Origin of the sequence: Streptomyces sp. SCSIO ZS0520, from assembly GCF_025643355.1 — a bacterium.
GTDB lineage: Bacteria > Actinomycetota > Actinomycetes > Streptomycetales > Streptomycetaceae > Streptomyces > Streptomyces physcomitrii.
Genome location: NZ_CP092644.1, coordinates 288357 through 343997, shown reverse-complemented (window position 1 = coordinate 343997; position 55641 = coordinate 288357). Strand labels below are relative to the sequence as shown.

Here is a 55641-nt window from a genome sequence, read left to right as displayed (position 1 = left end):
GGGCGACGCCGGTTACAGCAAGGACCTCAAGGCCCGGCACGTCAACATGATCGCGATCGGCGGCGCGATCGGCACCGGACTCTTCCTCGGCGCGGGCGGCCGGCTGCACGACGCGGGACCGGCCCTGGCGCTGGCCTACCTGGTCTGCGGCATCTTCGCCTTCTTCGTCGTACGGGCCCTCGGCGAGCTGGTCCTGTACCGGCCCTCCTCCGGCTCCTTCGTCTCCTACGCCCGCGAGTTCCTCGGCGAGAAGGGGGCCTACGTCGCCGGGTGGATGTACTTCGTCAACTGGTCCACCACCGGTATCGCCGACATCACCGCGATCGCGCTCTACACCCACTACTGGAGCCTGTTCACCGACATCCCGCAGTGGACCCTCGCGCTGATCGCGCTCGCGGTCGTCCTCGCGGTGAACCTGATCTCGGTGAAGATCTTCGGCGAGATGGAGTTCTGGTTCTCGATCATCAAGGTGGCGGCCCTGGTCGCCTTCATGTGTATCGGCATCTTCCTCCTGGTCACCCAGCACAAGGTCGGCGGCGAGAGCCCGGGCCTGGACGTCATCACCGACCACGGCGGATTCCTGCCGCACGGGCTGATGCCGGTCGTCCTGGTGATGCAGGGCGTGGTCTTCGCCTACGCCTCCCTGGAGCTGGTCGGCGTGGCCGCGGGCGAGACCGCCGAGCCGCACAAGGTCGTCCCGCGCGCCGTGAACTCGATCATGTGGCGGGTCGGGCTCTTCTACGTCGGCTCGGTGGTGCTGCTCGCGCTGCTGCTGCCCGCCTCGGCGTACTCGGCGGACCAGAGCCCCTTCGTGACCGTCCTGTCCAAGATCGGCGTCCCGGCCGCCGGTGACGTGATGAACCTGGTCGTGCTGACCGCCGCGATGTCCAGCCTCAACTCGGGCCTGTACTCGACCGGCCGGATCCTGCGCTCCATGGCGATGGCGGGCTCCGCCCCCAAGTTCACCGCCCGGATGAACCGCAGCCAGGTGCCCTACGGCGGCATCATGCTGACCTCCGCGGTCTGCGTGCTCGGCGTCGGCCTCAACTACCTGGTGCCCGGCAAGGCCTTCGAGATCGTCCTGAACATCGCCTCGCTGGGGATCATCAGCACCTGGGTGATCATCATGGTCTGCCACCTGGCCTTCGTCCGCCGGGCCAAGCAGGGCCTGCTCAGCCGACCGCGGTTCCGGCTGCCCGGCAGCCCGGTCACCGAGATCGCCACCATCGCCTTCCTGCTCTCGGTGCTCGGCCTGATGTGGAAGGACCCCGAGGTCGGCCGCAAGACCCTCTACCTGATCCCGCTCATCGCGGCCGGACTGGTCGCGGGCTGGTACGCCATCCGCCGCCGGGACGCCAGGACCGCGCTCCGGGACTGAGCCCGCCGCCGGAGCCCGCGGCCCCCGGCCGGACGCCGGGGGCCGCGGGAGTCCTCACCCGACGGGAGCGAGGGGAGACGTGGCGGACGCCTCGGCTCAGTGCCGGTGGCCGTCCGCGTGCGCGTCGCCGTGGTCGTGGTCGTGGATGTCGTGGGTGTCCGCGATCTTCTTCCAGGACTTGGGCGCCTTGGCGGGCGCCTCGGCGCGGGCCGCGAGCCCGGCCGCCTTCGCCGTGGCCTTGGCGGGCTTCTCCGGCTGGAAGAGCCAGGTGTCGAAGAAGGAGCCGAGGTCCTTGCCGGAGACCTTCTCGGCGTACGCGACGAACTCCGGGATCCGCGCGTTGCCGTGGGCGCGCTCGGTGGGCCAGCCCTTGAGGATCTCGAAGAAGGCCTTGTCGCCGATCTCGTTGCGCAGCGCCTGGAGCGTCAGCGCGCCCCGGTCGTACACGGCGCCGTCGAACTGCTTGTCCGCGCCCGGGTCGCCCGGCTTCACCGTCCAGAAGGCGTCGTCGGCCGGGTAGGAGTCGTAGATGTAGTCCGCCAGTTCCTGCGCGGTGCCCTCGCCCTCCTTCTCCGACCAGAGCCACTGCGCGTAGCTCGCGAAGCCCTCGTTGAGCCAGATGTCCGCCCAGTCGCCGAGCGAGACGCTGTCGCCGTACCACTGGTGCGCCAGCTCGTGCACCACCACGGAGACGTTCGCGCCCTTGGCGAACTGCTTGGGGCTGTAGAAGGGCCGGGTCTGCGTCTCCAGGGCGAAACCGCTGGTGACGTTCGGTACGTAGCCGCCGAGCGCGTTGAACGGGTACGGGCCGAAGACCGTCTCCAGGAACTCCACGGCCTCACCGGAGCGCTCGATGCTGGCCCGGGCCGCGCCCCCGTTCTCGCCGAGGTCCTTGCTGTAGGCGTTGACGACCGGCAGCCCGCTCGCGGTCGTGTCCGTGGTGACGTCGAATTTGCCGACCGCCAGTGTCGTCAGATACGTGGCCTGCGGCTTGCTGGAGCGCCAGCTGTAGCGGGTCCAGCCGAGCTTCGAACTCGTCGACTGCAGCGTGCCGTTGGAGATCGCCTGGCTGCCCTCGGGCACCGAGACGGAGATGTCGTACGTGGCCTTGTCGAGCGGGTGGTCGTTGGAGGGGTACCACCACACGGCGGAGTCCGGCTCCTGCGCGGCGACGGCGCCGTCCGGGGTGCGCACCCAGGAGGTCCAGTCGTTGACCTTCACCGTGGAGGGCTTGTCGGCGTAGCGCACCACGACCGTGATCGGCGTGTCCTTGGGCAGCCCGGCCGCCGGGGTGATCTGCAGCTCCTGCTCGCCCGTCTTCTCGAACTTCGCCTTCTTGCCGTTCACCCGCACCTCGCTCACCTTGAGCGCGAAGTCCAGATTGAATCGGGAGAGGTCCTGCGTGGTGGTCGCGAGGATGGTCGCGGTGCCTTCGAGCAGGTCCGTCTTCGGCTGGTACTTCAGCCTGAGGTCGTAGTGGGACACGTCGTAACCGCCGTTTCCGGCGGCCGGGTAGTACGAGTCCCCGATGCTCGGGGCCCCCGGGGTGTAGTCGGCGGCCGAGGCCGGGATCGCCAGCATCAGGCCGGTCGCGAGGACGCCGGGGACGAGCAGTCTGCGGTGCACGAAATCTCCAAGTGGTGGGGTCACAAGATTGGTTCGAGCATATTCAGCCCTTTGGTCCACCGTCATGTCCATGGCTTTGTCTGACACATGACTGACATGGGGACGACATCTCGCCCCGGACGCCCTGGACTTTCTCCTTCCGTTTATTTCGCGGCCCACCTCGAATAACGCGGGCGTTGATCCATTGAACCCGGGTAGGCGCATGCGGTAAGCAGTCTGTCCCGGCCGCGCGTCCACGGGTTCGTACCGGTGCGGCACGCGGGGGCCAATGTGCCGAAACGGGTAAAAACCGATAAACAATAACAATCGACCATTTCCGTGAAAGGTGCCGCCAAGTGACACAAGAAGAAAAGGGCTCGGGCACACAGGGGCCCGGCGCCACCGCGGATCTCACGGGCGGGAGGGGCGACCCTCTCGCCGGCGATCACCAGCGGCCCGTCACGGACAAGATCGTCTTCGGTGTCACCGCCGCGCTCACCCTCGCCTTCGTCCTGTGGGGCTGGCTCGCGACCGACAACCTCGAAGACGTCTCCGGGCGTGCCCTCAAGAGCCTGGTGCACAACGGCGGCTGGGCCTTCATGCTGGTCGCCTCCGCCTTCGTCGTCTTCGCGCTGTGGCTGGCCGCCAGCCGCTACGGCAGGATCACGCTCGGCACCGAGGGCGAGGAGCCCGAGTTCCGTACGGTGTCCTGGATCGCGATGATGTTCAGCGCCGGTATGGGCATCGGCCTGATGTTCTGGGGCGTCAGCGAGCCCCTCGCGCACTTCAAGACGCCGCCGCCGGGCACCGACCCCGCCAGCTCCGCGGACAAGATGCAGACCGCGATGGCGACCACGCTCTTCCACTGGACGCTGCACCCGTGGGCCATCTACGCGGTGGCCGGTCTCGCGATCGCGTACAGCACCTTCCGCCGCCGCAGGCGCCAGACCATCGGCGCGGTGTTCGCCCCGCTGATCGGCGAGCGCCACGCGAACGGCGGCGTCGGCCGGGTCATCGACATCCTGGCGATCTTCGCCACCCTCTTCGGCTCCGCCGCCTCGCTGGGCCTCGGTGCCCTGCAGATCGGCTCCGGTTTCGAGGTCCTCGACTGGATGGACGACGTCAGCACCGGCCTGCTCGTGCTGATCATCGCCGTGCTCACGGGTGCCTTCGTGGCCTCGGCGATCTCCGGCGTCGAGAAGGGCGTGCAGTGGCTGTCGAACATCAACATGGTGCTCGCGCTCATCCTCGCGGTCTTCGTCTTCATCGCGGGACCGACCATCATCGCCCTCGACATGGTGCCGTCCTCGCTCTTCTCCTACCTCGGTGACCTCCCCGAACTCGCCGGGCGCACCGAGGCCACCGGCGGCGAGGGCATCCGCGAGTGGCTGGGCAGCTGGACGGTCTTCTACTGGGCCTGGTGGATCTCCTGGACGCCCTTCGTCGGCATGTTCATCGCGCGCATCAGCCGCGGCCGGACCATCCGCCAGTTCGTCGGCGGCGTCATCCTGGTCCCCAGCACGGTCAGCCTGATCTGGTTCGCCATCTTCGGCACCTCCGCGATGAAGCTCCAGGAGCAGGGCAAGCTGGCCGGCGAGTCCACTCCCGAGGGCCAGCTCTTCGGCGTCCTCGCCGAGTACCCGCTCGCCACCACGATGAGCATCCTGGTGATGGTCCTGGTCGGCATCTTCTTCGTCTCCGGCGCGGACGCCGCCTCCATCGTCATGGGCACCCTCTCGCAGAAGGGCGCGCTCGAACCCGGCCGCCTGGTGGTCGTGTTCTGGGGCGTGGTGACCGGCGCGGTCGCCGCGATCATGCTGCTGATCGGCAACGGCGAGGGCGATGCGCTCACCGGACTGCAGAACCTGACGATCCTCGCGGCGGCACCCTTCGTCCTGGTGATGATCGGGATGTGCTTCGCGCTCATGCGCGACCTGCGGCGCGACCCGCTCATCGTGCGCGGCCGGATGGGCTCGGAGGCCGTCGGCGCCGCCGTCGTGGCCGGACACGAGAAGTACGACGGGGAGTTCGCGATCCAGGTCGGCCCGGGCGCGGGCACCCAGGTCGAGGGCGACCCCATCGGCGAAGTGGAGCCGGACACGGTCAGCAAGACCTGACCGCCCGGGGCCGCCCCGGCCCCTCGGCTCCGGAGGTGCCCGTCACGCCGCGCGCGTGGCGGGCACCTCCGCGTTTCCCGCGCCCGGACTCGGCGCCGGTCCCGGCCCTTGTCCCGCCGGGTCTGCCACACCGCGCCCGGTCTCGGCCCCCGGACCCCGGCGCCCGTCACCCCGCGGCGGCTCAGGCAGCGCCCGACACCAGCTCCGCCGCCGCCCGCGCCGCGCCCCAGGCCACCGTCACCCCGGCGCCGCCGTGACCGTAGTGGTGCACCAGGAGTCCGCCGTCCGACCGCCGGACGGCCTCCAGGCGCACCGAGCGCCGCGCGGGCCGCAGCCCGACCAGGTGGCCGAGGACCCGCGCCCCGGCGATCTCCGGCCGGACGGCCGCACAGCGCCGGACGATGTCCGCGGCGGTGCCGGGATCCGGCCGCGTCGAGAAGGCGTCCTCCTCGGCCGTGCCGCCGAGCACCAGCCTGCCGGGCTGCGGGAAGAAGTACGTGGTCGTCCGCGCCCCCGGTGCCGCCTCGACGTACCAGCTCTCGACGCCCGGGTTCTCCACCAGCACCAACTGCCCCCGCACCGGCCGCACTCCGGGGTCCGGGACGAGCTCGCGCGCGCCGAGCCCGGAGCAGTTGACCACCACCGGGGCCTCGCCGAAGGCCTCGTCCAGGGCGCGGACCTCCCGGACCTCGACGCCGCCCCCGGCCGCCGCCAGGCGTTCGGCCAGCCACCGCAGATGCACCGGCATGTCCAGCAGCGGCAGCCGCGCCCACAGCCCGCCACCCGGGCACTCCCGCCCGGTGGCCTCCCGCAGCCCCGGCACCCGCGCCGCCCAGGAGCCCAGGGAGTCGCGCGAGATCCCCCGGTGCACGCCCGGGACCACCCGCACTCCGCTGCCGGGCGCGGTCTGTGCGAGCCGCAGGAAGGTGCTCAGGGACTCCAGCGCCCAGTCGGCGGCGAGCGCCACGGGCTCGATCCGGTACGGCCACCACAGCGCGCCCGCCACCGCCGAGGTGGTGGCCCCGGCCGGCTCCCGCGTCCAGACGCGCACCCGCCGGCCCTGCTCGGCGAGCGCGAGCGCGGTGGTGAGCCCGATGACTCCGCTGCCGATGACGATCGCCTCGCTCTTCACGCCCGGATCGTAGGCAGCCGGGGCACCGGGCGGGCAAGGGCCGGGGAGGCGGAGGCGCGGGCCCTACCCGTTCCCGTACGTGTACCGCTCGCGCGGGCAATCGGTGGCCGCCGGGCTCCCGTGAACCGACCGGGCCCGCCGCCTCGTTAGGATCAGCACCCTGATGACTGCCACTCTCGTCGCCAAGCAACTCGCCGCCGGGCACGGCGACCGCTCGCTCTTCTCCGGGCTCGACCTGGTGGTCGCGCCCGGTGAGGTGATCGGACTCGTCGGTGCCAACGGCGCGGGAAAGTCCACCCTGCTCCGCCTCCTCGCCGGGCTGGACACCCCGGAGGAGGGCGAGTTGAGCCTCTCCCCGCCCACCGCGACCGTGGGGCACCTGCCGCAGGAGCCGGAACGCCGCCCGGGGGAGAGCGTGGCGGACTTCCTCGCCCGCCGCACCGGGGTGGCCCGGGCGCAGCGGGAGATGGACGCCGCCGCCGAGGCGCTCGCCACCGGTGCGCCCGGGGCCGACGACGCCTATGCGCTCGGCCTGGAGCGCTGGCTCGCCCTCGGCGGCGCCGACCTGGAGGAGCGCTCCGGTGAGGTGGCCGCCTCGCTGGGCCTCGCGGTCGGCCTGGAGCAGCCGATGACCTCGCTCTCCGGCGGCCAGGCCGCCCGCGCCGGACTCGCCTCGCTCCTGCTCTCCCGCTACGACGTCTTCCTCCTCGACGAGCCCACCAACGACCTCGACCTGGACGGACTGGAACGCCTGGAGCGCTTCGTCGGCGGACTGCGCGCGGGCACCGTCCTGGTCAGCCACGACCGCGAGTTCCTCAACCGCACCGTCACCAAGGTCCTCGAACTCGACCTCGCCCAGCAGCGGATCGCGCTCTACGGCGGCGGCTACGGCGCCTATCTCGACGAGCGCGAGCGCGCCCGGCGCCACGCCCGCGAGGAGTTCGAGGAGTACGCGGACAAGCGGGCCTCGCTCCAGGAGCGCGCGCACACCCAGCGGTCCTGGATGGACAAGGGCGTCAAGAACGCGCGGCGCAAGTCCACCGACAACGACAAGATCGGCCGCAAGTTCCGTTCGGAGTCCAGCGAGAAGCAGGCCGCCAAGGCCCGCCAGACCCAGCGCATGATCGAGCGCCTCGACGTCGTCGAGGAGCCCCGCAAGGAGTGGGAGCTGCGCATGGAGATCGCCGCCGCGCCCCGCTCCGGCGCGGTGGTCGCCACCCTGCGCGAGGCCCGCCTGCGGCGCGGCGACTTCTCCTTCGGCCCCGCGACCCTCCAGATCGACTGGGCCGACCGGGTCGCGGTCACCGGCCCCAACGGCGCCGGCAAGTCCACCCTGCTCGGCGCCCTCCTCGGGCGGGTCCCGCTGGACTCCGGGCACGCCGCGGTCGGCCCCGGCGTGGTGGTCGGCGAGGTGGACCAGGCCCGCGCGCTCTTCCACGGCGAGGCCCCGCTCACCGAGGCCTTCCGCGCCGCCGCCCCCGCCCTCGACCCGGCCGAAGTACGCACCCTGCTCGCCAAGTTCGGCCTCGGCGCCGAGCACGTACTGCGCCCGGCCTCCTCGCTGTCACCCGGCGAACGCACCCGGGCCGCGCTCGCGCTGCTCCAGGGCCGCGGCGTCAACCTGCTGGTCCTCGACGAGCCGACCAACCACCTCGACCTGCCCGCCATCGAGCAGCTGGAGTCCGCCCTCGACTCCTACCGGGGCACCCTGCTCCTCGTCACCCACGACCGCCGGATGCTGGACGCCGTCCGCACCACCCGGCGTATCGAGGTGGCCGGAGGCCGGGTCAGCGAGATCTGAACGCCGGGAGCGGCGGGGCCTCGCGAGAGAGCGGGGCGCCGCCGGGGCAGCTCCGGGGAGCGCCGCATCCGGTGGGGGCGTGAGCCCGACCGGCAGGACTGAGGGAGCCCGTACATGAACCGAGCCGACACCGCCGCGCGGGGCCACCTGGAGCGGCCGTCGGACCTCGCCACGATCACCGCGTGGTGGCGGCGCCTGGGCGCCGACGGATTCCTGGTGCTGCCCCCGCCGCACCGCTCCCGCTACACCCAGAGCGACGGCCACGCGGACGCCGCCGCACTGCGGTCGGAGCGCGGCCTGGCCGGGCCCGGCTCCTTCGCGTACTGGCACTGGCAGTCCCACCAGCGGGCCTTCGACCGCGCGGGCGCTCTGACCGGCGAGCTGCTGCTGCACTGGGGCGGCGACCATGCCGTCGTCGCGGCCGGGCTCGGCGCGGGTCCCGCCGGATTCCGGATCGAGAACGGCGGTCCGGAGGGCGCCTTCCGCCTCGACCGCGTCACCCACCGGGACGCGGCGGGCCTGCCGGACCCCGGGGATCCGCACGGCGTACGCCAGTTCCTGGCGCAGCTGGACGAGCCGGTGGACCGCCGCCGACTCCCCTTCCGGTACCGGCCGTTGAGCCGCGCCCAGGCCGACTGGCTGCACGACCGGCTGCGCGAGGAGGCGGACGCCCCGGCCGCGTTCGTACGCGCGCTGGAGCGGCGCGAGGCGCTGACTCCCGCCGAGGCGGAGCGACTGCTGGGAGCCTGGCGGACGAGCCACCGGGGGAATCCGGCGGACTGGGAGGCCTGGCCGGAGCTGCTGCACGCACTGCTCAGGCAGGGGCACGAGGCGGCGTGGGAGAGGGTCGACGCGCTCGGCTCACCCGCGGCCGGTGTCCTGGCCGAGGTGCCGTCCGAGCGGGGGCTGGCCCGCGTACGGGAGTTCGCGCTCGCCGGTGAGCCCGAGACGATCACCCCCTGGCTGGCGCTGCACCAGGCGCTCCGGGAGCCGGACGCGGTACGGGCCGCCGCGACCTCGCGGCGGAGCCGGCCGCGCACGACGCCCCGGCGGCAGCGTCCCGGGAGGTGGCCGGTGCCCTGGTCAACAGCGTCACGGCGGCCTGGGGCCGGGAGACGGACGCGGACCACGAGACGGAGCGCCTCTTCCACACGCTGACGGCCGCCCGCTGCGCCACCGACTCCCGGCTGCCCCGCGAACTGCGCGTCCGCACCGCGGAGTTGGCGCGCGACCGGGTCGAGCTGCTCCGGGAGGCGGTCCTGAAGCCCGGGGGAGCGGTGTTCGCCGGGGTGGAGACCGCCGAGGTGCTGGCCGCCGTGGAGCGCTTCACGGAGATCGAGGGCGCGCTCGCGTCCGGACCCGATCTCACCGCCTACGAGGGCGCCTTGGGCGATGTCTGGCACCGGTACCGGGCACTCACCGACGCCGACACGCGCTGGCTGCACGAGCAGGTGGCCGCCCCCCAGACCGCTCTGCAGGGGCTCGGCTTCTGCCTGGAACTGCTCCTCGCCCACGGGCAGGGCACCGCGGCGGATGTCGACGCCCTGCTGCCGAGGCTCAGCGAGCTCACCAAGAAGTACAGGACGACCTACACCGAGTGGCGCCACCCGCTCGTCACCCTGACCTGCCTCGCCCTCGACCTGGGACACCCGGCCGCCGACCGGCTGCTCGCCTGGTGGAACCGGGCGCGACCGGTGTGGAAGAACGACCTGCGGCTGCTCACCCGGCTCGGCGCCCCGGACGAGGCCGGGGCGGCGGAGCTGTGGGAGTTCGTCGCCTCGGGCGCCCACGACGAGGGCCAGCTGATGACCTGGGTGCTGGTCCGGGCCCGCCTCGACGGCGAGCACCCGCTGCGCGTGGCCGACCGGCTGCTCGGCACACCCGGCCTGCGCGACTACGTCCTGCACCGGGTCCTCCTCGCCGTGGCCGACCCCGCACAGCCGCTGTGGCACTACTCCGCCGACCCCCGCAGCCGGAGCTGGTGGCAGCGTGCCGTGGAAGTCGCGGAACACCCGGACCTCTCGCCCGCGGCGCGCACGATCGGCCTGGAGACCGCCCGACGCCACTGCCTGATCCGGTACCCCGACCAGCTGCGCCCGCCACCCACCGAGGCCGAACAGGCGGCCGCGCGGGCATGGCTCGACCAGCACGCGTCAGGGGTCTGAGCATGCGCGAGTCCCGTACCGCGGGCGGAGCGCCTACGGGCCCGGAGGGTGTCCCCGGTGGTCGCCGACCTGCTCAGGTCGGGAACAGCAGGTCCGGTGGGCATGGTTGTCCCCCTCGGGAACCGGCCGTCGACGGGGGAGACCGCACGGTCGTGCGCCCCAGCGGGATCCGGGTTCCCCGATCGCGGCACCCGGGCCGCGTACATGTGCAGGACATAGCGACAGAAGATGCGAGGACTTCCCATGTCTGATCGACCCTTGGTGCTCATGGCGGTACACGCCCACCCCGACGACGAGGCCACCTCGACCGGCGGCGTCCTCGCCCGCTATGCGGCGGAAGGCATCCGTACGGTTCTGGTGACCTGTACCGACGGCGGGTGCGGTGACGGGCCGGGAGGTGTCAAACCGGGCGAGCCCGGTCACGACCCGGCGGCCGTCGCCGAGATGCGCCGGGCGGAGCTGGCGACGAGCTGTGAGGTCCTGAAGATCAGCGATCTGGAGACGCTGGACTACGCCGACTCCGGGATGGTGGGCTGGCCGAGCAACGACGCTCCCGGCTCCTTCTGGCGGACCCCGGTGGAGGAAGGCGCCGCCCGGCTCGCGGAGTTGATGCGGCACTACCGGCCGGATGTGGTCGTCACCTACGACGAGAACGGCTTCTACGGCCACCCCGACCACATCCAGGCCCACCGCATCACCATGGCGGCGCTGGAGAGGATCGAGCTGACACCGAAGGTGTACTGGACGACGGCGCCCCGCTCGATGATGCAGCGGTTCGGGGAGACCCTGCGCGAGCTGGGCGAGGACATGCCGGAGCCGGACCCCGAGGAGGCCGCCGCGCTGGCCGAGATCGGCCTCCCCGACGACGAGATCACCACCTGGGTGGACACCGTCGCCTTCAGCGGCCAGAAGTTCGACGCGCTGGCCGCGCACGCCAGTCAGGGCGAGAACATCTTCTTCCTCAAGATGGGCAAGGAGCGGTTCGCGGAGCTGATGGGCATGGAGACCTTCGTACGCGTCAAGGACACCACCGGCGCGGCCGTGCCCGAGAACGATCTCTTCGCCGGACTGCGCTGATCCCCGCAGCGCCCTGGGCCGTTCCGCACGGCTCCGGGCAGCTCCGGTCCGTTCCGCACCGCCCCGTGCCGCTGCTGCCCTGAGCGGCGCGGGAGGCGGGCCGCCGTCACCGGCACCCGCCTCCCGCGCCCCGGCTCAGCGCTTCTTCTTCGGGTCCACCAGGCCCGCGCGCCGCAGGGCGTCCGCCATCGCGCTGTTCGCCGGTGCGGCCTGCTGGCGGCCGCCGCCCGCGCTGCCGCCCGTACCACCGCCGCCCGCACCGCCGCCGTTCCCGCGGCCGGTGCGCTCCCGGCGCTGCTGCGGGGGACGGCCGCCGCCGCGCCGGGCGCCGCGCTCCGCACGGGGGCCGGGCCCTTCGCCGCCGGGTGCGGCCTCGTCGTCCAGGCGCAGCGTCAGCGAGATCCGCTTGCGCGGGATGTCGACGTCGAGGACCTTCACCTTCACGATGTCGCCGGGCTTGACCACCTCGCGCGGGTCCTTGACGAAGGTCCGCGACATCGCCGAGACATGCACCAGACCGTCCTGGTGCACACCGATGTCCACGAAGGCGCCGAAGGCCGCCACATTGGTGACCACGCCCTCGAGCACCATCCCCGAGGCCAGGTCCGCGATCTTCTCGACGCCCTCCTTGAAGGTGGCGGTCTTGAAGACGGGCCGCGGGTCGCGCCCGGGCTTCTCCAGCTCCTTGAGGATGTCGGTGACGGTCGGCAGCCCGAAGCTGTCGTCCACGAAGGACTCCGGCCGCAGCCCGCGCAGCACCGCGGTGTTGCCGATCAGCGCCGCCACCTCGCTGCCGGAGCTCTCCCCCATCCTGCGCACCACCGGATAGGCCTCCGGGTGCACGCTGGAGGCGTCGAGCGGGTCCTCGCCGCCGCGGATGCGCAGGAAGCCCGCGCACTGCTCGTACGCCTTCGGGCCCAGCCGGGGCACCGACTTGAGGGCCTTGCGCGAGGGGAAGGGGCCGTTCGCGTCGCGGTGCGCCACGATGTTCTCGGCGAGACCGGAGCCGATCCCGGAGACCCGTGCGAGCAGCGGCGCCGAGGCGGTGTTCACATCGACGCCCACGCCGTTCACACAGTCCTCGACCACGGTGTCCAGGGAGCGGGAGAGCTTCACCTCGGACAGGTCGTGCTGGTACTGGCCGACACCGATCGACTTCGGGTCGATCTTCACCAGCTCGGCCAGCGGGTCCTGGAGCCGACGGGCGATGGACACCGCCCCGCGCAGCGAGACGTCCATGCCGGGCAGCTCCTGCGAGGCGAAGGCCGAGGCGGAGTACACCGAGGCGCCCGCCTCCGAGACCATCACCTTGGTCAGCTTCAACTCCGGGTGACTCGCGATGAGTTCACCGGCGAGCTTGTCGGTCTCGCGGGAGGCCGTGCCGTTGCCGATGGCGATCAGCTCGACCGCGTGCTCCTTCGCGAGCCGCGCCAGCTTGCCGAGCGACTCCTCCCAGCGGTTCTGCGGCACATGCGGGTGGATCACCTCGGTGGCCACCACCTTGCCGGTCGCGTCCACCACGGCCACCTTCACCCCGGTACGGAAGCCGGGGTCCAGGCCGAGCGTGGCGCGCGTACCCGCGGGGGCCGCGAGCAGCAGATCGCGCAGGTTCGCCGCGAAGACCTGGACCGCCTCGTCCTCGGCGGCGGTGCGCAGCCGCAGCCGCAGATCGATGCCGAGGTGCACCAGGATGCGGGTGCGCCAGGCCCAACGGACCGTGTCCTTCAGCCACTTGTCGCCCGGCCTGCCGCGCTCGGCCACCCCGAAGCGGTCGGCCACGATCGCCTCGTACGAGGAGGGGGTCCCGGCGGCCGGTTCCTCGCCCGCGGGCTCCGGTTCGAGGACGAGGTCGAGGACCTCCTCCTTCTCGCCGCGCAGCATGGCGAGGACGCGGTGCGAGGGCAGCCGGGTGAACTCCTCGGCGAAGTCGAAGTAGTCGGCGAACTTGGCGCCCGCCTCCTCCTTGCCCTCCCGGACCTTGGCCGCCAGCCGCCCGCGCCCCCACATCCGCTCGCGCAGCTCCCCGATCAGGTCGGCGTCCTCCGAGAAGCGCTCGGTGAGGATGGCCCGCGCCCCGTCCAGGGCGGCCTGCGCGTCGGCGACGCCCTTCTCCGGGTCCACGAACGCCGCGGCCGCGGCCGCCGGTTCGACCGAGGGATCGCCGAGCAGCCCCTCCGCGAGGGGCTCCAGACCGGCCTCGCGGGCGATCTGCGCCTTGGTGCGCCGCTTCGGCTTGAAGGGCAGATAGATGTCCTCCAGGCGCGCCTTGGTCGCCGCGGAACGGATCTGCTCCTCCAACTCGGCGGTCAGCTTGCCCTGTTCGCGCACCGAGTCGAGGACGGCGCCGCGCCGCTCCTCCAGCTCCCGCAGATATCTGAGGCGCTCTTCGAGGGTGCGCAGCTGCGCATCGTCGAGCATCTCGGTGGCTTCCTTGCGGTAGCGGGCGATGAACGGCACGGTCGAGCCGCCGTCGAGCAGCTCCACCGCCGCCTTCACCTGGCGCTCGCGTACGCCGAGTTCCTCGGCGATCCTGCCTTCGATGGACCCTGTGAGGGCTGTGGTCACGATCCCGTACCGCCTTCTCCGCTTCAGCTTTGCGCGGCAATTGTGGCAGGCGCCACCGACAATCGGGGGAGGGGGCGGCAGCGGCGAGTTCGCCACCTCACCTTTCGGCCGCGCGCTGGCTTTCCGCCGCGTCCCGTCTTTCGACCTCGCCCCGTCTTACTTGCGGCCGCGTCCTGTCCTTCGGCCGCGCCGTACGAGGCCCGCCGGGCTCAGTCCTTGCCGATCATGTCCGCGGGGAAGGCCCCGTTGGTGAAGGCCGTGGTCACAAAGCCGGTGGCCAGCTCGGTGAGCCGGGCCACGCCCTCCGTGCCGAGGTGCGTGTACGGTGCCGCGTCGAGCCGGTCGGTGGCCAGTTCGAGTTCCTTGCGCATCGCCAGGCCCTCCTGGCTCAACTCCCCGCTGGCGTCGAGGATCCCGCGCTCCTGGAGGCGCCCCACCGCCGCGTCCCAGTCCTCCTGAGACCAGCCGCGGGTCCCGAGCACCCACTTCGGCGACATCCCCTTGCCGGTGGCCGTGTGGCTCACCAGCGCCTCCACCGGGTCGAGCCCGGCGGCGAGCAGCAACGCGAGATGGGCGTCCCCGCGGTACTCGCGCAGCAGCGTCGCCGCGTGCCACAGCGCGAGGTGCGGCTCCTCGGGCACCGGCAGCCGCGCGTGCGCCGCGTACAGCGGTCGGGCATGCGGGGCGCAGGCCTCGGTGGCACGCTGCGCGAGTCCGGCGGCCTCGGCCAACTCGGCGGATTCCAGGGCCTCTTGGCCGAGCAGCCGCCGGAGCGTGGCATCGACGGCCCGCAGCCGGGCGCCGAGCACCTGCTCCGGGCTCGCCTGCTCCCAGACCGCTGGCAGATGGGCGGCGACGAGCTCATGCCGGAAGTTGTAGAAGGTCGCGGTGACCGTAGCCGCCTCGACCCGCCCCAACGCGGCGGCCCGCACCGCGAAGTACCCGGCCCGGCTGTCCGTGACCCCCACCTCGGCGAGCGCGGGCGCGAGATCGGGCGAGAAGTAGTGCGTGGAGTGCAGCGGGTTCAGCACGTTGTGACATCGGCGGGCGGCGCGGTCGGGTGGAGAGGTGGTCATGGGGGTATGTTACCGACCGGTTGGTACGGAGGGTGGAAGCGCCTCAGCCTGCGCCCAGCGCTTTCCGCGCGGCAGCTATCACCGTCTGCGCTGCCGCCCCGTAGACCGCAGTCTCCTGGAGCATCTCCCACACGCGTTCATATGTCGCGATACTCGCGGCGTCGTCGAGCCACAGCTCCGAGTGCCAGATCTCGGTGACCACCTGGCGCTGGTCGTAGATCCAGAATCCGGGACCCGGCGGCAGTCGCAGGGAGGCGGAGAAGGGCACAATGCCCAGCTCCACGGTGTCCAGCCCGATCGTGCCCGAAAGGCGGTCGAGCTGGCCGCGGAGAACGCCCGGCGGGCAGACAAGAGAGCGGAGCACACCCTCCCAGAGTAGGATCCGGTACCTGCGCTCCCCGCTGTAGAGCAGTTCCTGTCGCCGGATGCGGGCCCGGACAGCCTCCTCCAGGTCCCGTGGAGAGCGGTGCAGCTCACTGAACTGTGTGAAGATCGACCGCGCGTAGTCGGGCGTCTGAAGGACGCCGACGACCCATGAGGACTCCCACGCTCGTAGCACCGACGCACCCGCTTGCGCGGTGTTGTGTGCCTCCTGCGCGGCGCGGTGACCGGCGGCGAGCTGACGGCGCCAGGAGCGGATATGGGATTCGAATCCCGCGAGACGGGAGCGCAGCTCCTCGAAGACCTCGGGCTGTCCCGTACCTTCGGCCCAGGCCCGGAGGTCGTCCGAGGTGGCCGTCTGCTTCCCGTTCTCCAGCTTGCTCACCTTGGCCGGGGACCAGCCGAGCAGGCGTGCCAGTTGCGCGGCGGTGAGCTTGCCCTCGGGACGGCTGAAGCGGAGTTCGCGCAGCCGGGCCCCGAGGGCTTCGCGGGCGTTCTGGTAGTCCGTACTCAAGGCTCGTGCCCGCTCGCACCTATCCGAGGGGGAAGTCCGCGGAGGGGATGGCGAAGTGCCGGGCGACATCGCGGAGTTGTACGTAGCGCAGTACCCGGGCGGGTTCGGTGACCAGTTCGACCTCCGTGAAGCGATCGTCCTCGTCGAAGCGGAGGATCGCGACGATCCGGGAATCGAAGATCCAGAAGTCCTCCGCGCCCAGTTCGTTCTGCTCCGCGCCGACCCGGCTGATGTTGCGGATGTCCTCTCCCAGGGCCGCGTTCTTCGCGACATGCGCGCTGAGGTAGCGCTGCCCATCGGTGGCGGGGGAGTCGACAACCCGTACGCGCTCCACCCGGGCACCGTTCGAGGTCTTGGTCCGGATCGTCTCGGACCACGGTGTGTGCAGGTCCCACGTCGGCTGCTCGCCCGCAAGGAACTGGGCGTATGTCGTGGTCGCTTCGTCGGACGCGTACCGGCCGCGGGTCTCCAGCCGCCATGCGGTGTGCTCGAAGCGCTCGAAGAGCCGTCCGAAGGCATCCAGATCGATGATGCGGGGCCGCTCGTCGCGCGGGCCGAAGTCCACGAGAGTGTTCCGCGGGACGACGACTGCCACTTCTCCCTCGTCGAGGTGCTTCAACTGGGCGATGTCCGCGGGGTCTTCCAGGGGTGGACCGTGAACGAGGATCTCGCCGCTGTCCAGATCCTCGTGGACCGCCGGACACCCGCCTTCACCTGAGCCTGTGCCGTTGAACCTGAGCTGACGTGCCATGCGGTCCCTCCGGATGATCGACCTCCTCGAGGATCGCGCCGCGCAGGGACGAACCGCCAGAGCCCTCCACAGCGTTGTGCGAAAGATCGAGAAATGCAACAGACGGGAGGAGAAAGACCGCGAAAGACCGGTCGGCGGCGGTCGTCCGCGCCTCTAGCGTCGCCTTACGCAACAGCCTGACGTGGAGGTGACGGGATGCGTCCTCAGACGACGTGCGACGACGTATCAGGATGGGGTGTGTCAGATCCTTCGGAACGTCTGCCGGATCCGGTTCCGCATTCCGATTGCGGGGATTGCGGAACCTTCCTCCGCGCGTTGGCGGAAGAACGCAGCCCTTCCCGGCGGGTGGATCTGCGCGTAGGTCTGCGCAGGCACCTCGGGAGGCCGGAAGCATGACCCGTTCGCTGATCCGCGCCGTGCGCTGGCACCTCGGTCGTGACCGTTCCGACGGCGCGCCGACAACCCCGCTCTACTTCGTCAGATGCACGACCGAGGCCTGCGGTGGGAAGTCGCGCATCGTGCGGACGCTTCAGGAGGCGCAGGACTGGCCTTTCTCGCACATCGCGGCCCACCCCTCCCACACCGGCTACGAAGCGCGCTGCACGATGTACTGGCGGATGACGCCGACGGACGACCGGGTGGTTCCGGTGGATCCCCCCTCGACCTACGGCCGTCCCTCCTGAGACCGAGGCGATGGCGCCCCGGGATGCCGAGGCGGCGCCTCATGCTGCCAAGTCGGCGCCCCGACGACGCCCGCGCCTACCCGTACCCCCGTCTCACATCCCCGGCCGATAGCGGATCGGGTGGTCCGGCGGTACCTCGACGATCGCGATCCTGACCCCGTCCGGGTCCGCGGCCCACATCTCGATCAGGCCCCAGGGCTCCTTCTTGGGCTCGCGGAGGATCGTGGCGCCGCGTGCGGTGATCTCCTTGTGGGCGGCGGCGACGTCGGGGACCTGGATCCACAGCTGGAGGCCGGGGGCGGGTGGGGAGTCGGCGCTGCCCGAGACCTCCAGATAGCCGCCGCCGAGGAAGTAGACCGTGCCCCGCTGCGGGCCGGTGCCGAATTCGCGGTAGATCTCCAGACCGAGGACCTCGCCGTAGAAGTGGCGGCTGCGCTCGGGGTCGGTGGGGTGGAGGAGGGTCCGGCTGCTCAGTACATGCACCATGTCCACCGACGCTACCGGCAGGGTTAGGCTCGCGGGGTCCGCGCCGTGGGAGCGCTTCGTCAGCAGGAGGATTCAGGCCATGGAGACCACGCCCCGTCCGGTGACCGGCACGCTCGTCTTCCGGGACGCCGGCGAGGGCGATGTGCCGGCGCTCGTCGCCCTGATCGAGTCGGCCTACCGCGGCGACTCCAGCCGGACCGGCTGGACCACGGAGGCCGACCTCCTCCAGGGGCAGCGCACCGACCCCGAGGGCGTCCGCGAGGTGATCGGGGCCCTGGGCAGCAGGCTCCTGGTGGTGGAGCGGGAGGGCGAGGCGGTCGCCTGCTGCCAGCTCGAACACCGCGGTCCCGCGGCCTACTTCGGGATGTTCGCGGTCCGGCCGGGGCTGCAGGGCGGCGGGCTCGGCAAGGCCGTGCTCGCCGAGGCCGAGCGGACGGCCCGCGAGGCGTGGGCCGCCGAGGAGATGCACATGACGGTGATCTCCGTACGCGAGGACCTCATCGCCTGGTACGAGCGGCGCGGATACCGGCGTACCGGATCCATGACCCCCTTCCCCTACGGCGACGAGCGCTTCGGCATCCCGCAGCGCCCGGACCTGGAGTTCGAGCTGCTGGTCAAGCCACTCGGGGGCTGATCGGCCAAAGGGTGCGGACCTCCGCCCTCAGGCGGTGAAGCGTCCGGTGCGTTTGATCTCGGGGAAGTCGGTGGTCGCGCCGTCCAGTTCCAGGGCGCGGACCAGCCGCAGGTGCTCCTGGGTGTTGACCACCCAGCCGATGATCCGCAGCTCGGCCGCGCGGGCGCGCTCCACCGTCTCCAGGGTCAGGCGGCGGATGTTCAGCACGAGGGAGCCGGCGCCCACGGCGCGTGCGCGGTCGACCACGTCGGTGCCGTAGCGGCTGGCGACCAGGGCGGTCCGTACGCCCGGTACCAGCCGGGAGATCTCCGCCAGCGCCTCGTCGTGGAAGGAGAGCACCTCGACCCGGCCGCTGAGCTCGCGGCGGTGCATGACCTCGGCGAGGGCGCGGGCGGCGGCGACATCCTTGATCTCGGCCTGCAGCGGGGCCGCCACCGCGTCCAGGACCTCCTCGAAGACCGGGATCCGCTCGCCCTTGCCCGCGTCCAGTCCGCGCAGCTCCGCCAGCGACTTCTCGGCGATCGGCCCCCGGCCGTCGGTGGTGCGGTCGACCTCGGCGTCGTGCATGACGACGAGGGCGCCGTCCTTGCTGAGGTGGAGATCGAGTTCGATGAGATCGAGTCCCGCCTGTTCGGCGGCTACGAACGAACGCAGGGTGTTCTCGGGCTCGACGCCCATGATTCCGCGGTGACCGATGGTGACGAAGTTCAAGGCAGGCTCGCTTTCGTCGACGGCAGCTGCGCTCCCGGCCCGTGCGTACGGCATTGGCGCAGCTTAACGGGACCCGCCGGGGATGTAACCGTATCGGCGGGGAGGAATCACGTTCGGTTGCGGTTCCGGCCCGTACCGCCGCTCGTGGGCGGCTGACGGGAAAAAGAGCGGTGAATCGGCAAGGTCACGGGAAGATCTCCAGCAAGGTCCCCTTGTGGAGGCAATGGTGTGCGCTTACGGTGGGTGTACGCGAGGTTGTCCCGTGGAGGATGGGTCATGACGGAAATTTTTGTGCAGGCAGGTGCGGCAGGGGCGGTTTCTCCCGTAGCCACCGGGGGCAGAGTCGTCGAGCAGCCGGCCTGGCCCAGGCTCAAGGACGCCGTGGAGACCCTGCGGCCCTGGCAGTCGGCCGACGGCTCGATCGACTTCTCCGCCGAGGGCGCCCCGGCCGAGCCGGAGGTCCGGCGCACCGTGGACGCGATCGTCGCCGCGGTCCGCGAGCTGGCACCCCTGCTGCCGCACGACGCCGCCTACCTGGACGCGCTCGTCACCGATCTGCTCCGCTGGGCGGACGGGGGCTTCGAGGTCCCCGACTTCCTCGACTCGCTGCTCGCCTTCCAGCCCGCCGCGCACCGCGAGGACGGCCTCCAGCACCTCGTCGTCTTCCCGATGTACACCCAGAACGGCAACCCGGACCGCAACTTCGAGGCCGTGGTGCTGCGCATGGTCTGGCCCGACTGGCTCGCCGAACTGGAGCGCACCCGCTACGACAACCCGCTCTTCTGCGGCATCACCTTCGAGGACTTCACCGCCGGGTACGACACCAACTCCGCGGTGCTCTTCCCGGAGACCATCGCGGTGCGCCAGGCCCCGGAGCGCTTCAGCTGGGGCGGCATCTTCTGCGACCGCGAGGCGGCCCGCTTCCGCCGCGTCACCAAGGCCTCCGTGGACATCCTCGGCGTCGAACTGCCCGCGGACATCGCCGAGATGATCGAGGACCAGGAGCGCTGCCAGCAGGCCTTCGTCCTCTGGGACATGGTGCACGACCGCACCCACAGCCACGGCGACCTGCCCTTCGACCCGTTCATGATCAAGCAGCGCCAGCCGTTCTGGATGTACGGCCTGGAGGAGCTGCGCTGCGACCTCACCGCCTTCAAGGAGGCCGTGAAGCTGGAGGCCGACGGCGTACCGCAGGGCCGGGACGTCCAGTACGCGGTCCTCTTCGACCGGATGTTCCGCTTCCCGGTCACCGGTGAGCGCGTCCGCAACTACGACGGTCTGGGCGGCCAGCTGCTCTTCGCCTACCTCCACAAGCACGATGTCGTCCGCTGGACCGACAACACCCTGCGCATCGACTGGGAGCGCGCCCCGCAGGTCACCAACCAGCTCTGCGGCGAGATCGAGCAGCTCTACCGGGACGGCATCGACCGCCCGAAGCTCGTCCACTGGTTCGCCGGGTACGAGCTGGTCTCCCGCTTCCTCTCCCCGCACCCCGGCTCGCGCTGGGCCAAGGGCCCCGACGCCCTGGACACCTCGCTGCCGCCGCGCAAGCTCGTCGACGAGGTGCTCGCGGACGAGTTTCCGCTCAGCATGTTCTACGAGGCCCTGAGGAAGAAGCTCAAGGACGTGATCGCCTCGACCAAGGGGATCACCGCGGGCGACGAGGACGGCGCCCAGCCCCTTCTCGCGGCGGGAGCAGCGTGAGCAGCGAAGGCGTGGAGGTGGCGAGGATGAACGGTCAGGGTTCGCTCGGTCAGGGTTCGCTCGACGGCGCGGTCGTCGCCGTGGCGGGCGCCGCGGGCCCGGCGGGGCGCGCGGCCCTGCTGCGGCTCGCGGAGGCGGGTGCCACGGTCGCGGCGGCGGACGCCGACGCCGCCCGGCTCGCCGAGGCGGTGGACGCGGCCCGCTACGCGCACGGCGGCGCCACCGTCACCGGCGACACCGTGGACCTGCTCGACCTCGCGTCCACCAAGGAGTGGGTCGGCAGGATCGAGAAGGACTTCGGCCGGGTGGACGGGCTCGTGCACCTCGTGGGCGGCTGGCGCGGCAGCGCCAACTTCGCCGAGACCGACCTCGCCGACTGGGAACTCCTCGAAGACCTCCTGATCCGTACGGTGCAGCACACCTCGCTCGCCTTCCAGGAGCCGCTCCAGCGCAGCGACCGGGGCCGCTACCTGCTCATCAGCGCGGCCGGTGCCAGCAAGCCCACCGCGGGCAACGCGGCCTACTCCGCGGCCAAGGCGGCGGCCGAGGCCTGGACGCTCGCGCTCGGCGACGCCTTCCGCAGGGCGGGGGGCGACGACGGCCCGCGCGCGGCGGCTGCCATCCTGGTGGTCAAGGCGCTGGTGCACGACGCGATGCGCGCGGAACGCCCCAACGCGAAGTTCGCGGGCTTCACCGACGTGAAGGACCTGGCCGAGGCCATCGCCGGAGTCTGGGAGAAGCCCGCCCGGGAAGTGAACGGAAACCGTCTGTGGCTGACCGAGAAGCCGTGAACCCCGCGACGAGCTCCCGCACCGCGGCCCGCCGCCACCACGACCCCGAGGTCCGCGGCTTCGCCAGCGACAACTACGCGGGCGCGCACCCGGAGGTCCTCGCCGCACTCGCCGTGGCCAACGGCGGCCACCAGGTCGCCTACGGCGAGGACGACTACACGGACCACCTCCAGCAGGTGATCCGCGGGCACTTCGGGGCGAGCGCCGAGGCCTTCCCGGTGTTCAACGGCACCGGCGCCAACGTCGTCGCGCTCCAGGCGCTCACCGACCGCTGGGGCGCGGTGGTCTGCGCCGAGAGCGCGCACATCAACGTGGACGAGGGCGGCGCCCCGGAACGCGTCGGCGGCATCAAGCTGCTGACCGTGCCCACCCCGGACGGCAAGCTCACCCCCGAGCTGATCGACCGGCAGGCCTGGGGCTGGGAGGACGAGCACCGGGCCATGCCGCAGGTCGTCTCCCTCGCGCAGAACACCGAACTCGGCACCGTCTACACGGTCGAGGAGATACGGGCCATCTGCGAGCACGCCCACCGCCACGGGATGAAGGTGCACCTGGACGGCGCCCGCATCGCCAACGCGGCCGCCTCGCTCGACGTACCGATGCGGACCTTCACCAACGCGGCGGGCGTCGACATCCTCTCCCTCGGCGGGACGAAGAACGGCGCGCTCTTCGGGGAGGCCGTCGTCGTCATCAACCCCGACGCGGTGCGGCAGATGAAGCATCTGCGCAAGCTCTCCATGCAGCTGGCCTCCAAGATGCGCTTCGTCTCGGTGCAGTTGGAGGCGCTGCTCGCCAAGGACCTGTGGCTGCGCAACGCCCGCCACGCCAACGAGATGGCGGCCCGCCTCGCCGAGGGCGTGCGCGGTGTCGGCGGGGTCGAGATCCTGCACGAGGTCCAGGCCAACGCGGTCTTCGCGCGGCTGCCGCAGGAGGTCAGCCGCCGGCTGCAGAAGCGCTACCGCTTCTACTTCTGGGACGAGAACGCCGGCGACGTCCGCTGGATGTGCTCCTTCGACACCACCCCGGACGACGTCGACGGCTTCGTCGCCGCCGTGAAGGAGGAGATGGCCGCCGCCTGAGCCGTCCCGCCGGATCACGGTCCACCGGCCCTCGGCGGCCCGTGACCGTACCCTCGCGGACTCAGTCCCCTGTCACACGCGCCCACGGTGCGATGCGGCAGGGGACTCCGCTTGTCCGGGTGCGCTTCCTGTTCGTTTCCTGTCCGTCCGTACGGGGCGGGATTCCGCACTCCCCGCAGCGAAGCCCGGTTCCTGCTCGGTGAGGAGCGGCCGGCCTTCGTCGTTCTGGCCCCGGAGTCCAATGGGCTGGACTGTGGCGTACTGTATGCTGCACCGCATCCCCTGGTGCGCGACGCGCTCAGGGGCGCGGCCGACCGCGAGCAGCTCCGGGCCCGGCTCCCCGCCGCGCCGCAGGACCCGTACCGCTGCGGGACGCACCGCGCGCCGCTGCCCGGCGCACCGCCCGACCACCCCGAGGACGAGAGCACGATGACCCTGGAACTGACCGTCTCCGACGAGGTACGCGCCCTCGCGCCCGGCTTCACCCATGTCGCCGTGGAGGCCACCGGACTGGTCAACGGGCCCAGCACCGAGGCGAGTTCGGCCCTGCTCGACGAGGCCGCCGGGCGGCTGGCCGACCGGCTCGGCGGTCGCGCCCCGCACGAGGACCCCCACCTCGCCGCCTGGCGCGCCGCGTACACCGCCTTCGGCGCCAAGCCCTCGCGGACCCGCAACTCCGCCGAGGCCCTCGCCAAGCGGGCCCTCGCGGAGGGCGGCCTGCCCCGGATCAACGCGCTCGTCGATCTCTACAACGCGATCAGCGTGGCCCACCTCATCCCCGTGGGCGGTGAGGACGCCGACCGGATCCAGGGCGGGATGCGGCTCGTACGGGCCACCGGCGAGGAGGAGTTCGCCACCGTGGCGGCGGGGGAGGCGGCGGTCGAGCACCCCGAACCCGGCGAGGTGGTCTGGCGGGACGGCGCCGGGGTGACCTGCCGCCGCTGGAACTGGCGGCAGGGGGTGCGCACCCGGCTCACCGAGGACTCCGTCTCGGCGCTCTTCCTCCTGGAGGGACTGCCGCCCCTCGACCACTCCGCGCTCGAAGCCGCCGGGGACGAACTCGCCGAACTCCTGGCCAAGTTCAGCCCCGGTGCGCGGATCACTGTGCGTCCGGCGGTCTCGTAGCGGAGGGATCGGGGGTCGCGGGGCGGGCGGTCCGGCGGTCGCGGGGCGGACGGCCGCCGGTTGCGGGTGGTCCGTCGCGCTCGCTCGCGTACGGCTCTGCGGCGGCCGGGTCCGGGCTTGCGCCGTTCGGGCCCTTTCCCGCGCTGAGTCCCCGCGGGTCCCGTGGCGGTCCTCCCGGGCGCCTTCGTGAGCGGATCGTCCCCGCGGAGGTCCCGGCCGTTGCCTGCGGAAGCCCCGGCCATTCCCTGCAAAGGTCGGCCGCTCCCCTCAAAGGCACCCGGCTGCTTCCTTCGGAACTCGCAGGCGAAGGCCCCCGACTCGCAGGCGAAGGCCCCGCCCCCGCGCCCCCTCGGCTCGCGCCCCGGACCGACCTCGCTTCTCCTGGGGAGACGGCAGGCGCTCCGTCCCGCGGGGCGCCCGAAGCGGGAGCGCATCCGATGACCCAGCACGAGGCGGCAGCGAATCCCTCCGAGCCGGCGGACTCGCGGGAGGCCGACCGGCTGCGGGAGATGCTGCGGACACCCGCCTACCGCAGGGCCCTGGTGTTCAGCGGACTGATCGGCATCCCGGTCTCGCTCGCGGCCTTCTGGTTCCTGGTCGGCCTGCACCAACTGGAGCATCTGCTGTGGCAGGAGGTGCCCTCGGCGCTCGGATACGCGGACCCCGCCTGGTGGTGGCCGCTGCCGCTGCTGCCACTGGCCGGGATCGTGGTGGGCCTGGTGGCGCGTCACCTGCCGGGGGCGGGCGGCCATCTGCCGGTCGCGGGGCTGCACGCGGGCGGCACCCCGCCGGTCACCCTGCCGGGGGTGCTCCTGGCCGCGGCGGCGAGCCTCCCCTTCGGCGCCGTACTCGGACCGGAGGCCCCGCTGATCGCCCTCGGCGGCGGGCTCGCGCTGCTCCTGAGGGACCTCGCGCGGGGCCCCGCGAGCGCGCAGAGCACCGCCCTGCTCGGTGCCGCCGGTGCCGCGGCCGCCATCGCGGCGATCTTCGGCAGCCCGGTCATCGCCGGGGTGCTCCTGATCGAGGTGGCCGGAATCGGCGGCCCCCAGCTCTTCGCCGTCATCCTCCCGGCGCTCCTGTCGAGCGGGGTGGGCGCGCTGGTCTTCACCGGCTTCGGCCACTGGACCGGCCTGGACACCGGCAGCCTGGGCCTGAAGATCCCCGGCCCGCGGCCGGGACTCGACGCGGGCGACGTGCTCTGGGCGGTGCCGCTCGCGGTGGCCGTCGCCGTCCTCGTACGCCTCGCGCTCCTCGGCGGACGGAAGGCCGCCGCGCTCACCGCGGCCCGCCCGCGCGGCGCGACGGTGCTGTGCGCCGCGGCGGCCGGCGGCTGCGCGGCGCTCTACGCCCTGCTCACCGACCGCTCACCGGAGGAGGTGGCCTCCTCGGGGCAGGCCACGCTCGCCGCGCTGGCCGCGGACCCGCACGCCTGGTCCATCGGCGCCCTGGTCGCGGTGCTGCTGCTGAAGTCCGCCGCCTACGCGCTCTGCCTCGGGAGTCTGCGCGGCGGGCCGGTGTTCCCCGCGCTGTTCCTCGGCGGCGCCGCGGGCCTGCTGGCCTCGCCGCTGCCGGGCCTCGGTGTCGTACCGGGCCTCGCCGCCGGTCTCGCCGCGGCGGCCGCGGGGATCCTGCGGCTGCCGGTCAGCAGTGTGCTCCTGGTGGTCCTGCTGCTCGGCGGCTCCGAGACGATCCCCGTGGTCATCCTCGCGGTGGTGACCTCCTTCGTCACCACCGAGCTGCTGCCCGCGGGGCCCTCGGCGCCCTGACGCCGCGAGGCTCCGGGCTCAGGCGGTGCGCGCCTCGGCCGCCGTCGGTGCGGTGCCGCCCAGGTGCGCGGGCAGCCACCAGGAGTCCTCCGGTCCCTTGGCGCGGCCCGGGTAGGCGCGCTGGGCCAGTTCGAGGACCTCGCCGACGCGCTCGCGCAGCCGCCGGGTGATGGCGCCCGCGTACTCGTCCCGGGGCGCGTCCATCGTCTCGCCGACGCGGATGGTCACCGGGAAGTGGTTGCGCTTGAAGTTGCGCGGCTGGCCTTTGGTCCAGATCCGCTGGGTGCCCCAGACGGCCATCGGGATCAGCGGCACCCCCGCCTCCTGGGCGAGGCGGGCGGCGCCCGACTTGAAGCTCTTCAGCGTGAAGGACTGGGAGATGGTGGCCTCGGGGAAGACGCCGATGATCTCCCCGGAGCGCAGCGAGTCCAGCGCGTGGTCGTAGGCGGCCTCGCCCTGCTTGCGGTCCACCGGGATGTGCTTCATGCCGCGCATCAGCGGACCGGAGATCTTGTTGCGGAACACCGACTCCTTCGCCATGAAGCGCACCAGGCGCTTCTGCGGGCGGGCGGCGAGACCGTTGAAGATGAAGTCCAGATAGCTGATGTGGTTGCTGACGAGCACGGCACCGCCCGAGCGCGGAATGTTCTCCGAACCCTTGAGGTCGATCTTCAGGTCGAGCGCCTTGAACATCGTGAGAGCCAAGCCGATGACCGGGCGGTAGACGAGCTCTGCCATGGAGGGGGAGGACCCTTCTTGTATTCCTCGGGAGAGGGCTCCCTGCGGAAAGTTACGCTGCCGTAGGTTTTCGGCGTTTCGCCGATCGTGCCCCATCAACGAGCGCGTGGCCAGAGCTGGTGCCCCCGTTCCGCGAGATTCTCGTCACGTCGTTGACACATTGCGGCACATTGCCCTCTCAACCCCTCGCCGGCCCCACCCGCCGCAGCAGCAGATAGGCCTCGCAGCCCAGGCAGTAGCCGAAGGCCGCGTTGAGGAAGGCCGCCGCCAGAGCCGCCCCGGTCGCCGTGTAGGCCAGCCACTGCGGGCCGACGAAGTAGCCGAGGAGACCCAGCAGGGCGAAGCCGAGACCCACCGCCTGGGCGAACCGCGGCGGGGCGGGCGCCTCGAACTCGGTGGCCGGACCGAGGCGCGGGCGCACCAGGGTCCGGAACAGCCGGCCGTAGGGCGAGCGCCCCACCCCGCCCGCCGCGCCGAGCGCGAAGCAGAGCGTCTGAAAGGCCAGCAGATACCCGCTGTCCAGAGCGAGTACGGCGAGGAGGACGACGGTGGTCACCGCCGCACCGAATCGGGGTCCGCGCACATCGATGTCCATGCCCGCAAGGATCGCCCACCGAAGTCCGTACGGGCACCCGGGAATCTTTGCGGTCTCGTGAACGCTGCACCCCTTCGATGACAGGACTCTGGGTGGCCATCGGTGTGCTCGCCGCGGCGGGCGTCTTCGGCGTGCTCCACCGGCGCCGCGACGGGAGGGTGAGAGTGCGCGAGAGCGATCGCGAGCGGCGGCTGGACGCCGCCGAACTGGGCGGGCCACTGGGCGAGCGCGCCACCCTGGTCCAGTTCTCCAGCGCCTTCTGCCAGCCCTGCCGGGCGACCCGGCGGGTGCTCGCCGAGGTCACCGCGATGGTGCCGGGGGTGACGCATGTGGAGATCGACGCCGAGGAACGCCTGCCGCTCGTACGGGAACTGGGCATCCTCAAGACGCCGACCGTGCTGGTGCTCGACGCGCGGGGCGGCATCGTCCGCCGGGCCGCGGGCCAGCCGCGCACGGCGGATGTGATCGCCGCCCTCGGAGAGGCGGTCTGAGCGGCCGTGACCCGTCTCCCAGATGCCGGAACCGGCTTGACTGCACAGGCCACCGGTCGACAGCCTGAGGCCATGCGGCCGTCATCTCCTCTGCCTCCGAGCGCGCCCGGGAGCGCCCCCGTGGATCCCGCCACCGAGTCCGGCACCCGCTGTCGGCCCTGCTGAGCATCCGCCGCCCGGTTCCGCGTCCCCGAAGCAGAAGGACAACTCCATGACGGTCTCGCCCGGCCTCGGTACGGCACTGCCCGCCTCTCCCGATCTCCTGCGCTCCGTCTTCCGGCGCCATGCCGCCGGTGTCGCGGTGATCACCGCCGCCCGCGCCGGGATACCCACCGGATTCACCGCGACCTCCCTCACCTCCGTCTCCGCCGAACCCCCGATGGTCTCCTTCGGGATCGGCACCTCCGCCTCCAGCTGGCCCGCCGTCTCCGAGGCCTCCTATGTCGGGGTCCACGTCCTCGGCGCCCATCAGCGCGAGCTCGCCGCCACCTTCGCGCGCAGCGGCGCCGACCGCTTCGCCGCCCCCACCCGCTGGGCCGAGGGCCCCGAGGGCGTCCCGGTGCTCGACGGCGTCCTCGCCTACCTGGTGTGCCGGGTGGTGGCGCGGGTCCCGGCGGGCGACCACCGGCTGGTCCTCGCCGAGGCGGTCGCGGGCCAGACCCTGGGCACCGGCGGGCCCCTCCTCTACCACCAGGGCCGCTTCGGAGAGCTGAGCGCCTGAGCGGCGGGGGTCACGCGGCGCCGGGTCACGCAGAGTAGGGAAGATCACAGTTCCCTTCTCCCCGCGCCGGGTTAGAAGTGGAGCAGGTTGTGAAGGTCACAGCTCACGGCGCTTGCTCCCAGGTAACGAACCGGGTGTACTGGCGAGTAATATTGGGTGCGAGGCCCCGACGCCTCGACCTGAAACCGCCGCTTGAGGCGCCTATGCTGCCCCCGACAGAGCAGCAGTAGAAATGACGATGCAGTAGGAGAGCCGGCGTGAGCTTGAGGATCGTTGTCACTGTGAAGTACGTGCCCGACGCCACCGGCGACCGGCACTTCGCCGAGGACCTGACGGTCGACCGGGACGATGTCGACGGTCTGCTGTCCGAGCTGGACGAGTACGCGGTCGAGCAGGCGCTGCAGATCGCGGACGAGGCCGATGACGCGGAGATCACCGTGCTGACGGTCGGTCCGGAGGATGCGAAGGACGCGCTGCGCAAGGCGCTGTCGATGGGTGCGGACAAGGGCATCCACGTCGAGGACGACGATCTGCACGGCACCGACGCCGTGGGTACCTCGCTGGTGCTGGCCAAGGCGATCGAGAAGGCGGGTTACGACCTGGTCGTCTCCGGTATGGCCTCGACCGACGGTGTGGTGGGTGTCGTACCGGCGCTGCTCGCGGAGCGTCTGGGTGTGCCGCAGGTGACGCTGCTCTCCGAGGTGTCGGTGGCGGACGGTGTGGTGAAGGGCCGCCGGGACGGCGATGCCGCCACCGAGGAGCTGGAGGCTTCGCTTCCGGCCGTGGTCTCGGTCACCGACCAGTCCGGTGAGGCGCGTTACCCCTCGTTCAAGGGGATCATGGCGGCCAAGAAGAAGCCGGTGGAGTCCTGGGACCTGTCCGACCTGGGCCTGGAGGCCGGGGAGGTCGGCCTGGAGGGTGCCTGGACCAAGGTCGACTCCGCCACCGAGCGCCCGGCGCGTACCGCGGGCAAGATCATCACGGACGAGGGCGAGGGCGGCAAGCAGCTCGCGGAGTTCCTCGCGAGCCAGAAGTTCATCTGAGCTTCGCTCACCCCTTCCACCGCCCCAGATCCTTCGCATTCGCAGGAGAAGAAGTCCCATGGCTGAAGTTCTCGTCTATGTCGACCACGTGGACGGTGCCGTCCGCAAGCCCACCCTGGAGCTGCTGACGCTGGCCCGCCGTCTCGGCGAGCCGGTCGCGGTCGCCCTCGGCGCGGGTGCCGAGTCCACCGCCGCCGTCCTCGGTGAGCACGGTGCGGTACGCGTGCTGACCGCGGACGCCCCGGAGTTCGCCGACTACCTCGTCGTGCCGAAGGTGGACGCGCTGCAGGCCGCCTACGACGCAGTCTCCCCGGCCGCCGTCCTGGTGCCGTCCTCGGCGGAGGGCAAGGAGATCGCCGCCCGCCTGGCGGTCCGTATCGGTTCGGGCATCATCACCGACGCCGTGGACCTGGAGGCCGGGGACGAGGGCCCGGTCGCGACCCAGTCCGCGTTCGCCGCCTCGTTCACCACCAAGTCCCGTGTGTCCAGGGGCACTCCGGTCATCACGGTGAAGCCGAACTCGGCCGCGGTCGAGCCGGCCCAGGCCGCGGGCACGGTCGAGGCGCTGTCGGTGTCCTTCGGTGAGAAGTCCACCGGTACCAAGGTCGTCTCGCGTACGCCGCGTCAGTCGACCGGCCGTCCGGACCTGACCGAGGCCGCGATCGTCGTCTCGGGTGGCCGTGGTGTCAACGGCGCCGAGAACTTCCCGGTCATCGAGGCCCTCGCGGACTCCCTCGGTGCCGCGGTGGGCGCCTCGCGCGCGGCGGTGGACGCGGGCTGGTACCCGCACACCAACCAGGTGGGCCAGACCGGTAAGTCGGTCTCGCCGCAGCTGTACATCGCCAACGGCATCTCGGGTGCGATCCAGCACCGTGCCGGTATGCAGACCTCGAAGACCATCGTCGCGGTCAACAAGGACGAGGAGGCGCCGATCTTCGACCTCGTCGACTTCGGTGTGGTCGGCGACCTCTTCAACGTCGTCCCGCAGCTGACCGAGGAGATCAAGACCCGCAAGGGCTGATCGCACCCCGGCCCGCGGCCGGACCGAGCCCCCGTGACCCGAGGTCGCGGGGGCTCGCCCGCTGCAAGGCCTCGTTGACCTGGCCCCCGGCCCTGGTTAGCGTCACGCGCGGCAGTCAACCGGCCCACCGAGGAGGACCGCATGGAGCAGTCGGCGACAAGTCTGGGCGGCTCGGTCACCGAGACCCTCGCGACCCTCCTCGCCCCCGTGGACGCCGAGCTGGCCCGCCGCTACCCGGGCGACCCCGGCACCCGGCAGCCCGTGCACACCGTCTACGTACCGGCCCACGACCTGACCGCGGACACCGTCCGCTCCTGGGGCGCCCGGGCCCTGGACGCCCTGGACGAACACGCCCCGGACGCCGAGTCCTTCGGGCAGGTGCTCGGCCTCGACGGGGAACTCGCCGAGACGGTGTACGCGCGGGTGCGGGCCAAGCTGGAGAGCGAACCCGTGGAGGACCTGCGGGTCGACTTCGAGGACGGCTACCGGGGCCGCTCCGCCGCCGAGGAGGACGCCGACGCCGCCCGCGCCGCCCGGCTGCTCGCCGAGGCGCACGCCGACGGCTCCGCGCCGCCCGGCTTCGGGATCCGGATGAAGTGCATGGAGGCCGCCGTACGCGAGCGGGGCATCCGCACCCTGGACATCTTCCTCACCGCGCTGGTCCGGCAGGGCCCGCCGCCCGCCGGACTCGTGCTCACCCTGCCCAAGGTCACGTACCCGGAACAGGTCTCCGCCCTGGACGTCCTGCTGTCCCGCTTCGAGCGCACCCACCAACTCCCGCACGGCGCCCTCGGGTTCGAGATCCAGGTCGAGACCAGCCAGGCCGTCCTCGGCCCCGACGGCACCGTCACCCTCGCCCGCATGATCGACGCCGCCCGCGGCCGGGCCCGCGGACTGCACTACGGCACCTTCGACTACAGCGCGGCCCTCGGGGTGGCCGCCGCCCACCAGTCGAGCGACCACCCCGCCGCCGACCACGCCAAGTCGGTGATGCAGGTGGCCGCCGCGGGGACCGGCGTACGGCTCTCCGACGGCTCCAGCAATGTGCTGCCGGTCGGCGGCACCCCCAAGGTGCACGAGGCCTGGCGGCTGCACTACGGGCTGGTCCGGCGGGCCCTCGCCCGCGCCTACTGGCAGGGCTGGGACATGCACCCCGCGCAGCTGCCCACCCGGTACGCCGCCGTCTTCGCCTTCCACCGCGAACTGCTCCCGGCCGCCGCGAGCCGCCTCGCCGCGTACGCCAACAGCACCCCGGGACAGGTGCTCGACGAACCCGCCACGGCCCGGGCGCTCAGCGCGCAACTGCTGCGCGGCCTGGACTGCGGCGCCCTGGACATCGGCGAGGTCGCCCGGCAGAGCGGACTGACCCGGGCCGACCTGGAGGCCTTCGCGGCGCCCGGACCCGCGGCCGGGAAGCCCGCCGACTGACCGCGGCCGACGGGACGTTCGGCGCTGTCGGTGGCTGCCCGTAGGCTGTCCCGCACAGCACGAGGCGTCGCAGGAACGGGGCAGTGGTGGACACGGGGGAGCACCAGGAGGCGCACGGCGCGGGCAGACTGCTCGCCGGGCGCTACCGGACCGTAGCGCAGCTCGGCCGGGGCGGGATGGGCGTCGTCTGGCGGGCCGTGGACGAGGTCCTCGGCCGCGAGGTCGCCGTCAAGGAGCTGCGGACCTACACGGACACCGCGGGCGCCGAACTCGCCGATATGCAGCTGCGGATGCAGCGCGAGGCCCGCGCGGCGGCCCGGGTGCGCCATCCCGGGGTGATCGCGGTGCACGATGTGACCCAGATCGAGGGCCGACCGCTCATCGTGATGGAGCTCGTGGACGGGCCCTCCCTCGACGACATACTCCGCGAGCGCGGCGTCCTCGACCCGCGCGAGGCCGCCGCCCTCGGCGCCGATGTCCTCGAAGCCCTCGCCGCGGCGCACGCGGTGGGCGTCCTGCACCGCGATGTGAAGCCGGGCAACATCCTCCGCGACCGCTCGGGCCGCACCGTGCTCACCGACTTCGGCATCGCCACCATGGACGACCCCGGGGACGGCTCCACCTCCCATCTGACCCGCAGCGGCGAGATCGTCGGCTCCCTCGACTTCCTGGCCCCGGAGCGCGCCCAGGGGCAGCAACCGGGTCCCGCCTCCGACCTCTGGGCGGTGGGCGCCACCCTGTACGCGGCCGTGGAAGGCGCCTCCCCCTTCCGCCGTACGTCCACCTGGTCGACGCTCTCCGCGATCGTCGCCGAGCCGCTGCCCGTACCGCGGCGCGCCGGGGCGCTGATGCCGGTACTGGAGCGGCTGCTGCACAAGGACCCGCGGTGGCGGCCGGGGGCCGAGGAGGCGGCGGCGCAGCTGCGCGCGGTCGCGGCCGGGCAGGCGGCACCGCTGCCGCCGGGACCCGGGGCCGAGCGGCCCACCGCCCCGAACTCCCCGCTGCCCCAAGGGGGTTACGGATACCCGCCCGCGGCGCCTCCCGCGGCCGCGTTCGGCCCGCCCGCCGCCGGAGCCGCCTTCGGCGAGGCGCCCGCGGCCCACCGGGCGGGCGCGCCCGGCACCTGGGAGCAGGGGGCGCCCGCGACGCCGTACGGGCCGGGGCACCCCCCGACCGGGCAGCCGCCCTGGCGGGACACGCTTCCGCAGCCGGGGCGCGGTGAGAGGAAGCGCCGTGGTCCGGTCCTCCTGGTCGCCGTGGCGGTGACCGTGGTGCTGGCCGTCGCCGGGACCGGTATCGCCCTGATGAACAGCTCGGACGGGACCGCCGACGAGGCCGGGAGCAGTGGCGGGACGTCATCCGGGAGCGCTCGCGAGCCCTCGGCCGAGGGGAGCCCCGGCGCCCTCGGCGACGAGAAGAAGCCCTCGGCCCGGCCCCGCCCGGAGAAGGGCGGCGACCGGCCCGCCGCCTCCGCGAAGCCGGACTCCCCGGCCGGTACGGGCAAGGCGCCCCGGCCGAAGCCGAAGCCCACCGGCCGGCCGGGCGGGGACGCGGCACCGGTCTGCCACGACATCGGCGGCGGGAAGTTCACCTGCCAGGTGTGGCGCACCGCGACCTCGTACACCGCGGCCGGGGCCGAGGCGGGGATCCTGCGCGCGGGCACCAACTACTTCTTCTGCCAGCAGAACCTCGGCCGCCGGGAGAACGCGGGCAAGTACACCAACATCTGGTCCGCCAAGACCGACGACGACAGCGGCAACACCCAGGTCTTCGTGAACGTGGTCAACATCAAGGGCGGCGCCGACGACGCCCCGGTGCCCGGACTGCCGTACTGCTGACGGGCACCCCGGGGCGGCGGCGCCTCAGCCCGCGGGCGGCAGTTCGCCGGAGCCGCGGGCGATCAGGCGCACCGGCAGCTCGATGCGCTCCGCCTCCAGGGGGGTGCCGCCGAGGCGGCGGAAGAGCCGCTCGGCCGCCGTGCGCCCTATCTGGGCGGAGTCCTGGGCGACTACCGTGACGGCGGGGCTGAGCAGATCGGCCAGTTCGAAGTCGTCGAAGCCGACCAGCGCCGCGTGGTGCCCGGGTCCGGCGAGCACCCGCACGGCGGTCACCGTCACCCGGTTGTTGCCCGCGAAGAGGGCGGTCACCGGCTCGCTGCCGGTGAGCATCGACTCGGCGGCCTTGCGGACCCGCTCCGGGTGGGTGTCCCCGGAGGAGACCCAGCTCTCGTGCACGGGGAGCCCGGCGTCCTCCATCGCCGCCTGGTAGCCGCGCAGGCGCTCGGCGGCGGTGTGGATGCCGACCTGGTCGCCGATGAAGCCGATCCGGCGGTGGCCGTGGGCGATGAGGTGGGCGGTGCCGGTGTAGGAGCCGCCGTAGTTGTCGGAGAGCACCACATCGGCGTCGATGCCGCCCGCGGGGCGGTCGACGAAGACGGTGGCGACCCCGGCCCGCAGCTCGGGTTCCAGATAGCGGTGGTCGTCCCCGGCCGGGATGATCACCAGCCCGTCCACCCGCCGCGCGCACAGGGCGAGCGCCAACTCCTGCTCGCGGTCCGGGTCTTCGGCGCTGGAACCGTTGATGAGCAGGGCGCCGTGGGCGCGGGCGACCTCCTCCACCGCGCGGCTGAGCGGGCCGTAGAAGGGGTCCGCGAGATCCTCCAGGACCAGACCGATGCTGGAGGTGCGGCCCTTGCGCAGCACCCGGGCGCTGTCGTTGCGCCGGAAGCCGAGGGCCTCGATCGCCTCCTGGACCCGCCGCTCGGTGTCGGCGGTGACTCCCGACTCGCCGTTGACCACCCGCGAGACCGTCTTGAGCCCGACCCCCGCCCGGGCGGCCACATCCTTCATCGTGGGCCGGTTTCCGTAGCGGTTCTCTGCCCGTCGATTGGTCTCGACCACGGTGTACTGTCCTGTCGTCGGTATCGGTGTGAGGATGTGGGTTTGAGCATAGAGCCTGGACAACGTTGTCAAGAGTGGGGGAGACTGTCTGTTGCAGACTCAAGGCCTGCTCTTTTCCTCAGGGAGAACTCACACTGATGCACACCGACCTCGTCGCCGCGCTCGACATCGGCGGGACCAAGATCGCCGGAGCCCTGGTCGACAGCAGTGGGCGCATCGTGCTGCGCGGGCAGCGGCCCACCCCGGCCCAGGAGAGCGGCGAGTCGGTGATGCGTGCCGTCGAGGCGGTGCTCGCCGAGCTGACCTCCTCGGTGCTGTGGCCCGCCGTACGGGCGATCGGCATCGGCAGCGCGGGTCCGGTGGACGCCTCCGCGGGGACGGTGAGCCCGGTCAACATCCCCGGCTGGCGCGGCTTTCCGCTGGTGGACGGCGTACGGCAGCTGACCGGCGCGCTGCCCGTGGAACTGGTCGGCGACGGGGTGGCCATCGCCGCCGCGGAGCACTGGCAGGGCGCCGCCAAGGGGCATGACAACGCCCTGTGCATGGTGGTCTCCACCGGAGTCGGCGGCGGGCTGGTCCTCGGCGGGGCGCTGCACTCGGGCCCGACCGGCAACGCGGGGCACATCGGCCACATCAGCGTGGACCTCGACGGCGACGCCTGCCCCTGCGGGGCGCGCGGCTGTGTGGAGCGGATCGCGAGCGGGCCGAACATCGCGCGGCGCGCCCTCGCCGAGGGCTGGCGGCCCGCCGGGGACGCCGAGCCCACCGCCGCCGCGGTGGCCGCCGCGGCCGAGGCCGGAGACCCGGTCGCGGCCGCCTCCTTCATGCGGGCGGCGCGGGCGCTCGCCGCCGGGATCGCCGCGACGGCGACCCTGGTGGAGATCGACATCGCCGTGATCGGCGGGGGAGTGGCGAAGTCCGGCGAGGTCCTCTTCGGGCCGCTGCGGGCGGCACTTCAGGAGTACGCCACCCTGTCCTTCGTACGCGGCCTGAGCGTCGCCCCCGCCCGGATGGGCACGGACGCCGGACTGGTCGGCGCGGCCGCCGCGGCGCTCGGCGGTGCGCCGCGCGAGGCGAGCGTCATCGGCTGACCGGCGCGGCCGTGGCCGCCGCCAGCGCCTCGTCGAGGGTGGTGTGCGGCGGCAGACTCCGGTCGAGTCCGGTGAGGGCGAGGATCCGCCGTTGCAGAGGGTGCGTGCAGACCAGCAGGACCCGGCCGCCGCGCTCGGCCGCGCGTCTGCTCGTACGGGCGAGCAGGCCGAGGCCCGAACAGTCGCAGAAGGTGGTGCGGCGCAGGTCCACGACGATCGCGGGTGCCTGCTCGCCGCTCAGGGCGTCGAGGAGCGGCGCGGTGTGCTGGAAGGCGAGGATGTCGAGCTCGCCGTGGAGTTCGACCACGGTGAAGCCCTCGCGGTGGTGGACCCTCGGCGTGGCCTCCGGGTCCTGTGCGACGAGGACGAGTTGATCCCCCTGCTGCATGAAACTCCCCCATGCCCGCCGCCTGCCGCGGACGCGGCGGGCGGCATCGAACGGGACCCGTGGCCAGGCGCACGGGTGGCCGGATGTACGGAGCGTTGTGCCGGTCACGGTAGGGGAGCCGGGTGGCATGGGCGGGCGGTGTACGCCTTCCCGGTACAGAGCGCCACACGATGGTGTGAAGGGCCGGGGTCGCCCTTGACGGCCCCGGGCATACTCGGGGCGCTTGCCGGAGGACGACCGGGTTTTCGGGGAGCGGTGTTGCGGGCAAGCCTCAGGAGGCCAACAGCAGAGGGGGAACCGTGATCGTCTGGATCAACGGTGCGTTCGGCGCGGGGAAGCGGTCCGCCGCGCGCGAGCTGATCGAACTGATCCCGAACAGCACGCTCTTCGATCCCGAGGCGGTCCGCGGCGCGCTGGCCCGGCTGCTGCCGCCCGAACGGGCGCGGGCGGGCGAGCCGGCCATCTGGCGGCGGCTGACCGTGGAGGCGCTCGCGGCGCTGCACGCGGAGGTGGGCGGGGTCCTGGTGGTCCCCCTCGGCCTGCTCCGCCAGGAGCACCGCGACGAGATCTTCGGCGCGCTCGCCGCACGGCGCATCGGCGTCCGGCATCTGGCGCTCGCACCTGGGGAAACGATCCTGCGGGCACGGGCGGCGGCGGCCCGCGCCACGGGCGCCGAGGAGGGCCCCCAACAGGCCGACGCCGAGAGGGAGTTGTACCGCTCGGCACTGTCCGGCTGGCTCGCCGCGGACGCCTGCCTCATCGACAACAGCGCCCTCACCCCCTACGAGACCGCCGTCCGGATCGCCGAGGCGGTCGCCGGGGGCGCGGCGCCCGTCACCGACATCGTGCAGACGCCCGAGCCGCGCAGCCAGACGCTCGCCTCGGGCGTGCTGCTCTTCGACGCGCGGGACCGGGTGCTCCTGGTGGACCCGACGTACAAGGCGGGCTGGGAGTTCCCGGGCGGGGTCGTCGAGACCGGGGAGTCGCCCGCGCTGGCCGCCGTGCGCGAGGTGGCCGAGGAGACCGGGCTCGCCCTGGAGGGCAGGCCGCGGCTCCTGGTGGTCGACTGGGAGCGGCCCGCCCCGCCCGGCCACGGCGGCATCCGGCTCCTCTTCGACGGCGGCCGGGTCGCCGAGGGGCGCCAAGTGACCCTGCCCGGCGGGGAGTTGCGCGACTGGCGCTTTGTGACCGAGGAGGAGGCCGAGGCCTTGCTGCCGCCGGTGCGCTTCATCCGGCTGCGCTGGGCGCTGCGGGCCCGGGCCGAGGGCGCGGTGCGCTACCTGGAGGACGGCGTCCCGCTGGACTGACGCCGCGGTACGGAGCCGGGTGCCGGGTCCGCCTCGGCCCGGCGCCCGGGGCGGGCGGGCAGCAGCAGGGCGGGGGCGAGCCCGAGCAGCGCGACCGCGCCGAGCAGGAGGAGCGTCGCCCCGGCCCCGGCGGCTGAGGCGCCCCCGTCCGCCCCGGGGAGGGCGCGGCCCGCGGGGGAGGCGAGGAGCAGGGTGCCGGTGGCCAGGGCGATGCCGAGCAGGGGGCCGATGTTCATCGCGGTCTGCTTGAGACCGCCGACCACCCCGGCGTGGGCCGGGGGCGCGTCGCCCACCACGGTGCCGGTGGCGGTGACCAGCACGGTGGCGAAACCGGCGCCGAGGGCGGCGTAGGCCGGGCCGCTCCCGGCCCAGCCCTGGTCCGCGGCGGTCCGCGACAGGGCCGCGGCACCGAGCGCCAGGAGGAGCACCCCGCCCGCCGCGGTGGCGCGCGCCCCGTACCGGCGTACCAGCCCGGCCGCCACCGGGGCCTGGAGGACCATCAGGGCGGTCAGCGGGAGGACGCGCAGCGCGGCGCCCAGCGGGTCGAGTCCGAGGACGTCCTGGAGGACGAAGGTGCAGGTGAACAGCGTCCCGAACAGGGCGGCCGAGGCGAGCAGCAGCAGGGCGGTCGAGGCCGCCACCGCGCGGGAGCGCAGGACGGCGGAGGGGAGGAAGGGCTCGGCGGCACGGCGCTGGTGCCCGGCGAAGAGCGCGCCGAGCAGCGCGGTGGCGGCCGAACCCGCCAGCGTGGGCGCGGAGTTCCAGCCGTGCGCGGGGACGCCGACCAGGGTGTGGGTGAGCCCCGCCAGTGCGGCGCCCAGCAGCAGGGCGCCCCCGAGGCCGAGTGGGGGCCGCTTGTCCCCCGGCGGTTCGGGCAGCCGCAGCGCGAGGGTGAGCGCCGCGACGGCGAGGGTCACCGGGACATTGACCAGGAAGACCGCCCGCCAGCCGAGCCGGGCGGCCAGCACACCGCCGAGCAGCGGCCCGGCGGCGGCCGCGAGCCCGATGGCGCTGGTCCGCACGGCCACCGCACCGCCCAGCCTCTCCGGCGGGTGGCTGAGCCGCAGCACCGCCAGGGTGGCCGGCTGGAGCAGCGCGCCGAAGACGCCCTGCAGGCAGCGCAGCCCCACCACCCAGCCGATGCCCGGCGCCAGCGCGATCCCGGCCGAGGCGGCGCCGAAGCCGAGCAGTCCGAGCAGCAGCAGCCGGGGGTGCCCGTAGCGGTCGCCGAGGCGTCCGGCGGTCACCAGGAGGGCGGCCACGGCGAGCAGATAGCCGGTGCTGCTCCACTGGACCTGGTCCAGGCTCGCCCCGAGGTCCTCGGCGAGACGCGGCTGCGCCACCATCAGGACCGTGCCGTCCAGGGCGACGAACATCGCTCCGGCGCAGCTGACCGACAGGGCGAGCCGCTGCTGCCCGGCGGTGGTCACCGGTCCGCCGGGGGCGCGTACGCGTCCAGGACGGCGGCGAGCAGTTCGTCGAGCCGGTCCGGTGCCCCGGCCTCCTCGCCCCGGCTGCCGTCCAGGGCCAGTGGCAGGCTGCCCGCGGACCACAGCCGGGCCAGCCCGTGCAGTCCCGACCAGAGTGCGGCGGCGGCCAACTCCGGTGCGAGTCCGGGGCGTTGGGATGCGGGCAGCAACTCGCGGTGTGCGGCGAGGAGTTGTACGACACCGGCGAAGAGCGGAAGCGTCGACTCGCGGAGCCGGGGCGGGGCCGGTGCGTCCTGCCCGGTGCCGTGCTGGGCGCTGTCCAGCAGATCATGACGGAACATCAGCTCGAACATGCCCGGCTGCTCCTGCGCGAAGTGCACGTACTCCCTGCTGAGGGCGAGGAGTCGGGCGCGCGGCGGGTCGGTGGGCCGGGTGGCCGCGGTGAAGCGGGCGGTCAGGTCCGCGAAGCCGCGGCGGGCGACGGCGGAGAGCAGCGCGTGGTGCGTCGGGAAGTGGCGGCGCGGGGCGCCGTGCGAGACCCCCGCCTCCCGCGCGATCTCGCGCAGCCCCACGGAGGCGCTGCCCTCCCTGGCCACGAGGGCGGCCCCGGCGTCGATGAGGCGTTCTCGTAATGGGGCGTCCGGGGACGGGAGTTGGGGCTGGGGCGCGGCTGGGATGTCGGGCATGGACACTGTCTACCAGGGGGAGGTAGACAGTGTCTACGGAGTCCTCTCACCGTGGAACGCGGGGGCGGGTACCGGTGCGTACATACGCCGAACCCGGCCTCGCGGGCGGCGGCAGGGTCAACTGCCGTGTGGCGAGGCCGGGTTCGGGGGAAGGCTGCCCGCTGTGAGTGGGGAGGGCGGGTCAGTCGCGGGTCGCGTAGTCGCGGAGGAAGACGGCCTCGGCCACCGACATCCGCTCCAACTCCTCGGGCGAGACGCTCTCGTCGACCGCGTGGATGCTGGCCGAGGGCTCGCTCAGGCCGATGAGGAGGATCTCCGCCTCCGGGTAGAGCGAGGCGAGGGTGTTGCAGAGCGGGATGGAGCCGCCCTGACCGGCGATCTGCATCTCCTGGCCGGGGTAGGCGACCGCCATCGCCCGGGCCATGGCGGTGTAGCCGGGACCGCTGGTGTCGGCGCGGAAGGCCTGCCCCTGGCCGACCTGTTCGCTGCGCACCCGGGCGCCCCAGGGGGTGTGCGCCTCCAGATGGGCCATCAGGAGCTTGGTGGCCTCCGTCGCGTCGCCGCCCGGCGGCACCCGCAGGCTCACCAGCGCCGCCGCGTTCGCGTGGACCGAGGGGGTGGCCCCGGCGACCGAGGGGCTGTCGATGCCGAGCACGGTCACCGCGTACCGCGACCACAGCCGTTCGGCGACCGAGCCGGAGCCGATCAGCTCCACGCCGTCCAGGACCCGGGCGTCGGTGCGGAAGTCCTCGTCCGTGTAGTCCAGTCCCTGCCAGGTCTCCTGGTCGGTGAGCCCGTCCACGCGGGTCGAGCCGTCCGGGGCCCGCAGCGAGTCCAGCACCCGGATGAGGGCGGCCAGCGCGTCCGGTGCCGCCCCGCCGAACTGCCCGGAGTGCAGATTGCCCGCGAGGGTGTCGATCTGGACGCGGACCAGGGTCATCCCGCGCAGCGTGGCGGTCACGGTCGGCACGCCCACCCGGAAGTTGCCGGTGTCGCCGATCACCACGGTGTCCGCGCGCAGCAGTTCGGGGTGCTGCTCCGCGTAGCGCTCCAGGCCGCCGGTGCCCTGCTCCTCGGAGCCCTCGACGATGATCTTCACCGAGACCGGGACGCCGCCGTTCGCCTTGAGGGCGCGCAGGGCGGTGAGGTGCATGATCAGCCCGCCCTTGCAGTCCGCCGCGCCGCGCCCGTACCAGCGGCCCTCGCGGTCGGTCAGGGTGAAGGGCGGCGTCGTCCAGGCGGCCTCGTCGAGCGGGGGCTGCACGTCGTAGTGGGCGTAGAGCAGCACCGTCGGCGCGCCCTCGGGGCCGGGCAGCAGGCCGTACACCGACTGGGTGCCGTCCGGCGTGTCCAGGATCTCCACGTCCTGGAAGCCCTCGGCGCGCAGGGCGTCGCCGACCCAGCGGGCGGCGCGCTCGCTCTCGCTCCTCGGGAATTGGGTGAAGTCCGCCACCGACTTGAAGGCCACCAGTTCCGCCAGCTCCGTCCTGGCACGGGGCATCAGTGTGGCGACCGTCTCTGCGATCGGATGGCTCGGCATGGGCACGCTCCAGGTCGGTACGACGTTGGTCGTAGGTGTACATCTGATGTGCCTCGCCCGTGCATTGTGTGCATGCGAGGCCGTGCCGATCCTTTCACGGCGGTCCTCGGCGAAGCCCGCCGTAGGATGCCCGGGAAGGATGCGGCACACACGTGAATGGGGAGCGGAGACCAGCGTGAGCAGCGAGAACTCTTCCGACGACGCCCAGGTGACCTGGGACGTGGTCGTGGTCGGAGCCGGACCGGCAGGGGCCTCGGCCGCCTATGCGGCGGCCGTGGCGGGACGGCGGGTCCTGCTCCTGGAGAAGGCCTCGCTGCCCCGGTACAAGACCTGCGGCGGCGGCATCATCGGCCCCTCGCGCGACGCGCTGCCGCCCGGCTTCGAACTGCCGCTGCGGGACCGGGTGCACGCGGTCACCTTCTCCCTGGAGGGCCGCTTCGCCCGTACCCGCCGCTCCAAGCAGATGCTCTTCGGGCTCGTGAACCGGGCCGAGTTCGACCACCTGCTCGTCGAGCACGCCCAGAAGGCCGGTGCCGAACTGCGCACCGGCGCCACGGTCGCCCGGGTCGAGCAGCACGGCCCCGAGGTCCCCGACCGCCGTACCGTCGCCGTCGTGCTGCAGAGCGGCGAGACGGTGCTCGCCCGCAGCGTGGTCGGCGCGGACGGCAGCGCCAGCCGGATAGGCGCCCATGTGGGGGTCAAACTGCGGCAGGTCGACCTCGGCCTGGAGGCGGAGATCCCGGTGCCGCCGACCGTGGCCGAGGACTGGGCGGGCCGTGCACTCATCGACTGGGGCCCGCTGCAGGGCAGTTACGGCTGGGTCTTCCCCAAGGGCGACACCCTGACCGTGGGCGTGATCTCGGCGCGCGGCGAGGGCGGGGCGACCAAGCGGTACCTGGAGGACTTCATCGCGCGGCTCGGCCTCGCGGGCTTCACCCCGGAGGTCTCCTCGGGCCACCTCACCCGCTGCCGCACCGAGGACTCGCCGCTCTCCCGCGGCCGGGTCCTGGTCTGCGGGGACGCCGCCGGGATGCTGGAGCCGTGGACCCGGGAGGGCATCTCCTTCGCCCTGCGCTCCGGGCGGATGGCGGGGGAGTGGGCGGTGCGCCTCGCCGAGTCGGGCGACGCGGTGGACGCCCGGCGCCAGGCGCTCAACTACGCCTTCGCGGTCAAGGCCGGGCTCGGCGTGGAGATGAGCGTCGGCAGCCGCATGCTCAAGGTCTTCGAGCGCAAGCCGAGCCTGCTGCACGCGGCGATCACCGGTTTCCGGCCCGCCTGGAAGGCCTTCGCCAAGATCACCCGGGGCTCGACCACGCTCGGCGAGATCGTACGGACCCACCCGGTGGCCCGGCGGGCGCTCTCGGCCCTGGACGGCTGAGCACCCGGCTCCCCGGGGGCGTACTCCCCGGGGAGTAGCCGCGGCCACCACGCCCGGCTGACGCCCCCGGCCGCCCGCGGCGCATAGCGTGGCCGCCATGGAACAGCAGCCCACCGGGAACCGCGGCGGCCCGTCCCGCGGGGCCCCGCCGCTGAGGCGCCTGGCCCACTGGTGGCGGGAGCCGCAGCGGGCGGCGCCGGAGGAGCGCACCGGCCTGCCCTGGGCCTCGACGCTGCTCGTCACCGCCTTCGTGCTCGTCGGCTCGACCTTCGCGGCCAAGGGCCAGCCCGAGCGCGAGCCGCTCGACCTCTTCTCCCGGCTGCTGCTCCTCGGCGGCTCGGCCTCGCTGCTGTGGCGGTGGCGCTTCCCGGTGCCGGTCGCCTTCGTGACGGCCGCCGCCGCGATGCTCTACCTCGGCGCGGGCTATCCGTACGGACCGGTCTTCCTGACGGTGGCGGTCGGCTGCTTCAGCGCCGTGCTCGGCGGGCACCGGAGGGCGGCCTGGTCGGCGGCCGGGATGCTCTGGGCGGGCCATCTCCTGGTGGCGCACTGGCTCTACCGGTGGCTGCCGCCCGGCGGGGACGCTCCCGCGCCCTGGACCCAGGAGATCGGCATCGCCGCCTGGGCGGCCGCGGTCATCGCGCTCGCCGAACTGGCCCGCACCAAGCGGGAGCAGTGGCGGCGCGAGCGCGCCGAGCGGGAGCAGGCGGCGCGGCGCCGGGCCGACGAGGAGCGGCTGCGGATCGCGCGCGAACTGCACGATGTGCTGGCGCACAGCATCTCGGTCATCAACGTCCAGGCCGGGGTGGGCCTCGCCCTCCTCGACTCCGACCCGGAGCAGGCCAGGACCGCCCTGACCACCATCAAGGCGGCCAGCAAGGAGGCGCTCGGCGAGGTGCGGCAGGTGCTCGACACCCTACGCACGCCGGGCGACGCGCCGCGCGCGCCCGCGCCCGGCCTCGCGCGCCTGCCGGAACTGGTCCAGCAGGCCGCGGACGCCGGCCTCACCGTGGAGGTACGCACCGAGGGCGGCCCCCGGCCGCTGCCCCCGGGCGCGGACCTCGCCGCCTTCCGTATCGTGCAGGAGGCGCTGACCAATGTCGTACGCCACTCGGGCTCCCGCCGCGCCCGGGTCCGCCTCGGCTACGAGCCAAGGGCGCTGCGCCTCGTCGTGGACGACGACGGGCCCGCCACCGGCGAACAGGCCGGCGGCAGCGGCAACGGGCTCGCCGGGATGCGGGAGCGGGCCGGGGCCCTCGGTGGCACCATCGGGGCCGGGCCCCGCGAGGACGGCGGCTTCCGCGTCAGCGCCCTGCTTCCGCTCGCCACCGCTCCCCTGGAGGAGGACCGTTGATCCGCGTAGTGCTCGCCGACGACCAGTCGCTGGTCCGGGCGGGATTCCGGGCCCTGCTCGACGCCCAGCCGGACATCGAGGTGGCGGGCGAGGCCGCCGACGGCGAGGAGGCGGTGCGCCTGGTGCGCCAACTGCGCCCGGATGTCGTCCTGATGGACATCCGGATGCCGCTGCTCGACGGACTCGGCGCCACCCGCCGGATCACCGAGGACGGGCAACTCGCCGCGGTGCGCGTGGTGATGCTGACCACCTTCGAGCTGGACGAGTACGTCTTCGAGGCGATCCGCTCCGGAGCCTCCGGCTTCCTGGTCAAGGACACCGAGCCCGAGGAACTGCTGCGCGCGGTACGGGCGGTGACCGAGGGGGACGCCCTGCTCTCCCCGGGGGTGACCAGGCGGCTGATCGCGGAGTTCGCGGCCCGCTCCAAGGAACCGGCGGCGGCGCGTTCCCTTGCCGCGCTGACCGAGCGGGAGCGGGAGGTGATGGCGCTCGTCGGCATCGGCCTGTCCAACGAGGAGATCGCGCGGCGCCTGGTCGTCAGCCCGCTCACCGCGAAGACCCACGTCAGCCGCACCATGGTCAAGCTGGGCGCCCGGGACCGGGCCCAACTGGTCGTGCTGGCCTACGAGTCGGGCCTGGTACGGCCGGGCTGGCTGGGCTGAGCCCGGCCGGTGAAGCGCCACAGCACGAAGACCAGGCGGAGCGAGAAGACCGCGGTGGCGAGCCCGGTGGCGCCGAGGCGCAGCAGGCGTGCGGCGAGGTCGGGCAGCGCGAAGACGAAGGTGGGCCCGGCCACCGCGCCGAAGACCAGGGCCGCGGCGAGGAGCGCGCTGCACAGCGCGTAGCCGATCTCGACCGTGATCGCGTCCCGCTCCCGCTGCCCCATGCCGTCGAGTCTCACGGAAGGGCGCCCGCCGGACAACACCTCGTCCGGCGGACGCAGTTGCACAGGTGCGAAGCTGTTCAGTCGCGGGCCGCGACCGGTTCCGCCGCCGTCTTCGCCGGGTCCGCCGCGGTCTCGGGTGCCGAGCGGGCGACCACCACGGAGTGCGCCGGGCGGCGGGTGCGCAGCCCGGGCAGGGTGAGCAGCAGTCCGGCGGCGGCGACCAGGGTGACGACGACCAGGCCGGGCCGGAAGCTGTCGAGGACCTGCTGCGGGGTGTCCTGCTGCCGGCCGCCCGCGGTGACCACCGCGGTCACGATGGCGAGGAAGAGGGCGCCGCCCACCTGGATCGAGGTGTTGAGCAGGCCGGAGACCATGCCCTGCTCGTGGTCGGCGACGCCGTTGGTGGCCTGGATGTTGAGCGAGGGGAAGACCAGGGCGCAGGCCGCGCCGATCAGCAGCATCGAGGGCAGGATGACCGCGGCGTACTGCGGGTCGAGGTCCGCGCGCAGGAAGAGGGCGTAGCCGAGGACCATCGAGGCGAAGCCCAGCACGATCAGGCGCGGGGTGCCGAAGCGGTCGATGACCGAGCCGATGCCGGTCGCCGAGAGGGCGACGAGCGCGCCCGCGGGCAGGAAGGCGAGCGCCGTCTGCAGCGCGGACCAGCCGAGCAGCGACTGCATGTACTGGGTCACCAGGAACTGGAAGCCCACATACGAGCCGAAGAAGGCCATGGCGCCCAGCTGCGCGCGGACCTGGCTGCCGGAGCGCAGCACGCCGAGCCGCACCAGCGGGCTGGGGCTGCGCAGTTCGATACGGACGAAGAGGACGAGCAGCGCGGCGACGGCGAGGAAGGAGAGCAGGGTCCGGGCGGAGGCCCAGCCCGCCTCGGGCGCCTGGACCACGGTGAAGACGAGCAGCAGCATGGAGAGGGTGCCGGTGACGGCGCCCGGGACGTCGTAGCCGCCGCCTGCCTTCTGGCGCTCGCTGCGCGGGATGAGCCGGATGCCCGCGAGCAGGGCGAGCAGGGCGATCGGCGCGGGCAGCAGCATGGTGTAGCGCCAACTCGCCTCCGTGAGCAGGCCGGAGAGGACCAGGCCCATCGAGAAGCCGGTGGCGGCGCAGGTGGTGTAGATGGACAGGGCGCGGTTGCGGACCGGCCCCTCGGCGAAGGTCGTGGTGATGATCGACAGTCCCGCCGGGGCGGTGAAGGCGGCGCTGAGGCCCTTGATGAAGCGGCTGGCGATCAGCAGCGGCCCGGAGTCGACGAGCCCGCCGAAGACCGAGGCGACGGCGAACACCCCGAGGGCGACGAGGAAGACCCGGCGCCGTCCGAGCAGGTCGGCCGCGCGGCCGCCGAGCAGCAGCAGCCCTCCGTAGCCGAGGATGTAGCCGCTGACGATCCACTGCAAGGACGAGGTGGACAGGTCGAGTTCGGTGCCGATGGAGGGGAGGGCGACTCCCACCATCGAGACGTCGAGCGCGTCCAGGAACATCGCGGTGCACAGGACGAGCAGCGTTCCCCACAGACGCGGTGTCCAGCGTTCCTGGGGAGCGGAAGGGGTGAGCGGAGAGGTCATGGGCAGCAACAGTACATGCGCGTGCATTGAATGCAAATGCATTTAATGTGGATGCAATGATCTCTGGATTCTGCTACGGTGCGCTCCATGGTGGCGACGCATGCCGGAGACGGACTCGTGGAGCAGTGGCGCGGCATTCTGGCCGTCCACGCGCGCACCATGTGCGAGCTGGACCGCGTGCTGCACCAACACGGCCTGGGCGCAAGCGACTTCGAGGTCCTCGACGTCCTCGCGACGGGCAATGAGAGCGGCGAGTGCTCCTTCCGCGTGCAGGAGATCGCCGGATGCGTGCACCTGAGTCAGAGCGCGCTCTCCCGCCTCATCGGACGGCTGGAGAAGGACGGCCTCGTCGAGCGCGCGATGTGCGCCGAGGACCGCCGCGGCGTCAGCGTCCAGCTCACCGAGAAGGGCCGCGCCCTGCACGGGGAGGTGCTGCCGGTGCAGCGGGCCGTGCTCCGGCGGATGCTGGACGAGGAGCGGACCGCCCAGCACGCCTGACCGCCTCGGGCGGCGGCGCTCAGCAGTCGAACACCGACCAGCAGATGCCGTTCCGCAGCCGCTGGTCGTCGAGCACCAACTCCCGGATCTCCTCGGGCAGTTGCTCGCGCTGCCACCGGCACTCCCGGCGCCCCGCGGCCTCGGCCCCGCCCTTCGGCGCGGCGGCGCGGGCGGCCTTGATCGCATAGGCGGCCGCACCCAGCTCGTGCGCGGCGACATGGGCGACCACCCCGGCCTGGCCCGCGGCGTACGCGGCGTGCCGGGCCGCACCGCGCAGCTCCCTGGCCGCGCCCATCGCATGGCCGCCGGTCGCCCGCGCCTCCATCATCCGCAGCTCGCCGCGCACCCAGGCGCGCGCCCCCTCGATCGCCTGGCGCGGGCGCGGGTCCGCGGGCCGGACCGCCTCGAACAGGCCGAGGACGTGCTCCGCGCAGGCGGCCGCCCACAGGGCGAGGAGGTGGTGATCGGCGTCGGTGAGGGTCCCGCCGCGGCGGATCGTCACGAAGCGGGGGTCCCGGACCTTCGGGAGGATCATGGCGGGCAGTTGCTCCTTCCACCGGCTTGCGGGCCGGCTCGACCGGCTTCCGCCTCCCGGGGCAGCAGAGGTGATGGGCCGTCAGAACCCTTGCAACGTAGGGCAGTTACCGCTCCGTCAGAACCCTTGCGGCGTACGGCAGTTGCTGCTCCCGGCCCCGCTCAGACGATCGCGGACGTCTCCCGCCACAGTGCCGCCAGGCGGGCGTCGCCGGTGATCTCCGGGAAGGGTACGCGGTTCCACAGGGCCAGGTAGAGCTTGGAGGCCGGGCCGGAGAGCACGCAGTCGGGCTCGCCGGTGAGTCCGCGTTCGACGACGGGCGGTCCGTCCGACAGGCGCAGGCTCCAGGAGGCGCCCTCGTCGGTGGTGAGGACGTGGACGGTGCGCGGCTCGGGGGTGCGGACCCGGCTGCGCCTGCGGCCGTGGAAGCCGGTCAGCAGCTCGTCGATGCCGTCGACCGCGAGCACCCCGTCGACCGGGGCGGGGGTGCCGCCGCGCGCCGAGTCGGCGTCGAAGCGGTGCATGGTCGTCTCGTGGGCCTGCCGCCGGGCCCAGAAGGCGAGCGGGGAGGGCGCCGCGAAGAAGGTCCAGCAGTCCAGCTCGGGGGTGGCGGACTCCAGCGCGTCGAGCAGCGCGCCGTGCCCCGCGCGGAAGCCGGCGAGCAGCTCCGCGCCGTCGAGCCCGCCCTCCCCGTCCATGGGCCGGGTCTCCGTGCGGCCCTCGCGGACGAAGCCGGTGGCCCAGCGGTGCACCATCGCGGTGTGCCGGACGAGGTCGCGTACCTGCCAGCCCGGGCAGGTGGGCACCTTGGCGTCGAGGCCCGCCTCTTCGGCCGCCTCGGCGAGGAGGCGGCCCTCGCGGTCCAGGAATCCGGTGTACGCGGAGATCTCCATGCCGCGATTCTGCCTGAACCTCTCCGCTTCCGTCCCGCCCCGGCCTGAGCGGATGCCCTGCCGGACCGGCCGGAGTCCGCGGGCGCGGCGCCGGTGCCCGCGCGGCTCAGACCCGGACGACCCGGATGCCCGCGTCCTCGAAGCGGCCGGTGATCTCCTCGCCCGCGGCGGTGTCGGTGACCAGGGTGTCCACCCGGTCCGCCGCGCAGATCCGGGCGAAGGCGCGCTTGCCGAGTTTGCTGGAGTCGGCGGCGACCACCACCCGGTCCGCGCGCTCGCACAGCAGGCGGTTGATCGCCGCCTCGGCCTCGTCGTCGGCGGCGGCGCCGTGCTCCGGGTCGAAGGCGACCACGCCGAGCACCGCGACGTCCATGGTGATCTGGCCGAGCACCCCGTCGGCCAGCGGGCCGATCAGCTCGTAGGACTGGGCGCGGGCGACGCCGCCGGTGACCACGATCTTGAACTGGGGCCGTACCGCTAGCTCGTTGGCGATGTTGAGGGCGTTGGTGACGATGGTCAGCGCGGGGGAGCCGGTGCCGAGGTCGGGGCGTACCGCGAGGGAGCGGGCGACCTCGGTGCTGGTGGTGCCGCCGGTGAGGCCGACCGCCTGGCCCGGGGTGACCAGCTCGGCGACGGCCTTGGCGATGCGCTGCTTCTCGGAGGCATTGCGGGCCGTCTTGTAGCGCAGCGGCAGCTCGTAGGAGACGCCGTGGACCACCGCGCCGCCCCGGGTGCGTACCAGCATCTGCTGCTCGGCGAGCTGGTCGAAGTCGCGCCGGATGGTCGCCGCGGAGACGTCGAGTTCGCCCGCCGCCTCCTCGACGTCGAGGCGCCCGCGCTCCACGAGGAGTTCGAGGAGGGACTTCCACCGGGCATCGCGCGACATCGCGGCTCCGTTCCGTCGTGGCCCCGGAGGCTCCTTCCGGGGTAGTGATCGGGGAGAGCCTATCCACCCTGCGCACCAATGCTTCCTTTTGCTTGAAACCAAGCTATATTTTGCAGAAACACGCATCGATTCGAGTGGGGAACCTAGATGAGTCACGTGCAGACCGAGCTGGCCAGCCAGCCCGAGACCTGGACCCGTGCCGCTCAGCTCGCCGCCGGGAACAGCACCGCGCTCCCGGCTGCCGGCGAGCGGGTGGCGATCGTGGGCTGCGGCACCTCCTGGTTCATGGGGCAGGCCTACGCCGCTCTGCGCGAGCAGTCCGGTCAGGGCGAGACGGACGCCTTCGCCGCCTCCGAGTTCCCGGCCGGCCGCCCCTACGACCGGGTGATCGCCCTCACCCGGTCCGGCACCACCACCGAGGTCCTGGAACTGCTCGGGCACCTGCGCGGCCGGGTCCGCACCTCCGCGATCACCGCGGACCCGGGGACTCCGGTGATGGAGGCGGCCGACGACCTCGTGGTGCTCGACTTCGCCGACGAGCGCTCCGTCGTGCAGACCCGCTTCGCGACCACCGCGCTCACCCTGCTCCGCGCCCACCTCGGCCTGCACACCGAGGAGGCCGTCGCCGACGCCCGTACCGCGCTCGCCGAGCCGCTGCCCGAAGGCCTCGTCGCCTGCTCGCAGTTCACCTTCCTCGGCCGCGGCTGGACCGTGGGCCTCGCCAACGAGGCGGCCCTGAAGATGCGCGAGGCCTCGCTCTCCTGGACCGAGGCCTACCCGGCCATGGAGTACCGCCACGGCCCGATCAGCGTCACCACCTCCGGCACCGCCACCTGGATGTTCGGCCAGGCCCCCGAGGGTCTCGCCGAGCAGGTCCGCGGCACCGGCGCCCAGTGGGTCGGCGGCACCCTCGACCCGCTCGCCGAACTGGTGCGCGCCCAGCGGCTCGCGGTCGCCGTGGCCGACGCCCGCGGCCTCGACCCGGACAGCCCGCGCCATCTGACGCGGTCGGTCATCCTGCCCTCCGCCTGAGCCCAGGCACCATCCGAAAGGAGGGGCCGTGCCCCTCGCACAGACCGGCCCGCTGGTCGCCGAGGCCGCCGCGGCAGGCACCGCCGTCGCCGCCTTCAACGTCATCACCCTCGAACACGTCGAGGCGGTCGTCGCGGGCGCCGAGCACGCGGGCGCCCCCGTCATCCTCCAGATCAGCGAGAACGCCGTCCGCTACCGCTACGGACGGCTGCTCCCGCTCGCCCGGGCCGCCGCCGCCACCGCCGAGGCGGCGGCCGTGCCCGTCGCTCTGCACCTGGACCATGTGCAGAGCGACGAACTCCTGCGGCAGGCCGCCGACGCCGGGTTCAGCTCGGTGATGTACGACGCCGCCCGCCTGCCCTACGCGGAGAACCTCGCCGCCACCCGGGCCGCCGCGCACTGGGGCCACGGCAACGGCCTGTGGATCGAGGCCGAACTGGGCGAGGTCGGCGGCAAGGACGGCCGGCCGCCGCTCGACGCGCACGCCCCCGGCGCCCGCACCCTGCCCGCCGAGGCCGAGGCCTTCGTGGCCGAGTCCGGGGTGGACTCCCTCGCCGTCGCCATCGGCAGCTCGCACGCGATGACCAGCCGCACCGCGAGCCTCGACCACGCCCTGCTCGGCGAGCTGGCGGCCGCCCTGGAGGTGCCGCTGGTGCTGCACGGCTCCTCCGGAGTGCCCGACGCGGAGCTGGCCGCCGCCGTCACCGGCGGCATCGCGAAGGTCAACGTCGGCACCGCCCTCAACATCGCGATGACCACCGCGATCCGCGCGTATCTGGCCGCCCACCCGGAGGCCGTGGACTCGCGCAAGTACCTCAGCGTCGGCCGCGAGGCGATGGTGCGGACCGTCAGCGAGCTGATCACGGTGCTGCGGCCCGCCGCCTGAGGCACCGGGCCGGGCGGGCACCACCGCCCGGCCCTCCGGCCCCGCCGGTGCCATCATGGGGAGGATGAACGGCGAGCTGTTCCCCCGCGGCCGGGCCGAGATCGTCCCCGGCGCGGTGCACGTCCCCGACTGGCTCGGCACCGGGCGCCAGCACGAACTCCTGGACGCCTGCCGTGGCTGGGCCCGCCCGCCCGCCGGACTGCGTACGGTGCACGTCCCCGGCGGCGGCACCATGAGCGCCCGGCAGGTCTGCCTCGGCCGTCACTGGGTGCCCTACCGCTACACCGGGACCGCGGTCGACGGCGACGGCGCCCCCGTCAAGCCCTTCCCCGGCTGGCTGGACGAGCTGGCGCGGAGCGCACTGGCCGCGGCCTACGGCGAGGCCGCCGAACCGGACCCGTACGACGTCGCCCTGATCAACTTCTATGCCGAGGGCACCCGGATGGGCATGCACCGGGACGCCGAGGAGGAGTCCGGGGCGCCCGTGGTCTCGCTCAGCCTCGGCGACTCCTGCGTCTTCCGCTTCGGCAACCCCGAGAACCGCGGCCGGCCCTACCAGGACGTCGAACTGCGCAGCGGCGACCTCTTCGTCTTCGGCGGCCCCGCCCGGCTCGCCTACCACGGGGTGCCCCGGGTCAAGGCGCACAGCGGGCCGCCCGGGCTCGGCCTCACCGGGCGGCTCAACATCACCCTGCGCGTGAGCGGACTGCCCGCCCCGGCACACTGATCACCGGGCGGCGCACCGGCCATGCGAGACTCGCCCCCATGAACGGCAAGGCGACGGACGGGGAACTCGGCGCGAAGCAGTCCCGGCACCGTCTGGAGCGGGGCCGCGGCGCCCTCGGACCCGCGCTCGCGCTCGTCCACACCGGGCAGGCGCCCACCCGCTCGGTGCTCACCTCCCGGCTCGGCGTGACCCGGGCGACCGCCGGGGCCGTGGCCGCCGAGCTGGAGAGCCTCGGCCTGATCCGCGTCGACCCCCGCCCGGCCGCCGCCTCGGGCACCCAGGGCCGCCCCTCGCACCGGCTGGAGATCGCGGAGGAGGGTCCCGTCGTCCTCGCGGGGCAGGTGCACGCCGACGGCTACCGCGCGGCCCTGGTCGGACTCGGCGGCCGGATCGTCGCGACCGCGCCCGGCTGCGTCACGGTCGGCGCGGACCCCTCGTACGTACTGGGCACGCTGGTGGCCGAGGGGGTGCGGCTGCTGGAGGAGAGCGGGCGGCGCTGTGCGGGCGTGGGGCTCGCGGTGCCCTCGGCGGTGGCCGAGCCCGGGGGAGAGGCGCTCAACCCGCTGCATCTGGAGTGGCCCGCCGGTGCGCCGGTACGGCGGCTCTTCACCGAGGCGGTGCGTCAACACGGCCTCGGCGTACCGGTGTTCACCGCCAATGACATCAACCTCGCGGCCCTGGCCGAGCATCGGCACGGCGCGGGCCGGGAGGCGGGCAATCTGCTCTGCGTGGCCACCGGGCACCGCGGGGTCGGCGGCGCCCTGGTGGTCGACGGGCGGCTGCACCTGGGCAGCGCCGGACTCGCCCTGGAGGTCGGCCACATCACCGTGGAGCCGCAGGGGCGGCCCTGCCACTGCGGGCGGCAGGGCTGCCTGGACGTGGAGACCGACCCGCTCGCCTTCCTGCGGGCCGCGGGACGCGAGCCCGCCCCGGGCCGCTCGCCCATCGAGGAGGCCACCCGGCTGCTCGCCGAGGAGGCTGGGGAGCCCGCGGTGCGCGCCGCCATCGAGGCGCTGACCGACCGTCTCGGGCGGGGACTCGCCGCCCTGGTGAACATCCTCAACCCGGACCGCATCATCCTCGGCGGCCTGCACCGCTCGCTCCTGGAGGCCGCGGGCCCCCGGCTGCGCGGCACCGTGGCGCAGGACAGCCTGTGGGGCCTCAGCGGGAGCGTGCCCGTGCGGGCCTGCTCGCTCGCCCACAACAGCCTGGTCGGGGCGGCCGAGTTGGCCTGGCAGCCGGTCCTGGAGGACCCGCTCTCGGTGCTCGTGCCCGCCTGACGCGGGACGTCCGGACACCTCCGCCGCGACCCGGCGACGCGCCTCCGCGCCGGGTCCGGCAGACCGGCCGCACGGGAGAAAACCCTTTCTCTCCGGTGGTTTCCGGTCATTCCCCGAACAGCGGGTATCACGCCATATACCCCTCACCGGGACCGGTCGACCTGGCCCGCAGTGGCTCCGAACACTCTCATTCCCTCACTTCACGCCACTGATTCAACACAGAACGTCACCTCATTCCTATGGGGTTGAGGTGTATTCGGGGCTCGGAACCGGCAGACTCACCGTCGTGGAACCGGCACAGTACGTACCGGTTCGGCACATACCGGCACATCATCACCGGCACAGCACCCCGGAAGGACGCACCCACATGCACCGGACCGCGCGCCTCGCAGCGACGATCTCGCTGGCGGCAGCAGCCCTCGCCCTCCCCCTCGCCCAGGCCTCCGCCGCACCCCAGGCGGCCCCGGCGAGCCTGTACGCCCCCTCGGAGCTCGTCCTCACCCTCGCGCACGGCACCTCCGCCGCCGACTCCGCGCCCGCCCGCGCGGTGACCCTGAGCTGCGGGCCCACCGCCCGCGGCAGCCACCCGGACCCGGCCGCCGCCTGCGCCGAACTCGCCGCGGCCCAGGGCGCCTTCGACGCCCTCGCGGGCTCCGGGCAGGCCGTCTGCGACCGCCGGTACGCCCCCGTGGTGATCACCGTCTCCGGGGTCTGGCAGGGCAAGCGGACCGCCTACGAACGCACCTTCTCCAACGAGTGCGTCAAGAACTCTCAGGGGCGGACCGTCTTCGCCTTCTGAGGGGCCGTTCCCCGGGCGGCGCCTGACGGACGTCCGTCGCTGCCGGGCCCCTCGCACCCGCTCATACCGGTCCGGTGCCGCCGTGTGCGGACAACCGGGCGGCACCGGACCGTGTGGCGTGGGGACGCTCCGGCGAGAGCCGGGTCTGTGCGGGGCGGGAGGGCCTGGACAGGGTGGGTACGGACGGCCGGGGCGAACAGGGCCGTACGGGACGGCAGTAGGGGAACCGGCGGGCGGGCGACCGTCCGCCGGTCGCCGTCCGCCCCGGCTCCGCGCACCCCCGGGAAGCAGCCGCGCCCGCCCCGGCTACTCCCGCCGGGGTACGCGCACTGCCGCTGCCGGTACGACGACCCGGGGCACCCCCCGGGGCCACTCTCGGAACATCACCCCATCCACCGGCTCACCGGGCGACCGGCGAACCGCAGACAAGGAGATGAGCCGAGATGCTGACCCTGGCGTACGACGGGGGGCCCGGTCCCTGGATCCTGTTCTTCCCGCTGATCTGGGCCGCCGTGATCGTCGGTGCCGTGATCGTCCTGCGCCGCACCGTCTGGCGCGGCCGCCGCGGACCCTGGCACCCCGTCTGCGAGGACAACTCCCCGCTCGCGGTGCTCGGCAGGCGCTTCGCCGCGGGCGAGATCGACGAGGAGGAGTACGGGCGCCGGCTCACCGTCCTCGACCAGCGCTTCGGCCGCGGCGGCAAGGCAGGAGCGGCATGACCACCGAGACCGCCGTCCGCACCGCGGCCCGGGTCGTGGACGCCGTGAAGGTCTACGGCAGCGGGGACACCGAGGTACGGGCCCTGGACGGTGTCAGCGTCGACTTCCCGGCCGGGCGCTTCACCGCGATCATGGGCCCCTCGGGCTCCGGCAAGTCCACCCTGCTGCACTGCGCGGCCGGTCTCGACAGCCTCAGCTCCGGTGCCGCCTTCATCGGCGGCACCGAACTGGGCGCCCTCGACGACCGGCGGCTGACCCTGCTGCGCCGCGACCGCGTCGGCTTCGTCTTCCAGGCCTTCAACCTGGTGCCCACGCTGACCGTCGCGGAGAACATCACCCTGCCCATGGACCTCGCGGGCACCCGCGCCGACCGCGAGGCGGCCGAGTGGATCGACGCCCTGATCGACATCGTCGGCCTGCGCGACCGGCTGCACCACCGGCCCGCCGAACTCTCCGGCGGCCAGCAGCAACGCGTCGCCGTGGCACGGGCGTTCGCGAGCCGCCCCGAGGTCGTCTTCGCCGACGAGCCCACCGGGAACCTCGACTCCCGCTCCGGCGAGGAGGTCCTCGGACTGCTCGGCCGGGCGGTACGCGAGCGGGGGCGCACCGTCGTCATGGTCACCCACGACCCGGTGGCCGCCGCCCACGCCGACGAGGTCGTCTTCCTCGCCGACGGGCGGCTGGTCGACCGGATGCCCGCGCCGAGCGCGGAACGCGTGCTCGACCGGCTGAAGGCCTTCGACGCGCGGGCCGCGAAGAAGGTGACGTCATGAGCGCCGCCCGTGCCTCGGCGCGGCTCAGCCTCGCCTCGCTGCGGGCCCACAAGCGCCGCTTCGCGGGCACCTTCCTCGCCGTACTGCTCGGGGTCTCCTTCCTGGCCGGCACCCTGGTCATGGGGGACACCCTGCGGGCCGGTTTCGACAGCCTGTTCGGCGACGCCACCCGCGGCACCGACGCCGTCGTACGCAGCGCCGACACCGTCACCACGCCCGGCGAGAGCCAGGGCGTGCGCAGCCCCGTGCCGACCTCGCTCGCCGCCCGGATCGAGCGGGTGCCCGAGGTCGCCGCGGCGGTGCCGCGCATCGAGGGCGCCGGACAGCTCGTCGGGAAGAACGGCAAGCCCATCGGCGGCCAGGGACCGCCCACCCTGGCCGGGAACTGGATCGCCGACCGCGCGCTCAATCCGTACCAACTCGCCGAGGGACGCGCCCCGTCGAGGACCGGTGAGGTCGTCGTCAACCGGGGAGCCGCGAAGCGGGGCGGCCTCGGCA

The 55641-nt window shown here is 73.2% G+C and carries 53 protein-coding genes (2 of these 53 running past the window's edge); 33 read left to right on the top strand and 20 right to left on the bottom strand.

Annotated features, from left to right (window positions below; genetic code table 11):
- Positions 1 to 1378, top strand: the 3' portion of a protein-coding gene (locus tag MID12_RS01120) for an amino acid permease (protein WP_263164247.1). 71 nt of this gene lie to the left of the window's left edge; the window shows 1378 of its 1449 coding nt (coding positions 72-1449); its start codon lies beyond the left edge, outside the window; its stop codon occupies positions 1376 to 1378.
- Between the two features lie 96 nt (positions 1379 to 1474).
- Here MID12_RS01120 and MID12_RS01115 read toward each other — a convergent pair whose 3' ends face one another.
- Positions 1475 to 3004, bottom strand: coding sequence for a M1 family metallopeptidase (locus MID12_RS01115; RefSeq protein ID WP_040246146.1), 1530 nt, complete (start codon positions 3002 to 3004; stop codon positions 1475 to 1477).
- Positions 3005 to 3339: 335 nt separating this feature from the next.
- On the opposite strand from MID12_RS01115, the gene MID12_RS01110 reads away from it, so the two are divergent.
- On the top strand, positions 3340 to 5100 hold the full coding sequence (locus MID12_RS01110; RefSeq protein WP_040246144.1) for a BCCT family transporter: 1761 nt from the start codon (positions 3340 to 3342) through the stop codon (positions 5098 to 5100).
- A gap of 181 nt (positions 5101 to 5281) precedes the next feature.
- On the opposite strand, the gene MID12_RS01105 is transcribed toward MID12_RS01110, so the two are convergent.
- Positions 5282 to 6232 carry an FAD-dependent oxidoreductase gene (locus tag MID12_RS01105; protein ID WP_263164245.1) on the bottom strand — a complete coding sequence of 317 codons (951 nt, stop codon included), beginning with the start codon at positions 6230 to 6232 and terminating at the stop codon, positions 5282 to 5284.
- 163 nt (positions 6233 to 6395) lie between these two features.
- Here MID12_RS01105 and MID12_RS01100 point away from each other — a divergent pair, with 163 nt between their 5' ends.
- From MID12_RS01100 to MID12_RS01090, 4 genes are all read left to right on the top strand, one after another.
- Complete coding sequence (locus MID12_RS01100; RefSeq protein ID WP_263164243.1) at positions 6396 to 8033, top strand: ABC-F family ATP-binding cassette domain-containing protein; 1638 nt, start codon at positions 6396 to 6398, stop codon at positions 8031 to 8033.
- Positions 8034 to 8147: 114 nt separating this feature from the next.
- A complete protein-coding gene (locus tag MID12_RS32225; RefSeq protein ID WP_317633355.1) occupies positions 8148 to 9191 on the top strand; it encodes a hypothetical protein in 1044 nt (347 codons plus the stop codon).
- Complete coding sequence (locus tag MID12_RS32220) at positions 9101 to 10198, top strand: hypothetical protein (protein ID WP_317633354.1); 1098 nt, start codon at positions 9101 to 9103, stop codon at positions 10196 to 10198. Before MID12_RS32225 ends, MID12_RS32220 begins: the two co-directional genes overlap by 91 nt.
- Before the next feature lie 243 nt (positions 10199 to 10441).
- Positions 10442 to 11275, top strand: coding sequence for a PIG-L family deacetylase (locus MID12_RS01090; RefSeq protein WP_263164241.1), 834 nt, complete (start codon positions 10442 to 10444; stop codon positions 11273 to 11275).
- A 135-nt stretch (positions 11276 to 11410) separates the two neighbouring features.
- On the opposite strand, the gene MID12_RS01085 is transcribed toward MID12_RS01090, so the two are convergent.
- The 4 genes from MID12_RS01085 to MID12_RS01070 form a co-directional block, all read right to left on the bottom strand.
- Positions 11411 to 13840, bottom strand: coding sequence for a Tex family protein (locus tag MID12_RS01085; RefSeq protein ID WP_263164240.1), 2430 nt, complete (start codon positions 13838 to 13840; stop codon positions 11411 to 11413).
- A gap of 209 nt (positions 13841 to 14049) precedes the next feature.
- Positions 14050 to 14916, bottom strand: a complete 867-nt coding sequence (locus tag MID12_RS01080; protein WP_263164239.1) for an SCO6745 family protein — start codon at positions 14914 to 14916, stop codon at positions 14050 to 14052.
- 43 nt (positions 14917 to 14959) lie between these two features.
- Positions 14960 to 15811, bottom strand: coding sequence for a helix-turn-helix domain-containing protein (locus MID12_RS01075; protein WP_040246138.1), 852 nt, complete (start codon positions 15809 to 15811; stop codon positions 14960 to 14962).
- A gap of 19 nt (positions 15812 to 15830) precedes the next feature.
- Complete coding sequence (locus MID12_RS01070) at positions 15831 to 16562, bottom strand: DUF6879 family protein (RefSeq protein ID WP_263164236.1); 732 nt, start codon at positions 16560 to 16562, stop codon at positions 15831 to 15833.
- 392 nt (positions 16563 to 16954) lie between these two features.
- Here MID12_RS01070 and MID12_RS01065 point away from each other — a divergent pair, with 392 nt between their 5' ends.
- Positions 16955 to 17245: a hypothetical protein gene (locus MID12_RS01065; RefSeq protein ID WP_052482017.1), complete on the top strand. Its 291-nt coding sequence runs from the start codon at positions 16955 to 16957 to the stop codon at positions 17243 to 17245.
- Between the two features lie 93 nt (positions 17246 to 17338).
- Here the strand turns inward: MID12_RS01065 and MID12_RS01060 are convergent, their stop codons facing one another.
- Positions 17339 to 17731 (bottom strand): VOC family protein, encoded by a 393-nt coding sequence (locus MID12_RS01060; protein ID WP_263164233.1) that lies wholly within the window; start codon positions 17729 to 17731, stop codon positions 17339 to 17341.
- 79 nt (positions 17732 to 17810) lie between these two features.
- Between MID12_RS01060 and MID12_RS01055 the strand changes: the two genes are divergently transcribed.
- Positions 17811 to 18365: a GNAT family N-acetyltransferase gene (locus MID12_RS01055; RefSeq protein ID WP_263164231.1), complete on the top strand. Its 555-nt coding sequence runs from the start codon at positions 17811 to 17813 to the stop codon at positions 18363 to 18365.
- A gap of 27 nt (positions 18366 to 18392) precedes the next feature.
- On the opposite strand, the gene MID12_RS01050 is transcribed toward MID12_RS01055, so the two are convergent.
- The gene (locus MID12_RS01050) at positions 18393 to 19076 is read right to left on the bottom strand and encodes a glycerophosphodiester phosphodiesterase (RefSeq protein WP_040246135.1); all 684 of its coding nucleotides are present in this window, start codon (positions 19074 to 19076) and stop codon (positions 18393 to 18395) included.
- A 276-nt stretch (positions 19077 to 19352) separates the two neighbouring features.
- Here MID12_RS01050 and MID12_RS01045 point away from each other — a divergent pair, with 276 nt between their 5' ends.
- The 5 genes from MID12_RS01045 to MID12_RS01025 all read left to right on the top strand — a co-directional run bounded on the left by MID12_RS01045 (position 19353) and on the right by MID12_RS01025 (position 25541).
- On the top strand, positions 19353 to 20780 hold the full coding sequence (locus MID12_RS01045; RefSeq protein WP_263164230.1) for a DUF6421 family protein: 1428 nt from the start codon (positions 19353 to 19355) through the stop codon (positions 20778 to 20780).
- A 26-nt stretch (positions 20781 to 20806) separates the two neighbouring features.
- Positions 20807 to 21571 (top strand): SDR family NAD(P)-dependent oxidoreductase, encoded by a 765-nt coding sequence (locus MID12_RS01040; protein ID WP_263172783.1) that lies wholly within the window; start codon positions 20807 to 20809, stop codon positions 21569 to 21571.
- Positions 21568 to 22650, top strand: coding sequence for a threonine aldolase family protein (locus tag MID12_RS01035; protein ID WP_040246133.1), 1083 nt, complete (start codon positions 21568 to 21570; stop codon positions 22648 to 22650). Before MID12_RS01040 ends, MID12_RS01035 begins: the two co-directional genes overlap by 4 nt.
- Positions 22651 to 23079: 429 nt before the next feature.
- Positions 23080 to 23775 carry a B3/4 domain-containing protein gene (locus MID12_RS01030; RefSeq protein WP_040255983.1) on the top strand — a complete coding sequence of 232 codons (696 nt, stop codon included), beginning with the start codon at positions 23080 to 23082 and terminating at the stop codon, positions 23773 to 23775.
- A 437-nt stretch (positions 23776 to 24212) separates the two neighbouring features.
- The gene (locus MID12_RS01025) at positions 24213 to 25541 is read left to right on the top strand and encodes a chloride channel protein (protein ID WP_040246132.1); all 1329 of its coding nucleotides are present in this window, start codon (positions 24213 to 24215) and stop codon (positions 25539 to 25541) included.
- Positions 25542 to 25559: 18 nt separating this feature from the next.
- On the opposite strand, the gene MID12_RS01020 is transcribed toward MID12_RS01025, so the two are convergent.
- Positions 25560 to 26279: a lysophospholipid acyltransferase family protein gene (locus MID12_RS01020; protein ID WP_040246131.1), complete on the bottom strand. Its 720-nt coding sequence runs from the start codon at positions 26277 to 26279 to the stop codon at positions 25560 to 25562.
- A gap of 178 nt (positions 26280 to 26457) precedes the next feature.
- A complete protein-coding gene (locus MID12_RS01015) occupies positions 26458 to 26874 on the bottom strand; it encodes a DUF4395 domain-containing protein (protein WP_263164227.1) in 417 nt (138 codons plus the stop codon).
- A gap of 77 nt (positions 26875 to 26951) precedes the next feature.
- On the opposite strand from MID12_RS01015, the gene MID12_RS01010 reads away from it, so the two are divergent.
- The 6 genes from MID12_RS01010 (at position 26952) to MID12_RS00985 (ending at position 33416) form a co-directional block, all read left to right on the top strand.
- A complete protein-coding gene (locus MID12_RS01010) occupies positions 26952 to 27365 on the top strand; it encodes a TlpA family protein disulfide reductase (protein ID WP_263164225.1) in 414 nt (137 codons plus the stop codon).
- Between the two features lie 211 nt (positions 27366 to 27576).
- On the top strand, positions 27577 to 28086 hold the full coding sequence (locus MID12_RS01005) for a flavin reductase family protein (RefSeq protein ID WP_040246129.1): 510 nt from the start codon (positions 27577 to 27579) through the stop codon (positions 28084 to 28086).
- Between the two features lie 257 nt (positions 28087 to 28343).
- On the top strand, positions 28344 to 29129 hold the full coding sequence (locus tag MID12_RS01000; protein WP_263164223.1) for an electron transfer flavoprotein subunit beta/FixA family protein: 786 nt from the start codon (positions 28344 to 28346) through the stop codon (positions 29127 to 29129).
- A 58-nt stretch (positions 29130 to 29187) separates the two neighbouring features.
- Positions 29188 to 30150, top strand: a complete 963-nt coding sequence (locus MID12_RS00995) for an electron transfer flavoprotein subunit alpha/FixB family protein (protein ID WP_040246127.1) — start codon at positions 29188 to 29190, stop codon at positions 30148 to 30150.
- 141 nt (positions 30151 to 30291) lie between these two features.
- Positions 30292 to 31578 carry a DUF6986 family protein gene (locus tag MID12_RS00990; protein ID WP_040246126.1) on the top strand — a complete coding sequence of 429 codons (1287 nt, stop codon included), beginning with the start codon at positions 30292 to 30294 and terminating at the stop codon, positions 31576 to 31578.
- A gap of 86 nt (positions 31579 to 31664) precedes the next feature.
- Entirely contained in the window at positions 31665 to 33416 is a 1752-nt protein-coding gene (locus MID12_RS00985; protein WP_263172781.1) for a serine/threonine-protein kinase, read from the top strand.
- Between the two features lie 24 nt (positions 33417 to 33440).
- Here MID12_RS00985 and MID12_RS00980 read toward each other — a convergent pair whose 3' ends face one another.
- Entirely contained in the window at positions 33441 to 34427 is a 987-nt protein-coding gene (locus tag MID12_RS00980) for a LacI family DNA-binding transcriptional regulator (RefSeq protein WP_210430593.1), read from the bottom strand.
- Between the two features lie 188 nt (positions 34428 to 34615).
- Between MID12_RS00980 and MID12_RS00975 the strand changes: the two genes are divergently transcribed.
- Positions 34616 to 35569 (top strand): ROK family protein, encoded by a 954-nt coding sequence (locus MID12_RS00975; RefSeq protein WP_040246123.1) that lies wholly within the window; start codon positions 34616 to 34618, stop codon positions 35567 to 35569.
- Here the strand turns inward: MID12_RS00975 and MID12_RS00970 are convergent.
- Entirely contained in the window at positions 35559 to 35957 is a 399-nt protein-coding gene (locus MID12_RS00970; RefSeq protein WP_263164218.1) for an anti-sigma factor antagonist, read from the bottom strand. The genes MID12_RS00975 and MID12_RS00970 overlap by 11 nt on opposite strands.
- 299 nt (positions 35958 to 36256) lie before the next feature.
- Between MID12_RS00970 and MID12_RS32215 the strand changes: the two genes are divergently transcribed.
- On the top strand, positions 36257 to 37264 hold the full coding sequence (locus MID12_RS32215) for an NUDIX hydrolase (RefSeq protein WP_317633353.1): 1008 nt from the start codon (positions 36257 to 36259) through the stop codon (positions 37262 to 37264).
- Here the strand turns inward: MID12_RS32215 and MID12_RS00960 are convergent.
- The 3 genes from MID12_RS00960 to MID12_RS00950 form a co-directional block, all read right to left on the bottom strand.
- Positions 37234 to 38694 carry an MFS transporter gene (locus MID12_RS00960; protein ID WP_263164216.1) on the bottom strand — a complete coding sequence of 487 codons (1461 nt, stop codon included), beginning with the start codon at positions 38692 to 38694 and terminating at the stop codon, positions 37234 to 37236. The two genes, MID12_RS32215 and MID12_RS00960, sit on opposite strands and share 31 nt — an antisense overlap.
- Positions 38691 to 39380, bottom strand: coding sequence for a TetR/AcrR family transcriptional regulator (locus MID12_RS00955; protein WP_263164214.1), 690 nt, complete (start codon positions 39378 to 39380; stop codon positions 38691 to 38693). The genes MID12_RS00960 and MID12_RS00955 overlap by 4 nt, the downstream gene beginning before the upstream one ends.
- Before the next feature lie 181 nt (positions 39381 to 39561).
- Positions 39562 to 40920 carry a dipeptidase gene (locus MID12_RS00950; protein WP_040246120.1) on the bottom strand — a complete coding sequence of 453 codons (1359 nt, stop codon included), beginning with the start codon at positions 40918 to 40920 and terminating at the stop codon, positions 39562 to 39564.
- 175 nt (positions 40921 to 41095) lie between these two features.
- Between MID12_RS00950 and MID12_RS00945 the strand changes: the two genes are divergently transcribed.
- The 3 genes from MID12_RS00945 (at position 41096) to MID12_RS00935 (ending at position 44314) form a co-directional block, all read left to right on the top strand.
- On the top strand, positions 41096 to 42298 hold the full coding sequence (locus MID12_RS00945; RefSeq protein ID WP_040246119.1) for a geranylgeranyl reductase family protein: 1203 nt from the start codon (positions 41096 to 41098) through the stop codon (positions 42296 to 42298).
- Positions 42299 to 42386: 88 nt separating this feature from the next.
- The gene (locus MID12_RS00940) at positions 42387 to 43652 is read left to right on the top strand and encodes a sensor histidine kinase (RefSeq protein ID WP_263164211.1); all 1266 of its coding nucleotides are present in this window, start codon (positions 42387 to 42389) and stop codon (positions 43650 to 43652) included.
- On the top strand, positions 43649 to 44314 hold the full coding sequence (locus MID12_RS00935; RefSeq protein WP_263164209.1) for a response regulator: 666 nt from the start codon (positions 43649 to 43651) through the stop codon (positions 44312 to 44314). Before MID12_RS00940 ends, MID12_RS00935 begins: the two co-directional genes overlap by 4 nt.
- On the opposite strand, the gene MID12_RS00930 is transcribed toward MID12_RS00935, so the two are convergent.
- Both MID12_RS00930 and MID12_RS00925 read right to left on the bottom strand, forming a co-directional pair.
- Positions 44275 to 44538, bottom strand: a complete 264-nt coding sequence (locus MID12_RS00930) for a DUF6332 family protein (RefSeq protein WP_040246116.1) — start codon at positions 44536 to 44538, stop codon at positions 44275 to 44277. The two genes, MID12_RS00935 and MID12_RS00930, sit on opposite strands and share 40 nt — an antisense overlap.
- Positions 44539 to 44615: 77 nt before the next feature.
- A complete protein-coding gene (locus tag MID12_RS00925; protein ID WP_263164207.1) occupies positions 44616 to 46115 on the bottom strand; it encodes an MFS transporter in 1500 nt (499 codons plus the stop codon).
- A gap of 87 nt (positions 46116 to 46202) precedes the next feature.
- Here MID12_RS00925 and MID12_RS00920 point away from each other — a divergent pair, with 87 nt between their 5' ends.
- Complete coding sequence (locus tag MID12_RS00920; protein WP_263164206.1) at positions 46203 to 46613, top strand: MarR family winged helix-turn-helix transcriptional regulator; 411 nt, start codon at positions 46203 to 46205, stop codon at positions 46611 to 46613.
- 19 nt (positions 46614 to 46632) lie between these two features.
- On the opposite strand, the gene MID12_RS00915 is transcribed toward MID12_RS00920, so the two are convergent.
- The 3 genes from MID12_RS00915 to MID12_RS00905 form a co-directional block, all read right to left on the bottom strand.
- A complete protein-coding gene (locus tag MID12_RS00915; protein WP_263164204.1) occupies positions 46633 to 47148 on the bottom strand; it encodes a putative immunity protein in 516 nt (171 codons plus the stop codon).
- 161 nt (positions 47149 to 47309) lie between these two features.
- Positions 47310 to 48041 (bottom strand): maleylpyruvate isomerase family mycothiol-dependent enzyme, encoded by a 732-nt coding sequence (locus MID12_RS00910; RefSeq protein WP_263164202.1) that lies wholly within the window; start codon positions 48039 to 48041, stop codon positions 47310 to 47312.
- A gap of 106 nt (positions 48042 to 48147) precedes the next feature.
- Positions 48148 to 48927 (bottom strand): DeoR/GlpR family DNA-binding transcription regulator, encoded by a 780-nt coding sequence (locus tag MID12_RS00905; RefSeq protein WP_040246111.1) that lies wholly within the window; start codon positions 48925 to 48927, stop codon positions 48148 to 48150.
- 147 nt (positions 48928 to 49074) lie between these two features.
- Between MID12_RS00905 and MID12_RS00900 the strand changes: the two genes are divergently transcribed.
- The 8 genes from MID12_RS00900 to MID12_RS00865 form a co-directional block, all read left to right on the top strand.
- Positions 49075 to 49959, top strand: coding sequence for an SIS domain-containing protein (locus tag MID12_RS00900; RefSeq protein ID WP_263164200.1), 885 nt, complete (start codon positions 49075 to 49077; stop codon positions 49957 to 49959).
- A gap of 28 nt (positions 49960 to 49987) precedes the next feature.
- A complete protein-coding gene (locus MID12_RS00895; protein ID WP_040246109.1) occupies positions 49988 to 50845 on the top strand; it encodes a ketose-bisphosphate aldolase in 858 nt (285 codons plus the stop codon).
- 64 nt (positions 50846 to 50909) lie between these two features.
- Positions 50910 to 51572, top strand: a complete 663-nt coding sequence (locus tag MID12_RS00890) for an alpha-ketoglutarate-dependent dioxygenase AlkB family protein (protein WP_263164197.1) — start codon at positions 50910 to 50912, stop codon at positions 51570 to 51572.
- A 38-nt stretch (positions 51573 to 51610) separates the two neighbouring features.
- Positions 51611 to 52852 carry an ROK family protein gene (locus tag MID12_RS00885; protein WP_040246107.1) on the top strand — a complete coding sequence of 414 codons (1242 nt, stop codon included), beginning with the start codon at positions 51611 to 51613 and terminating at the stop codon, positions 52850 to 52852.
- Between the two features lie 367 nt (positions 52853 to 53219).
- Positions 53220 to 53651 (top strand): SSI family serine proteinase inhibitor, encoded by a 432-nt coding sequence (locus MID12_RS00880; RefSeq protein WP_263164195.1) that lies wholly within the window; start codon positions 53220 to 53222, stop codon positions 53649 to 53651.
- 443 nt (positions 53652 to 54094) lie between these two features.
- Entirely contained in the window at positions 54095 to 54370 is a 276-nt protein-coding gene (locus MID12_RS00875; protein WP_263164194.1) for an SHOCT domain-containing protein, read from the top strand.
- Positions 54367 to 55143, top strand: coding sequence for an ABC transporter ATP-binding protein (locus MID12_RS00870; RefSeq protein WP_263164193.1), 777 nt, complete (start codon positions 54367 to 54369; stop codon positions 55141 to 55143). The genes MID12_RS00875 and MID12_RS00870 overlap by 4 nt, the downstream gene beginning before the upstream one ends.
- Positions 55140 to 55641, top strand: the start of a protein-coding gene (locus MID12_RS00865; RefSeq protein WP_263164192.1) for an ABC transporter permease. 2069 nt of this gene lie beyond the right edge of the window; only the first 502 of its 2571 coding nucleotides appear in the window; it begins with the start codon at positions 55140 to 55142; the stop codon falls past the right edge of the window. The genes MID12_RS00870 and MID12_RS00865 overlap by 4 nt, the downstream gene beginning before the upstream one ends.

Excerpts from the sequence above, each read along its gene's own strand:
- MID12_RS01100 (WP_263164243.1), top strand. The coding sequence starts at position 6,396 with ATGACTGCCACTCTCGTCGCCAAGCAACTCGCCGCCGGGCACGGCGAC.
- MID12_RS32225 (WP_317633355.1), top strand. The coding sequence starts at position 8,148 with ATGAACCGAGCCGACACCGCCGCGCGGGGCCACCTGGAGCGGCCGTCG.
- MID12_RS01090 (WP_263164241.1), top strand. The coding sequence starts at position 10,442 with ATGTCTGATCGACCCTTGGTGCTCATGGCGGTACACGCCCACCCCGAC.
- MID12_RS01080 (WP_263164239.1), bottom strand. The coding sequence starts at position 14,916 with ATGACCACCTCTCCACCCGACCGCGCCGCCCGCCGATGTCACAACGTG.
- MID12_RS01070 (WP_263164236.1), bottom strand. The coding sequence starts at position 16,562 with ATGGCACGTCAGCTCAGGTTCAACGGCACAGGCTCAGGTGAAGGCGGG.
- MID12_RS01065 (WP_052482017.1), top strand. The coding sequence starts at position 16,955 with ATGACCCGTTCGCTGATCCGCGCCGTGCGCTGGCACCTCGGTCGTGAC.
- MID12_RS01060 (WP_263164233.1), bottom strand. The coding sequence starts at position 17,731 with ATGGTGCATGTACTGAGCAGCCGGACCCTCCTCCACCCCACCGACCCC.
- MID12_RS01055 (WP_263164231.1), top strand. The coding sequence starts at position 17,811 with ATGGAGACCACGCCCCGTCCGGTGACCGGCACGCTCGTCTTCCGGGAC.
- MID12_RS01045 (WP_263164230.1), top strand. The coding sequence starts at position 19,353 with ATGACGGAAATTTTTGTGCAGGCAGGTGCGGCAGGGGCGGTTTCTCCC.
- MID12_RS01040 (WP_263172783.1), top strand. The coding sequence starts at position 20,807 with ATGAACGGTCAGGGTTCGCTCGGTCAGGGTTCGCTCGACGGCGCGGTC.
- MID12_RS01030 (WP_040255983.1), top strand. The coding sequence starts at position 23,080 with ATGACCCTGGAACTGACCGTCTCCGACGAGGTACGCGCCCTCGCGCCC.
- MID12_RS01025 (WP_040246132.1), top strand. The coding sequence starts at position 24,213 with ATGACCCAGCACGAGGCGGCAGCGAATCCCTCCGAGCCGGCGGACTCG.
- MID12_RS01020 (WP_040246131.1), bottom strand. The coding sequence starts at position 26,279 with ATGGCAGAGCTCGTCTACCGCCCGGTCATCGGCTTGGCTCTCACGATG.
- MID12_RS01015 (WP_263164227.1), bottom strand. The coding sequence starts at position 26,874 with ATGGACATCGATGTGCGCGGACCCCGATTCGGTGCGGCGGTGACCACC.
- MID12_RS01010 (WP_263164225.1), top strand. The coding sequence starts at position 26,952 with ATGACAGGACTCTGGGTGGCCATCGGTGTGCTCGCCGCGGCGGGCGTC.
- MID12_RS01005 (WP_040246129.1), top strand. The coding sequence starts at position 27,577 with ATGACGGTCTCGCCCGGCCTCGGTACGGCACTGCCCGCCTCTCCCGAT.
- MID12_RS00995 (WP_040246127.1), top strand. The coding sequence starts at position 29,188 with ATGGCTGAAGTTCTCGTCTATGTCGACCACGTGGACGGTGCCGTCCGC.
- MID12_RS00990 (WP_040246126.1), top strand. The coding sequence starts at position 30,292 with ATGGAGCAGTCGGCGACAAGTCTGGGCGGCTCGGTCACCGAGACCCTC.
- MID12_RS00980 (WP_210430593.1), bottom strand. The coding sequence starts at position 34,427 with ATGAAGGATGTGGCCGCCCGGGCGGGGGTCGGGCTCAAGACGGTCTCG.
- MID12_RS00975 (WP_040246123.1), top strand. The coding sequence starts at position 34,616 with ATGCACACCGACCTCGTCGCCGCGCTCGACATCGGCGGGACCAAGATC.
- MID12_RS00970 (WP_263164218.1), bottom strand. The coding sequence starts at position 35,957 with ATGCAGCAGGGGGATCAACTCGTCCTCGTCGCACAGGACCCGGAGGCC.
- MID12_RS00955 (WP_263164214.1), bottom strand. The coding sequence starts at position 39,380 with ATGCCCGACATCCCAGCCGCGCCCCAGCCCCAACTCCCGTCCCCGGAC.
- MID12_RS00950 (WP_040246120.1), bottom strand. The coding sequence starts at position 40,920 with ATGCCGAGCCATCCGATCGCAGAGACGGTCGCCACACTGATGCCCCGT.
- MID12_RS00930 (WP_040246116.1), bottom strand. The coding sequence starts at position 44,538 with ATGGGGCAGCGGGAGCGGGACGCGATCACGGTCGAGATCGGCTACGCG.
- MID12_RS00925 (WP_263164207.1), bottom strand. The coding sequence starts at position 46,115 with ATGACCTCTCCGCTCACCCCTTCCGCTCCCCAGGAACGCTGGACACCG.
- MID12_RS00920 (WP_263164206.1), top strand. The coding sequence starts at position 46,203 with ATGGTGGCGACGCATGCCGGAGACGGACTCGTGGAGCAGTGGCGCGGC.
- MID12_RS00915 (WP_263164204.1), bottom strand. The coding sequence starts at position 47,148 with ATGATCCTCCCGAAGGTCCGGGACCCCCGCTTCGTGACGATCCGCCGC.
- MID12_RS00910 (WP_263164202.1), bottom strand. The coding sequence starts at position 48,041 with ATGGAGATCTCCGCGTACACCGGATTCCTGGACCGCGAGGGCCGCCTC.
- MID12_RS00905 (WP_040246111.1), bottom strand. The coding sequence starts at position 48,927 with ATGTCGCGCGATGCCCGGTGGAAGTCCCTCCTCGAACTCCTCGTGGAG.
- MID12_RS00900 (WP_263164200.1), top strand. The coding sequence starts at position 49,075 with ATGAGTCACGTGCAGACCGAGCTGGCCAGCCAGCCCGAGACCTGGACC.
- MID12_RS00890 (WP_263164197.1), top strand. The coding sequence starts at position 50,910 with ATGAACGGCGAGCTGTTCCCCCGCGGCCGGGCCGAGATCGTCCCCGGC.
- MID12_RS00885 (WP_040246107.1), top strand. The coding sequence starts at position 51,611 with ATGAACGGCAAGGCGACGGACGGGGAACTCGGCGCGAAGCAGTCCCGG.
- MID12_RS00880 (WP_263164195.1), top strand. The coding sequence starts at position 53,220 with ATGCACCGGACCGCGCGCCTCGCAGCGACGATCTCGCTGGCGGCAGCA.
- MID12_RS00875 (WP_263164194.1), top strand. The coding sequence starts at position 54,095 with ATGCTGACCCTGGCGTACGACGGGGGGCCCGGTCCCTGGATCCTGTTC.
- MID12_RS00870 (WP_263164193.1), top strand. The coding sequence starts at position 54,367 with ATGACCACCGAGACCGCCGTCCGCACCGCGGCCCGGGTCGTGGACGCC.